The organism is Bradyrhizobium sp. HKCCYLR20261 (assembly GCF_051168435.1).
Lineage (GTDB): Bacteria > Pseudomonadota > Alphaproteobacteria > Rhizobiales > Xanthobacteraceae > Bradyrhizobium.
On sequence record NZ_JBNPUZ010000010.1, the window covers coordinates 115,344 to 170,914 of the forward strand.

A 55,571-nucleotide genomic window follows, 5' to 3' on the forward strand; every position below is an offset into this window, starting at 1 on the left:
CGAGGCGAGCTGCGCCGCGTCGGCGAGTTCCTGCTCGCTGACGCCCCTGACGGGACGGAACGCGGTCGCCTGGCGGTTGCCGAGCGTGATGGTGCCGGTCTTGTCGAGCAGCAGGGTATCGACGTCGCCGGCGGCCTCGACCGCACGGCCGGACATCGCCAGCACGTTGAAGCGCACCAGCCGGTCCATGCCGGCGATGCCGATGGCCGACAGCAGCGCGCCGATCGTGGTCGGGATCAAGGTCACGAACAGCGCCACCAGCACCACCACCGAGATCGAGCCGCCGGCATAGGCCGCGTAGCTCGGGATCGTGACGGTCGCGAACACGAAGATGATGGTGAGGCCGGCGAGCAGGATGTTGAGCGCGATCTCGTTCGGCGTCTTCTGCCGCTCGGCGCCCTCGACCAGTCTGATCATGCGATCGATGAAGGTCGAGCCCTGGGCGGCCGTGATGCGCACGCGGATCCAGTCCGACAGCACCTGCGTGCCGCCGGTCACCGCCGAACGGTCACCGCCGGACTCGCGGATGACAGGTGCGGACTCGCCGGTGATCGCAGCCTCGTTGACCGACGCGACGCCTTCGATCACCTCGCCGTCGGACGGGATGGTGTCCCCCGCCTCGACCAGCACGATGTCGCCGACCTTCAGGCTCGTGCCTGCCACCAGTCTGTAGCTGTGGTCAGCCGCGCTCGATCCGGTCAGCAGCTTGGCCTGGCTCTCGGTGCGGGTCTTGCGCAGCGAATCCGCCTGCGCCTTGCCGCGGCCTTCGGCGACGGCTTCGGCGAAATTGGCGAACAGCACGGTGAACCACAGCCAGAGAATGATCTGGAAGGTGAAGCCGAGATTGGCCCCGCCGGTGACGACGTCGCGCAGGAAGATCACCGTGGTGAGCGCCGCGACCACCTCGACGACGAACATCACGGGGTTCTTGATCATCAGCCGCGGGTCGAGCTTGACGAACGCCGCCTTGATGGCCGGCAGCAGGATCGCCGGATCGAGCATCGTCGACATCGACGAGCGCCTCGAGAGTTTGATGGTATCCATGGAGGTTGCTCCGAGATCAGAACACGGTGCCGGCGGTCATCGCGAGATGCTCGACGATCGGACCCAAGGCGAGTGCGGGGAAGAAGGTGAGGCCGCCGATGATCAGGATGACGCCGACGACGAGGCCGACGAACAGGCCGCCCGTCGTGGGCAGCGTGCCGGCGGAGGGCGGGATCGACTTCTTCTCGGCCAAGGAGCCTGCGATCGCCATCGCCGGGATGATCATGAAGAAGCGGCCGACGAACATCGAGCTTGCGAGCGTCAGATTGTAGAAGAAGGTGTTGCCTGTGAGGCCGCCGAACGCCGAGCCGTTGTTGGCGGTCGCCGAGGTGAAGGCGTAGAGAACCTCGGTGAAGCCGTGCGGGCCGGCATTGGCCATCGATGCCACGGCCGACGGCAGCACCACGGCGACGGCGGTCCAGCCGAGATACATCAGCGGCAGCACGAGAATCGCCAGCATCGCCATCTTGACCTCGCGGGCCTCGATCTTCTTGCCGACATATTCCGGCGTGCGTCCGACCATCAGGCCGGCGACGAAGATCGCGAGCACCACAAACAGCAGCATGCCGTAGAGGCCGGCGCCGACGCCGCCGACGATGATCTCGCCGAGCTGCATGTTGATCAGCGGGATCATGCCGCCGAGCGCGGTGAAGCTGTCATGCATCGCGTTGACGGCGCCGCACGACGCGGCGGTCGTGATCACGGCGAACAGCGCGGACGCGACGATGCCGAAGCGGACCTCCTTGCCCTCCATGTTGCCGCCGGTCAGTCCGAGCGCATTCAGCACATTGCTGCCGCTCGCTTCCGCCCAGTACGTCACGGCGACGCCGGCGATGAACAGCACGCCCATCACGGCGAGGATCGCCCAGCCCTGGCGCTGGTTGCCGACCATGCGGCCGAACACGTTGGTGAGCGCGGCGCCGAGCGCGAAGATCGAGATCATCTGGATGAAGTTCGACAGCGCGGTCGGATTCTCGAACGGATGCGCGGCATTGGCATTGAAGAAGCCGCCGCCATTGGTGCCGAGCATCTTGATCGCGACCTGCGAGGCCACCGGCCCGACCGCGATGGTCTGCTTGGCGCCTTCGAGCGTCGTCGCCTCGACATACGGCCCGAGCGTCTGCGGGATGCCCTGCCACACGAGGAAGAGCGTGTAGACGATGCACAGCGGCAGCAGGACGTAGAGCGTGCAGCGGGTCACATCCACCCAGAAATTACCGACGGTCCGCGCGGAAGCCCGCGCGAAGCCGCGGATCAGCGCGATCGCCAGCACGATGCCGGTGGCGGCCGAGAGGAAGTTCTGGTGCGTCAGGCCGAGCATCTGCACGAGATAGGACAGCGTGCTCTCGCCGCCGTAGTTCTGCCAGTTGGTGTTGGTGAGGAAGCTGATCGCGGTGTTGAACGACAGATCCTCAGCGACGGCCGACTGGCCGGCGGGGTTGAACGGCAGCACGGCCTGCAGCCGCATCACGCCGTAGATAATGAGAAAGCCGCCGACATGGAACAGCAGCATCGCGACCGTGTAGGTCAGCCAATGCTGCTCGCGGCGCTCGTCGACGCCGCCGATCCAGTAGATCGCGGATTCGACAGGGCGCAGCACGGGCGAGAGGACGGTACGTTCGCCGTCGAAGACGCGCGTCATGTACCAGCCGAGCGGCCTGGCGAGCGCGACGATGACGGCGCAATAAAGCAGGATCTGGATCCAGCCGATGACGGTCATGGGGATTGTCCTTGGAGATGCTGATGCGCGCGGATCAGAACCGCTCGGGCCGCAGCAGCGCGTAGGTGAGATAGATGAGCAGCGCGATGGAGACGGCGCCGGCGAGCGAATAGTCGACTATCATGGCGCGTCTCCTACAGCCGCTCGCAGGCATAGGTGTAGCCGATCGCCAAGGCGAAGAAGCCGGCGGCGAGCGCCAGCATCAGAAGGTCCAGCATGGTGTGCTCCTCATGTGCGCGACGGACGCGCAACGCGTGGAGCGGACGGCCGCGTGCATTGGCGGCCGCGGTCCGTTCCACGCTCCCAGGTGGCATCGGACCGCATAGGTTTTCGAGACAGCGCGGTCGGGAAAGTTATAGGAATCCCATAAAGACCGCGTAATTCCGCGGCCCGGATCGGCGGGCGCCGCGCTCGCGCGCATAGGAGCCGGTGCCGGCGGCCGGCGTTTATGCCGCGCTTATTTCTTCCCAGTCCCCGCCCTCTCGCATTCCTACGGCCTCTGCCGCCAGATTGCAGGGCGCGGCCCCGGTCGGGCCGCCGCTCACGGACGACGGAAACAACATCATGCCGCACACGATCACCCTGGATGCCGCGCAGCCCCAACTGGCCGCGCAGGAAGCCGCCACGCTGCTCACGGATCTTCTCGGCGAGGAGGAGGGGGTCTCGCCGCTGTCGGCGCGCGGGCGGCGACGGGTGCGGATCGACCAATTGCTGCGCGCCGAGGCTCGCATCGACGCGGCGCTGGAGCTGATCGCGCTACGGCTGCCGCGCTGGTCGCTGCGCCGCCTCGCTTATGATGACGGTGAATGGCATTGCGCGCTGTCGCAGCAGCGCGAGATGCCCGACTGGCTCGACCATTGCGCCGAGGCAACGCATAGCGACCTGTCGCTGGCGATCCTCCACGCCGCGGTCGAGGCGCAGCGTCTCGAGCCGCAGCCAGCCCCCGGCTCGGGACGCCACGCCGCCGAGCCCGACCTCGCGGCCCTGCTCTGCTGCGACAATTTCTAAAGGCGAAGCGCTTTGCGATGATCGTCTCGGCCGACAATCCCGTGGAGCTCTCCGCGGCCCGTGTCCTGCTGCGCTTCGGCTTGCGCACCGCGATCCTCGTCGTGTTCGCGAGCTTCGGCAGCATCGGCTTCGGACGCAGCCTCGCAGCGCTGCTGTGGATGACCGTCATTCTCTGCGCCGTGCTCGCCACGCTGCGGCGCGAGCGCGTCTTCTCCGCCGGCCTGAACCATTGGGACGAGTTGGCCGGATACCTCGCGCTGTATTGCGCCGTGATGACGCTGACGACATCGGCGGGATCCTAGAGCACGCGCCCTTTATGCCGTGGCTATGAGGTCTCCCGCTGCGTCGCATCGATGTCCTATCCCGGCCACCCGATATCCGACCAACGACACCGACGCCCTGCCGTGCGGCAGCTCCGCGTCACATCAGAAGGACCATATCCATGAAGCTCGTCGAACCTCCCTCGTCGAACAAAGCTGCGACCGCGCTCGTGCTGATCGGGCGCAACAGCCGCGGTCAATGGGTCGCGCAGGAGCAGAACGGTCTCTATGGCGGCCTGTTCGTCAGCCGCGCCGAGGCGATGAAATACGCGCTGTTCGAAAACGGGCATCACCCCGAAACGATCGTCGAGCTGTCGCGCACGATCGAGCTCGACACCGAGGGACGCCTCGCTCCCGTCGGGTTGTTGTACGGAAAACGGCCGGTCGCATGAGCCAGACCTCCCCGGCTCGACGCGAACCTGCAACACGCTGGCTGGCCGGCGCCATCGCGGACATTCCAACGCCATTCGCCGCCGGTGGCGCGCTCGACATCCCAGCGCTCGACAGACTCTGCGCACGGCAGATCGAAGCCGGCGCAAGCGCAATCCTGGTGTGCGAGATCGCAGGCGAAGTATCCACGCTGACAGCGGCGGAGCGCGACGCCGTCATCCGCACGGCGGTGGCTGCGGCCCGCAACCGCGTTTTCGTCATCGCCGGAGCCGGCTCTAATTCGACGCTGCAAGCGGTGCAGAACACACGGCAGGCGGCTGCCGCGGGCGCCGACGCGGTGATGTCGGTGGTCCCCTACTACAACCGGCCGACCGCGGAGGGCATCTACGCGCATTTTCGTGCGGTCGGGGATGCCACCGCGCTGCCGATCATCCTGCACGACTGCCCGTCACGGACGGCCCGCGCGCTGCCCGACGAGATCCTGGTCCGGCTGGCACGATGGGCGCAGTTCGTCGGCCTGCGCGATGCCACCGGCGATGTCGCGCGCGTCGTCCGCCTGCGCGCATTGGTGCCGCCCGGCTTCCGCCTGCTGGCGGGCGATGACACGGCAGCCGTGCCGCTGGCGGCAGCCGGGTGTGACGGCTGGTTCTCACTGGTCGCCAATGTCGCTCCGCAGCTCTGCAGCGCGATCCTCACCGCCTGCCAGTGCGGACGCTGGTCCGCGGCGCGACGGCTGCATCGCCGGTTGCTGCCGCTGATCGAGTTGACGAACCGCGAGGTGCCCGCAGCCTTGAAGCAGGCCCTGAGCCTGCAGGGCCTCGCCGCAGCCGATGTCCGCCTGCCGCTGACGGAGCTGGACACGGCTGCGAAAGGCATGATGGCCCACGCCATGGCGCGGATGAGCACCACGCTTTCCAAGACCGCTCCGGGCTCGCCCCATCTGCTCTGAGACCGAAGCCCGCACACACCCGGTCGGCCGGGTCTCAGAAGTCCCACTTCTCACAAAGGAGCAACGGCACCTGCGGCCGGCGCGACATGTCGGACTCGATGCGCGCGATGGCGCCGCGGCGCAGCAGCAACTCGTTGCGCAGGCGTCGGAGCTTGGCTGCGGCGATCGCCGCGTGGATGGCCCTGAAGGTCCGACGCAATGCTCTGCCCAGGCGCGACAGCCGGGGTGCCCGGATGACGTCAGCACCGTGGAGGTCACGAAACGGCGTCACCGAGCTCATGTCCATTCTCCGCAAAGCAGCCGGCACGAGATCGACCGGCGAAGCAAAGAATGCGGCGCCTCGGCGTAGGAATGCGAGACGGGCCGATCGGGCCTTTCATAGGAAAGCCATAAGGGCCGAAACGAAACGGGGCGGCCCGACCGGCCGCCCCGTTTGCTTCAGTCCATTGAACCGGATCAGAAGATCTTGACGGCGCTCTCCAGTGTCTTCCAGACGCCCCAGGCCAGCGGCACGCCGACGAAGGCCCAGAACAGCGCGGCCTTGGCGTCGAGTCCGCCCTTGCCGATGCCGAACGACCCGTGCTGGATCGCCGACTCGTTCTTGGCGAGCTGCGCCTGATACTTGGCGACCTCGTCCGGGCTCATGTTCCACTTGTGATCGACGGGCTTGATCAGGAAGTTGCAGATCAGGCCGGCCAGGAGCATGGCACAGAGGATGTACATCGTCGTGTTGTACAGCTGGTCGCGCGGCACACCGGCGGCGAGCTGGAACTCGCGGATGTAGTTCACCACCACCGGGCCGATGATGCCCGCGGTCGCCCAGGCCGTCAGCAGACGGCCATGGATGGCGCCCACGAACTGGGTGCCGAACAGGTCGGCCAGATAGGCCGGCACAGTCGCGAAGCCGCCGCCATACATCGAGAGGATGATCGCGAAGGCGCCGACGAACAGCAGCTTCGATCCCATCGCCGCGAAGGTCGGCGCCAGCGCGTAGAGCACGATGCCGATCAGGAAGAAGCAGTAGTAGGTCGCCTTGCGGCCGATATGGTCCGACATCGACGCCCAGAAGAAGCGGCCACCGATGTTGAACAGCGAGAGCAGGCCGGCAAAGCCTGCCGCGATACCCGCGACGGTCGCCTTCTGCGTGGCGTCGAGCTGGTTGAAGCTGACGTCAGGCAGCCCGATGAGCTTGCCGGCGAATATCTCCTGCAGCATCGGCGAAGCCATGCCGATGACGCCGATGCCGGCCGACACGTTCAAGCACAGCACCCACCAGACCAGCCAGAACTGCGGCGTCTTGTGGGCGTTGTTCAGGTGGACATGATGGTCGGAGATCATCGCCTTCTTGACCGCAGGCGGCGTCCAGCCTTCGGGCTGCCAGCCGACCGGGGCGACGCGATAGGCGAAGGCGCCGATCATCATGAACACGAAGTAGATCACGCCCATGGTGACGAACGTCTCCCAGACGCCCACCGAGGTCGGGGTCTTGAAATAGTTCATCAGCAAATTGGCCAGAGGAGCGCCGATCATGGCGCCGCCGCCGAAGCCCATGATGGCCATGCCCGTCGCCATGCCGCGGCGGTCAGGAAACCATTTCACCAGCGTGGACACCGGCGAGATGTAGCCGAGACCGAGACCGATGCCGCCGATGACGCCGGCGCCGAGCCACATCATCCAGAGCTGGTGCACATAGATGCCGAGCGCCGCGATCAGCAGGCCGCCACCCCAGCAGCACGCCGCGACGGCGCCCGCCTTGCGCGGACCGGCGCGCTCGAGCCAGCCGCCCCAGATCGCCGCGGAGCCGCCGAGCAGCACGAAGAACAGCGTGTACATCCAGCCGAGGCTCGCGACCTTCCAGTCGCAGCTGGTGGTGAACAGCTCCTGCACCAGGGTCATGTCGGTGCAGACCTGGCTCTGCGTCACGCCGATGGCGCGCGACAGAGGCAGCCAGAACACCGAGAAGCCATAGGCCATGCCGATGCACAGATGGATGCAAAGTGCAGCCGGAGGAACCAGCCAGCGGTTGAACCCGGCCTTGGCGACCGTGTGCTCACGATCGAAAATGCCCGCTTGCGCGTTGGGGAGCGCCCCCGCGCTCTCAATGCTAGCCATGCTTTCCCCCTCTACGGACACCCGTCCAACGCAACGACCTCATGTTCTGTCCCCTTGATCAGAATCAATACGCTTACCCACCCTGCCCGCTATGGACGTACCAGAACATTTTCGCGACGCACAAACGCCAAAGACGGTTCCAACGGCATGACACCCCCCACCGGGCCTCATGCGGCTGCCATCGTTGTGCCGCGGTTCCGCCTGGCCCGATCCCCAACGGGCATGACGCGCCTCCCGCAACCTCTGCGGAAGCGCCCCAATTGGTGCAGAACCGAGGCAAATTGTCGATAGTAAAATGGTAATAATTGCTCAAACGTCGTGGATTGATTGCACCGCAACGCGGATGTGTTGCTAACAAACACAGAAATTCGCGTGCAACCGTCGTCACCGCCACTCCCAGCTGTAGTCCTGTTGCTGTCGATTACTTTAGAGCTCGACAACCATTCCTGAGAGAATCAACTAATGAGATGCCCGCCGGCAGAGAGGCGATCCCTCGGATGCGCCACGCGCGGGCTCTCGAAAAAGTGATGCAGCAACAACCAGGCCTTGCCTTGCGACGATGACGCAAGCTTGGACTGACAAGACGGCATTGTTATGTGCGCGCATGGGCGCTGCTGCGACGATAGGAAGCGGCATGCCTGCTTGACAGCCGTGCAGCGCGAAGAGCTGCGCACGAACTACTTAGTTGGGACAACCTGCAGCATAGGCCGCGTCCACGCTCGCTCGCATCGACCGTGCTAGGGGTTCGCCGCCTTCTCGATCAGAAACGTGAGACGGCTCTCGCTGCGCTCGAGCAGCTCGACGTGATCACCGGTCTCGCGAATGAGGTTCGGGATGTCGATGACCGCCAGCGGGTCGGTGCAGCACACCTCGAGCCGCTCTCCCGCCTTCAGCGATTGCAGCGCCTTGCGGGTCTTCAGCGCCGGCAGCGGACACTTCAGGCCCGTCAGATCCAGCCTCGTTCTCGTCATGCGCGGGACCATGGCGAAGCCTGCCCGGCGCGTCAACGGTATCGTTGCAACGGCGGCGCGATGGTGGAACCGGGTTCCTGGAATGCCAGGCTCACGAGTTCCACGCGGATTCCGCAGCGCTCGCTCCTGCACTCACTCGCCGGCCTTCGAGAGCGCGAGCACGTCGGCCAGGGGCATGGCGAGTCGCCGAACCAACGCAGCCGCACCCGTGACATCGTCGAGGTCCACCCGCGGCAGAGCGGTTTCGACGGCCGCGTCGGTGACGAGGCCGACGATCCCGGGATCATTCGGGAACAGCAGCGGCTTGCCGTTGGCGACACGGTGCACCTCGATCCGGTGATGCGGTCCGGCCTTGTAGCCTTCGATGATGACGAGATCGACCGGAGACATTTTGGCGAGCAGGTCCGCAAGCGACGGCTCGGCCGCGCCGCGAAGCTCGTGCATCAGCGCCCAGCGCGTGCCCGACGCCACCAGCACCTCCGCGGCCCCGGCCTCGCGATGGCGCCAGGAATCCTTGCCGGGAACATCGACGTCGAACTTGTGGTGGGCGTGCTTGATGACGGAGACACGCAGCCCTTGCGCGATGAGATGGGGAATCAGCCGCGTCAGCAGCGTGGTCTTGCCGGCGCCGCTCCAGCCGGCGAGGCCGATGACGTTCATCGCGGTCTCCTGAGGGCGCCTGCTCCTGCAAGCGGCGCATGCAAACGATTGATCGACGGGCAAGGCCTCGCGCTGCTCCGTTCGATGGATCAGCCCCTCATGCCAGCAGCCGCGCGGGTTCCGCAAGGCCAAGCGAAACGCGGCCCCTCTGCCGCTCACACACAGTGCTCATCACGCGCGCTGACGCAACGACAGCAGACGTGGTACGGAACCGGTGATGATGGCGACGATCTCTCCTTCGATTCCCGGCGTGGTGCTTGCCGGAGGCCTGGCGCAGCGAATGGGTGGCGGCGACAAGCCGTTGCGCCTGGTGGACGGCCGGACCATCCTCGCGCGTGTGATCGCCCGCCTGGCCCCGCAGTGCAGCCTTCTGGTCCTCAACGCCAACGGCGATCCCGCGCGATTCCTGGGCTTCGGCCTTCCCGTCGTGCCGGATGGCGTGACCGGTTTTCCAGGCCCCCTCGCCGGCATCCTGGCCGGACTGGACTGGGTCGCGACGCATCTGCCGGCGGCGCCTTGGATGCTGAGCGCGCCCGGCGACTGCCCGTTCCTGCCGCGCGATCTCGCCGTCCGGCTGTCGGAAGCACGGGCCGCGGAGCATGCCGAACTGGCGCTGGCGGCGTCATCAGGCCAGACTCATCCGGTGATCGGCCTGTGGCCGGTGGCCCTGCGCGACGATCTCCGCCGCGCCCTGGTGACGGAGGACATCCGCAAGGTGACCCGGTTCACGGCCCGCTACAAGGTCGCGACCGTGAGCTGGCCCGCCGCCCCGCGCGATCCCTTCTTCAATGCCAACACCATCGCCGATCTCGCCGAAGCGGAACGGCTCGCCGCCCTGGACGATGACCCCGACGGCTAGAGGACTCCCGATGGATGCGACGATTTCGGTTCGCCGCGCGGTGCTTGCGGTCGCCCTGCTCAATCTCGGCTATTTCGGCATCGAGTTCGCCGTCGCGCTGTCGATCGGCTCGGTGTCGCTGTTCGCCGATAGCGTCGACTTTCTCGAGGATGCCTCGGTCAACATCCTGATCGCGCTGGCGCTGCGCTGGAGCCCCGTGCGCCGCGCGCAACTCGGCAAGGTGCTGGCGCTGATCCTGCTGGCGCCGGCGCTCGCGGGACTGTGGACCGCCGGCGAGAAGCTGTTCGCGCCGGCCGTGCCGGCTCCGCTGCCGCTCACCCTCACCGGTTTCGGCGCGCTGATCGTCAATCTCAGTTGCGCGCTAATCCTGGCGCGGGTCCGGGATCACCAGGGCAGCCTCACCCGGGCTGCCTTCCTGTCGGCGCGCAACGACGCCTTCGCCAACATCGCCATCATCGCCGTGGGTCTGGTCACGGCCTATGCATGGCGCTCGGTCTGGCCGGACCTGATCGTCGGCATCGGCATCGCGCTGATGAATGCGGATGCCGCGCGCGAGGTGTGGGAAGCCGCGCATGAGGAGCACGAGGCCGCCCGGGCGTGATCCCTGGCATCACGCTGGCGCTGCAGCGCACATCATCGCTCCACCGCTCCGATGCCCGGCGTGATTGACGGCCGCACGCGATTGATTGCAGATAGGCGGAGCGGCCGGCAGAGCCGCGATGAACAACGGTGTCATGCCGGCATCCGTGGAGGACGCATTGCAACTGAGCTCCTTGAAAACGGCCGCATGGGCCGCCACCGCGCTGCTGGTCACGACGGCGGCGCAAGCCCAGATCTCCGACAACGTCGTCAAGATCGGCGTGCTCAGCGACATGAACGGACCGGCGTCGACGCCGACCGGCCAGGGCTCGGTCACCGCGGCGCAGATGGCGGTGGATGATTTCGGCGGCAAGGTGCTGGACAAGCCGATCAGCGTCATCGTCGGCGATCATCAGCTCAAGCCCGACATCGGCGCGGCGATCGCGCGACGCTGGTACGACACCGAGCAGGTCGATCTGATCGTCGACGTTCCGGTCTCCGCGGTCGGCTTGGCGGTGCAGACCATCGCCACCGAGAAGAAGAAGCTGTTCATCACCCAGTCGACCGGCGCGGCCGACTTCCATGGCAAGTTCTGCTCGCCTTACGCGATGCAGTGGGTGTTCGACACCAAGGCGCTCGCTACCGGCACCGCGAAGGAAGTGGTCAAGCGCGGCGGCGACAGCTGGTTCTTCATCACCGACGACTACGCCTTCGGCCATTCGCTGGAGCGCGACGCCTCCAGCGTCGTCACCGCCAATGGCGGCAAGGTGGTCGGCGCCGTCCGGCCGCCCTTCGCAACGGCGGATCTATCATCCTTCATTCTGCAGGCGCAGGCCTCCAAGGCCAAGATCATCGGCATCGCCGCAGGCCCTCCGAACAACATGAACGAGATCAAGACGGCCGCCGAATTCGGCCTGCTCAAGGGCGGCCAACAGATGGCCGCGCTGCTGGCGCTGATCACCGACATCCATTCGCTCGGCCTGCCCGCGGCGCAGGGCCTGCTGCTGACGACCTCGTTCTACTGGGACATGGACGACAAGACGCGCGAATGGTCGAAGCGCTATTTCGCCAAGATGAACCGGATGCCGACGATGTGGCAGGCCGGCGTCTACTCCGCCGTCACGCACTATCTCAACGCGGTCAAGGCCGCCGGCAGCGACGAGCCGCTGGCGGTCGCCGCCAAGATGCGGGAGACGCCGGTCGAGGATTTCTTCGCCCGCAACGGCAAGCTGCGCGCCGACCATCTGATGGTGCATGACCTCGTGCTGGCGCAGGTCAAGTCGCCGGAGGAGAGCAAATATCCGTGGGACTACTACAAGATCCTCGCGACCATCAAAGGCGATGACGCGTTCGGCCCGCCCGATCCGGCGTGTCCGATGAAATAGGCGAGTAGCGAGTGGCGAATGGGTCATTTTGATTCCCGCTATTCGCTATTCGCCCCTCTCATTTCGCCAACCCGACCTCCCGCAGATATTTCAGCACGCCCGGGTGAATGAGATCGAGGCTGGGCGCCGCCGCAACGGTGTTGGCGGCCGTGGTCTCGCACGCTTGTGCCAGGGTGGCACACAGCGTCGCTTCGGCGCCATGCAGCGTCCTCGCCAGTTGGTAGGCGACGTCGTCCGGCAGGTTTTCGCGCGCGAGCACGTAGCTCCAGGAGCCGATCGAATTGATGGCTTCACTCTGGCCCGGATAGCTGTTCGCCGGCACGGTCAGCAGCTTGAGAAAATTGTGCTTCGCCCTGACCTGCGCGATCTCCTCGACCGAGGGCGCGATGAAGCGCGCGCCGCCCGGCGCGCTCGCCATCGCCTGGAAACCCGGCCAGCCGATGCCGGCGCCCCACAGCGCCGCGGCCCGGCCATCCAGCACCATGGCCGGACCATCGCCGGCGCGATCGAGATAGATCGCATGGAAGTCGTCGTCCTGCTTCAGGCCGAGACCGTCGAGCATGTAGCGCGACATGATCGGCAGGCCCGAGCCCTTGGCGCCGAACACGACCGTCTGGCCGACGAGGTCGCGGATGTTGCGATAGGGACTGTCGGCCCGGACCACGAACAGGCCGGGGCTGGAGAAGATCGCCGTCAGGATCTTCAGCCGCGTCTTCGGGCGATCGATGCCCATGAAGGCCTGATAGGCCGGCTCGCCGGCGACGAGGCCGAGATCGAGCTCGCCCCGCTCCAGCAGCGGAATGTTCTCGTTGCTGCCCTTGGTGTTGCGCGGCACGATCGGCAGCCCCGGATCGGCCTCCGTCATGACCTTGGCGAACGCATCGCCATACAGCGGGAACCCGCCGCCGGGTGTCGCGGTCCCGAGGCTGAGCGTGCGCGTGGTGATCACGGTCCCTCCCTGCTGTCCTGCGGCGCTGCCCGCGAGCAGCGCGACCGCAAGCCCGAGCCATCGCCATCTTGTCATTCGCCTGCCTTTCCGGCCTTTGTCAGGCACGCGCATGTAGGCAAGCGTGCGGATCTATGGAAGCATGTCGTCAACGACAATGACAACAGCTTCGGGAGGACAAGATGAGACTAGCGCGTGCGTTCCTGGCCGGCCTCGTGGCCGCGGCCTGCCTCATGAGCCAGCCGGCCGCAGCCGCCTATCCGGACCGCCCGATCCGCTGGCTGATCGGCTTTGCGCCCGGCGGCCCGGTCGACATCGTCGCGCGCATCATGGCGCAGTGGCTGTCGGACCGTCTCGGCCAGCAGGTCGTGGTCGAGAACCGCACCGGCTCGGGCGGCAACATCGCCGCGGCGGCGGCGATCAACTCAGCGCCGGACGGCTACACGCTGCTATTCGTCGCGCCGAACAATGCGATCAGCACCTCGCTGTACAAGAAGCTGCCTTACGACTTCATCCGCGATACCGTGCCGGTCGCGAGCATCATGCAGCTCACCAACATGCTGGTGGTCAGCAACGACGTGCCGGCGAAGACGGTGAAGGAGTTCATCGCCTACTGCCAGGCCAATCCCGGCAAGATCGCCTTCGCCTCGTCCGGCAACGGCACCTCGGTGCACATGGCCGCCGAGCTGTTCAAGGTGATGACCAAATGCGACATGCTGCACGTGCCCTATCGCGGCTCGGCGCTGGCCTTCCCGGACATCATCTCCAACAAGGTGCAACTGATCTTCGACAATTTGCCGACGGCGCTGGAGCAGGCGCGCGGCGGCAGCGTGCGCGCGCTCGGCGTGACCTCGCCGCAGCGCTGGCCGACGGTGCCGGACGTGCCAGCGATCGCCGAGACCGTGCCGGGATACGAATCAGTCGGCTTCTACGGCATCTCCGCCCCGAAGGGCACGCCGCCGGAGATCGTCGAGACCCTCAACAAGGCGGTCGGCGAGGCGCTGAAGGACCCCAAGCTGGTGGCGCGGCTGGCCGAGACCGGCGGCATCCCCCGCGCGATGACGCCGGCCGAGTTCGGCAAGCTGGTCGCCGACGAGACCGAGAAATGGCGCAAGGTGGTCGAATTCGCCGGCGTTTCGGTGGATTGACGCGTGGGCTCATGCCCCCCTGCCGGTCCGCGAAAGCGGCCGGCAATGGCATTGCCGGATCGCCGGTCAGGCTGTAAACGAAGCCCGCACCGTCGCCGGGCCCATCCGCGCCGCGCCGGACAGGTCCCCCTGCCCGCCGCCGCCAAGCCCACCGCGCCGCGGGGCCTGTAGCTCAATGGTTAGAGCCGGCCGCTCATAACGGTCTGGTTGCAGGTTCGAGTCCTGCCGGGCCCACCATACTCCCTGGATGTGTAGCGGAAACTACGCTTAAGCATCCGATGATAGGGGGGCATTACCGCCTCTTTACGCGCCTGTCGCATCATGCCTTTGGGCACTGGTTCGGCAAGCCTTTGTTCGCCGCACTATTCAATACTGTCGCTTCGCCCATCATCTTTCAGGGGCGCCACACGATGTTGGAGATCCGCAATCTTCATCACCAGATCGCTCATCCGTGGGTGCAGAGATTCAACGAAAGGCGTGACCGCAAGGGCCGCCAGGATCAGCCCTGAGGATCGTTGCGGCGCCGCGTCGTCACTATAGTTGATTCTTCCCTCATTGCGATTGAGCGTCGCGAACATGAAATAATGGCCCGACGTATTCGGATGGCAGCGTTCCGATAGGCGATCGTAGTGCTCGCCAAATCCCGGAAGTACTTCTTCGTCAAAGCGCTTCACATAGGTCAGTATATTCGTTGCCTTGCTCTCGGGAAATTCCTTCAGCAGCGCCTCGTCCCGGGTCGCGAATGTTCCGTTCTGGCCGATAGCATCAAGGCCGCCCAAATCTTCTCGCTCGTAGAGCGCGGCGGCGCTCCGCTCTACAAAGGAGAATACGGCAATTGTCTCCATAAGCGCACGGGCGCAGAGCATAGCACCAAGTACGGACCGGCCGTTCCAGTTGACGGCGACACCGTCGGCAAGAGCAACGACACGATGAAGCAGCGCGTGCTGATAAGTGGCAAGTTTCCAAGCGATTCTCGATCTCAGGAATGGCCCAGCGATATTGATCTCAACAGCCCGGGCCTCGTTCAGCCGCGCGATGCAGGCGTTCCACTCCTCGACCGCTTCTCTCTCATTTGCCGAAAGGCGGTCGTCCCATTGCAGCTCAGTTGGCGCTTTGAGCTGAGAGGCCATGATCTGATCCTTGTATGAATCACCCGATTGAACCCATCCAGAGACGTATCCGTGCTTCTTGACCAACCATTCTACAGCCGAGGACGAACGAATAGTCCCCAGATCGTGCCTTCTTTCGAATATTTCAGATGTTGCAGTTAAATGAGATCCGGGATAGGTTCACCCGGCAAGGATCCGACCATGACCACCCATGTGCTGAAATTCGTCGAGCTCTCCGACCGGGACCGCAAGGCGGCCAAGACCTTTAAGAAGCTTGGCAAGGGCGATCAGGTCGAAGTCCGGGTCCGTCGCCGGTCGGGCGAGGATCAAGTCATCAGGCTGCCACCGAATGCAGCGTCGCTGCTGGAGACGGCGCTCGGCCATCTGCTCCAGGGACAGCGCGTCGCTGTCCTCGCTGAGGATCAGGAGCTCAGTCCGAACGATGCGGCGGACATTCTGGGAATTTCCCGGCCACTGGTCGTCCATCGCATGGACATAGGTGACCTGCCGTTCCGGTATGTCGGCAAGCACCGCCGCACCAAGCTAAGGGACGTGTTGGTGCTGAAGTCGCAGATCGATGCCCAGCGAACAGCGATGGAAGCGCTTGCCGAAGACGCCGCGGGTCTGGAGAAGCGTAGAGGCAGTTCCACGAAGATTGTCGCGGCTAATCCCGCAAAAAACAAGCCGACGCGTCGCACGACGTTATCGGATGCTTCCCCGCGCTCTTCCCATCGGGCGACAAAGCGTCAGAGCATCGATCAACTTGTTCTCGGCACGATCAACGCTCCGTACCGTCGAACCATGGAAGCAGCCGATCTTGTTGATCGCCTCACTTCGAGAGACTTGCAAAACTGGATCGTACATGTTGCGACGTTCTTTACGGAAGTACGACCTGAACTCGTGCTGGAATTTGCTCGGCTTCACGCTATTCCCATGCAGAACCTGGCTGCATCCTATCGATCGATGAAATCGGCAACAGGCGAAAGCAACCCCGCTTTGGAGAGCGCGCTTGAGCGATTGGCGTAGGCTCCTTGGTCGAACACTCGACGGGCTCCTGGACCTCGAGCAGCAGGGCCAGCCGGCCCCGGATTGGGTGTTGGGCGGCGGAACAGCCCTTATGCTTTATGCCGACCATCGGCTGAGCCGGGATATCGATGCGTTCATCGACGACCCGCAGTATCTTGGCTTGCTATCACCTGACACCGCGGATGTGTGGAACTGCACGGACTGGGACAAGGCCGCCCACTATCTCAAAATCAGATATCCAGAGGGCGAGATCGACTTCATCGTCAGCGGCGCTCTCTCGAACATTGACCCGGTTGAGAAAGAAATCGACCTGACGTCGATTCGAACAGATTGGAAGCCAACGATCATGGTCGAGCCGCCAGCGGAGATCGCGCTCAAGAAGATGTACCATCGGGCGACCATGCTGAAGCCTCGCGACATCTTCGACATAACGGTCGTCAAGAAGATCGACGGCGACTCCCTCACAGCAAGTTTGAGTGCAGTTGCTTCGAAAAAGGACGACCTTCTTCGCCGCCTCAATAGTATCCGTGTCGACTACCTGAAAGCCGACCTCGCAGAGCTCGACATCCAACCTGGATGGGAGCAGGAGCAGGAAACGTGCCTCGAAACAGTTCGTGAACTCGTGGATCGAATTCCGAAACCCGGCTAGCTGCCCCGATACGGAAACGGAGGTTTTGCTTCCGGCTTTTGAGCCCGCACCAGTTTCGCACCAGAAACGATCGCATCGAAACACAACGAACGCGATCGGAACCGAACGAAAATTCTGCAAAATCAACAAGCCCGTCCAGTCTCCTCCCGCTCATAACGGTCTGGTTGCAGGTTCGAGTCCTGCCGGGCCCACCAGCGATTTGAACGGCTTGCCGGCAAGCATGGCGACCCGGGCCGGATGATTGCGTGACACGACAACATCGATGTCGTCCGCCGGCGGCGCTCAGGACGGCGAGAGGTGTTCGTCCCGTGCGAGGCGCCACGCCTGGGCGCAGGCTCTGGGCCGTGATGGTCAGGACACGATACATCCGAAGCGGTGGTCGCAATTCCTCGATCGTCGTCACGGCGTAGAGCGCCTCGACGTCTTGCGTAGAACGCCTCGACACTTTCGGCGATCCTGCGACCTTGGCTGTTAGCAGGTCGTGCGCCGCATTCGACGGGCTATCCGAGGGTCCATGTCGAGCAATGCGGCGTCGAGGTCCTTCCAGAAATCGGGGCCTTTCCTGACGTGGCGGGTGCCCACGCGCTCGCATCTCTGCAGCGTATGCTGGTTGTTGCTGCCCGTGATGATGATCACGTTGGCCGGCGCGCGGTCGGCATCGAGAAGATGCCCGCAGACCGACAGGCCGTCCAGCTCCGGCATGTTGACATCGATCACCAGGACGCTCGGCTTGCCCCGCGTCGCCTTCAGAAAGGCCTGAAGGCCGTCAGACGCCGTGTCCACCTCGAAGCCCAGGCGCGCGAAGTGATGTGAGAGGAGCCCGACCACCGCGGCGTCATCATCCGCAATCAGCAGGCTGGGCGCCTGGCCCAATGAGCTCGCCGCATCGAAACCGTCGACTGATCGCCGTACCCTGAAAGCTTCGATCGGCTGCGCTGCCTGCCGCATGTCTTCGCTCCTGTCATCATTGCCGGATCCTGGTCAAACGCTCGTCCGGCTTCCGGGATCGAGATGACAATGTTGAACCTAATGCCCCCTTAGCGGCCACCCAGGTATGACTACGCGGATCAACCGGGCCATCAACGCTAGGCCCGCTGCAAAGACCGCGCGGCGACAGGTGCCGGCCGTCCGCACCGCTGCATCTCCACCAGCAGCGCCTGCAGCAGACGATCCGTGTCCGCACGGGGCCCGTCGCCGCGGATCTCGGCCAAGACCGCATCCTCCACATTCGCAGCCGCGTCGCTCAGCTCTGCAAAGCCGTAGATGCCGCTCGCGCCGGACAGCGCATGGGCGATCACTCTGATTTGATTCAGAACATCTGATGATCGCTCCACCGCCTCCAGCATCCTGCGGTGCTCCGAAAGAGTTTCGGCGTCACGCTCGACCCTGCGCCCGAACTCCGCCCGCAAATGCTCCAGCGGATCGCGTGACGGCCGGACATAGGTCCGGAGCGATGCGGCGAGCGTCATGGGATCGAACGGCTTCTGGATCACGCCCACGGCCCCGAGCGACCGTAGGCGATCCGTTTCCCGTGCCTGGGTCCGGGCCGTCATGAAGACCACGGGGACGTCGGCGGTCGCGGCGCTCTGACGCAATTGAGCCAGCGTCGCCGGCCCATCCAGCACCGGCATCATGACATCGAGCAGGATGATGTCCGGCGCCAGCTCGGCCGCCATGGCCACCGCCTCGCGGCCTGAGCCGCAACTCCGGACCGTGAAATCGGGATCCAGACCGAGTGACAGCTCGACGACTTCGCGGATATCCGGCTCATCGTCGACATGCAGAATGCGAATTTCGGTCATGCGACCTCCCTTACGGTCAATGGCGGGGACAGCCCCAGACGATCGCGCACGATGGAGCCCAGACGCTGGAGCGGGGACGTCTTCCTGGACAATGCCAGTTGCAGCTGATCGTCATCCGGCCAATTCTGATCTGAGTTGGAGAAGATGATCACGGGGATGATCTTGCCTGCGGCGTCGCGCAGATGTGGCAACAGGTCCAGCCCGGGTTCAGCGCCGAGCCGGACATCCACGATCGCAAGGTCGATGTGTTCCGTCGCCAATACGCTCCGCGCGGCCTCCGGGCTGCCGACCGATACCATGTCGGCCATCACCTCCAACTCATGCGCGACCGCGGCGAGCGTCTCCGGATCGTCGTCGACATGAAGAATGCGAGGCCTCGGTCGGAACGACGGCGCCGTGGCAGACAGGTGCGACAGGAGTTGCTCGACGTCGATCGGACGCCTGATCCATTGCAGGTCGCCCGTCTCCCGCAATCGGGCATCGGAGTGATCGCTCGAGGTGGCATCGCAGGCGATGACGATCGCCGTGTTGCCATGATGGGGAATCTGGCGAATCTGCGCCGCCAGGTCGCGGCATTCGATCTCGTCGAGCGCAAGACCGATGACGACCGCTGCGTAGCGGTTGGCGCTGGCGCGCAGCAGCGCGGCCTGGACCGAATGCGCGAAATCCACCGTGAGACCGGCCGGCGCCAATTTCATCCGCACCGCCTGCTTCACGACCGGATCGGTCTCGCACAGCAGAATCCGTGATGGAATGCCGGTGGTGGCGATCTCGATCGCACCTCCGACGGTATCGTCCCACATCGGCAGCTCGACGTAGAACAATGCGCCGCCGCCATCGGCATTTTCGAAACCTGCCTTGCCTCCGAGGCGCGCCACGATCTGCTTCACGATACTGAGGCCGAGACCGGTCCCGCCTTTCTGACGGGTATCTGTCGCATCCGCCTGGGCGAACCTCTCGAACAGATGCGGCTCGAAATCCTCCGATATGCCCGGCCCGTGATCGCGCACGGCAATCCGCAGACTGTCCCCGTTGTCCTCCACCGTGACCTGCACGCTTCCGCCCGCCGAGGAGAACTTGATGGCATTCGAGAGCAGGTTCGCGACCGCTTGCGCCAATCTCTCCGGATCGGCATTGGCATAGACGTCCGCAACGCCCGCACCGAGTTCGACGCGAACGCCGACATTGTCCGCATGGCCGCGGCTCTCCTCGACGACACGCTTGACCAGCGACCTGACTTCGACCCGCCTGAGATGGAATGGGGTATGACCCGCCTCGATCCTTTCCATGTCGAGAATGTCGTTGACGAGACGGACCAGGCGCTCGCTGTTGGCGTGCGCGATGCTCAGCAACCGCGTCGCCGGCTCCGGGATCTTCTTGCTCCAGCATCCGACGAGCAGGCCCAACGAACCGGTGATCGATGTCAGCGGCGTCCGCAGTTCATGGCTCACGGTCGCGACGAACTCGTCCTTCAGACGTTCGGCACGCCTGCGCTCGCTGACGTCGACGACGACGCTGAGGATCATGAGCTCCTCTCCGGCCCGGATCGGATTGAGGCCGACCTCGATGGGAAACTCTGTCCCATTCTTTCTCCGTCCGGCGAGTTCACTGTCGGATTCCATCTGACGGGTTTCGGGCCGCAGCGCGAAAGGGTGCTGGAGCGCGCCGCTGCTCACGCGAGAACGCTCGGGCACCAGCATATTCACGGGTTGACCGATCAGTTCCTGCCTGGTGTATCCGAACTGCCGTTCGATCTCGCTGTTGACCATCGAGATCCGGCCCTCGGCATCGATCATCAACATCCCGTTCGGACAGGCCTCGACCGCGAGGCGGAACATCTCATCCGCGAGATTTCTTGCCGCCATAGCCATTTCAGCGTTGTCGCGTTCAAGCGTGCGCTGATGCAGCAATCGGCGTGCCCGCTCGATCGCCAGGGCAACATCGTCGATTTCCTGGATGTGAGATCGCGCAACGGCGGTGGCGTCGTCCGGTGCCGAGGCCAGCGCCGCCGGCAAAAGGCCTCGCACGCCGCGCGCGATCCGCTTCGCCTCATACATCACCGCAATCAGCCCGACGAGGAGGACGCAGAAGATGCCGGTGATGCCGTACAGGAGAATGGAGTTCGGTTGACGATACAGATCGGCAAGCGGGATCCCGAGCGCGACCGTCCAGTTCGATCGCTCGGATCGGCCGAAGCCCACCAAGATCGGCGTCCCGTCCGCCCGGGTCGTGTCGACGACGCTCGGCTGCGACGATTTGATGTCGGCCAGCCTCACGGGGGCCGACCTGCCGATCAGTTCGGGATCGTGGGTCCGCGCAACGATGATGCCGGCCGAGTCGGTGACGGTCGTGATCCAACCGTCCGGCAGTTTCTGGTTCTCGAACAGGCCGTTCAGCCTCTCGATGCCCAGGCCCACACCGAGCGTGTATTTCACCTTGCCCTCTCGAAACACCGGGACATCGATGGAGAGAGCCGGCTTTTTCGAAACGGCGCCGATGAAGATGTCGGAGACCGACGGCTTGCCCGTTTCAAACACCTTCCTGTGGTTCACCAGATCTGCGCGCATGGGCAGCGGCGCGCCATAGGGCAGCCCCGTGTTGACGACCTGCTGGCCGGCCGCATCCGCCACCACGACCGCAGAACCGTGCAGGTAGGGAAGGCTTGCCTTCGCCTCGTTGTAGAAGGTCGCCAGGTCGTCCGTCGCGAGAGCCGCCGACTCTGCCAGGACCTGCGCCGCGGAGGACGTTCCCGCCAGATCCCTGTCGAGTGCTGCGACGAGAGCGCGGACTGTCGCCAACGCGCCCTGGGACGCCTGCTCGCGTTCGTGCTGGTACAGCCCCCATGCCAGCGCAGCCAGCCCGACGAAGGCAGGAACCGACAGCATGAGGATGATGCGGAACAGCCTTGACTGGATCGACTGACGCGCACGCCGCGAAACACTGTGCCTGCCGAATGCCGAGATCAATGTTGTCCCCGCCTCGCGTTGATCGATCGATGGCACGTGCCGGATCGCGCCTGCCTGCTTCGGTCAGCCTGGATTGGACGAGCGGCCAGCTCGGTGACGGAACGATCGATCTCGATCTCGCCGTTCAACTCCCGCATCTGACCTTCCCGCAACGCTCCGGCGGGACCGCTCGACGCCGCCCGGCCTTCGCCGATTGCTGACCGTCGGCCGCATACTGATCTTGAGCCGCCAAGCGAAGCAGGTCTGCGAGGTTCTTCGCTCCGGATTTCCGCATCAGGGCCGCCCGGTGACCTTCATAGGTTCGCGGGCTGATCTGCAGCCGCACCGCACCTTCCTTGTTCGAATATCCGTCCCGAACCAGACCGAGAACCTCCTGCTCGCGCGTGGTCAGCGAACGCAACCAGACTGCGTTTTGCGGACTCGGTCTGGCCTCATCGTGGGCGTTGCCGACCCGCGACCACCACCTGATGACGTCACGACTTTGCGCAAACGCGGTCTGCTGCCTGAGTGGCGCCTCGAACGTATCGCCAAGCCGTTGCACCAGTCTGCAGACGGCCTCGGCCTCGCGCAGCGCGTTCTCAGCGACTTCCCTCAGCGACACGCCATCATGTTCGATCTCAGGAAAGCGGCTGCCGCTCTGACAAAGGTCTTCGAGGTAGAGCAGCAGCGCAGTCAATGGTCCATTCAATTGGTGAGCGATCGCCGCGCCCACCTCGTTCGCGGCAATGGCACGATCGTCACGCGGCAATTTCGCCTCGGAACGAGCCGCGTCGGTCATCTCGCCGCTGAACCGGCTCATCGCAGCAGAACTCCAGAATGCGCGTGGAGCGGCAAGCTCAGGTCGATGGCCTCGATCAGCTCGTGGGAAGAGAACGGCTTGCGAAGATAGCGCGACGCGCCGCGTTGCAGAGCCGTCCTAAGATAGTCGACCGGCTCGAGCGAGCTACGCAGCCTGAAGCCGGACATGGCGACAATGGGCACCGCTGATCGTTGCCGGATATAGGCAATCGCGTCGAGTCCGCTCATTCCGGTCATGAAGAGATCGACCAGAACCACGTCGAAACTCGAATGCGCGAGCGCTTGAATACCCGCATAGGCGCCCGACGCCAGCTCGGTCCGACATCTGCGACGCGCCAGGAACACCTTGATCGCCGCTCCGACGCTCTCGTCGTCGTCGATGACGAGAACCCGCAAGAGCGGGGCAGCCGTGACGGCTGGTTCGACCTGGATATGGGCGACTTGCCCTGACGCGTACATGGCAGAACCCCAGCGGCGACAAGATCACAGCCTCGCAACGCCGCGATCGATGCAACCAGCGGCGCTACGCCTCGGCAAAGCTATTCAGCCATGTCTGACGGTGCGTTAATTTCGCTGCACGTAAAACTACCTGAACCATCGGCCGCCCCTGCCCCGGGGCGGCTCCGCCTGCGGTTTGCTCCGGCGAACCGTCGACGCCGGGCTCGCCGGATCGACCATCTTCGCGATCGAACGCATTGATCCGTGTGCGATGACTTGAAATTAATTCTTCAGCGGGACGCTGCTGGAATGTAGCAGCAGGAGGACTGCATGACCGGCGACCAATTCGAGGCCCGCCTTGCCAAGGTGAGGCACCGCTTCGCAACCGCACTCGAAAGCAAGATCACGGCTACTCTCGTCTTCGCAGACCGCATGTCGCGCGGAGACGACGCCAGTGGCGCGCTCGTTTCGGAGTCGTATCGTCATCTGCACGGCATCTGCGGCATCGGTCCGACGGTCGGCTTCGCCGCCACCGGGCAGGCGGCGCGCACCGCCGAGACGGCGCTGCTGCGCGCGATGGCGGAGAAGCGCAAGCCGACCAGTCGCGAGATCTCGAACCTGAAGGAGGCGCTCGCTCATCTGCAATCGGCGGCAGCGTCGGAATTGCGGATGATGTATCAGCGCGGTGGATAGCAGATCCGCCCCCGGTGAGGACGCGCCTGATCACACGTCCTCGCGTCCGCCACGACGGGCTTCGACACGCTGAGACGCGCCGGCCTTTGCTGGCCTCTCTCCGCGCGCGGGCGGTGGCGCCTCGCTCATTCTCGCCAATGGGAAGCGGATCATGAGCGCCACTGGCGCCGCTCCCGGCGCCTGCGCTGTTCATCGGGACGATGGAACGCGGGGCACACCGAAGCGCGTGTCGAGGTGCGATCGCATGTGACGACATGCGTCAAGCGCGGATTGCCCTCGGCCAACAGTTCACTCCGTGCCAGGGCTTGTCGCGCCCGTGCGGCCTCAGCCGCTCCAGCGCGGCAAAGGCTCAGCCATCCATCGCATTTCGAGGGCCCTGGACGACGGAGATGGAAACAGCCGGGCGCAGCTGGAGGTCAGATGCGATGCCCCTGCGTGCCGCGAAGGTCGACGGAGGACCATCCCTGCGACGCGGGAATTGCTGCCATCAGCAGGCAGACAGCGCCCCTTCTGGCATTGCGGCGAAACCGCAATACCTTCGCAACACGTCCAGCAGCTCGGCGCCGTCAGTCGATTTATGCAGGACCCGGGCCGCGCCAGGATGACCGTCGATATCCTCCTGAAGCTTGCGCTTGATCGGCCTGCTGAGATGCCGTCCCGACTGGACGATGACCGGAATGTCGCGGGTCTCTGACGCACTCCGCAGCTTCGCGAGAAGATAGTTGGCATCGCCGTACGGCATGGAGAAATCAGCGACGATGACACTCGGATGCTCACGCCGCGCTTTCCAGAATCCTCGGGTGGCATCGCTCGCATACAGAAGATCGGCTCCCAGCCTTTCGAACTGGTGCTCGAGCATCTTCTTCACGCTGACATCGTCATCGATGAGCAGCACGCGTGGACGTCGCCTGACGTCTGCCGCAGAAAATTGTCCGGCCGCTTGTGCGATCTCGGCATTTCGCTCGGGATAGATCTCGGCGAGGCTTGCCGCGAGCTCTTTCCAGAACAGACGGCCTTTGGGTATGAACGTCGCGGCAAGCCCGTCGCATAGCTCGACGGTCTTGTCATCCGCCCTCCCGGTCATCACGATGACATGAGGCGCTTTCTTGGCTGCGTCCGACAGATAGCCCAGGACGCTCAATCCATCGATCTCCGGCAGGTGCACGTCGATCAGGAGAACGTCAGGCCGGTGTTCGGCCGCCCTGATCAGAGCCTGCAATCCGGTCGTCGCTGTCAGGACGAAGAAGCCCATCCACGTACACCAGTCGGCGGTCGCCTTGAGGACCAGGGGATCATCGTCGACAATTAAAATTGTCGAGATCGCCCTGCTCACCTGTCGTGCATCCATCGCTTGCGCTCCCACTTCGGTCCGAGATCCCATTCTTGACGAGGGATTGCACCGTAGCTCCAGCCGACCCGCGCAATACCTCACCGACGGCATCCGGCGTTCGGCCACCGCGATCCGATCAAGGCAGCCTAAATGTCAGGATAAGACGATCGCAGGTAGAACTACGCGATTTCCGACCGGTGTGGGACCGCCGATGCGCCGCTATCGCGCCGGCATCGTCGCCGTGGAGCTCCCGGCGAATGTGCCGCCCGCAAGCGCGGTTTCGACGCAACGAAGCATCCGCGTCGTCAGCGAGCGTATTTCTACGCGAAAAAGTGTGCGTCCGAAAGTAACGAAAGTCGCTCAGCCTTTATCGACGCGCGGGAACGCCGCGCTGACGAGTCATCCGGGATGCGGAGCGGTCATTCATGCACCACCATGTCACCATGCCATCGGAAGAATGCCAGTGATGGCCGCGCTCGCAGCATCTTGGCTTCGGCGTGCGTCCGTCGTGTTACCTCATCTCTCCGCGGCAACCGCAACGGTCGAACCGTAAGGAACGTCGGATGCTGGACGAGACGTCCCGATGCGCGGCGATGGACAAACAACTCGAGGCACGCCTCGCCGTCGTGCGCGGGCGCTTTTCGACAAGACTGACCGAACGGTTGGAGCAGGCCGCCATCGACCTGCCGCGAATGACAGGAGATCAGGCCACCTCGGCGGAGCTGGTCGCGAAGACCTATTGCTGGATCCACGACATCTGCGGGATCGCCTCGACGATCGGATTTGGGGCGATCGGTCAGGCGGCGCGAGCATGCGACAGCGTTCTGCTCGGGCCTTATCGCTCGCGGCGAGGATTGGAGACCGAAGAACTCAATGCCTTGACTACTCATTTCGAACGGCTGCGACTTGCCGCTGAAGCCGCGCAATGCGGCACGGATGCGAGCCGGGGGACCTGATACTACAGTGACGGGGGAATATCGTGTCGTATGTCGTGCGTTTTGTCCTGGCTGCGGCTCTCGCAATCCAGGCGTCGTCAGTCCATGCCCAGCAACGCAGGCCGCCAGCCGCTCCGGCGGAGCCGGCGCGGCCAGCCGCCTTCCAGCCGTCGCCGCTCATGGCCGCGCTCCCGGCGACGATCGTCGAGACGACACCCAAATCGCTGCGAGTCGGTATTCCCATCGCCGATGCCGGATTTCCCGAAGGGTTTCGCTTGTCGAATCTCGGCGGCCGGCGCGAACTCTATATTCGCGTTCCGCAGGGCGTCGAACTCAATCTGGCCGAACTCGTTCTCGCCTATGACGACGTGAGCGCCCACGAGGCGCGCCGCAGCCTGGAGATCCTGGCGAACGATCGTTCGATCGCCGCGCTGACCTTGGATGGGAAGGGTACGGGGCGCACCGCCCGCATCTCGCTTGCGAATGCGTCGGCACGCGAAGGCTTTCTCAAGCTATCGTTCGTGTATTCCGGCGCAGCGACGCAGGATCGCTGCATCGATGTCCGCTATGTCGGGGACAGCGTCACCATCCGCCCCGAAACCATGGTCGACTTTACCCTGGGACTTTCGGGCACACCGAACATTGCGGTGACCGCGGCGCTGATGCCCCGGGACGTCGGCATCCTGCTGTCCAGCGCATCGCCGCCTGCTGCCGATATCGCGACCGCGCTGACGATTGCCCGATCCCTGAAGGCCGGCGGCCGGACCGTCAGTTTTCATCACGGCAGGAACGCCATGCCGGACCTGGTCGACCAGGACAACAGGGGACGCTGGACGCGTGGCCTGATCGTCGTCGGATCGTTCGATGAGATCGCGGACCGGCTCGATGGGCCGGCGGCAACATTGGTCAACTACGCGCGCGGCGCGCGGGCCACCAACACGCTTGCGGCAGGTCGGATCGGCGGCGTTCCGGTTCTTCTCGCCTCGGATTCCGGCTCGTCTCAGATCGGAAGACTGCTCGGCGATCCCTCGCTCCTGGCGCTCCGTGATACGCCGACGGCGTCGATCGGAACGATCTCGGTCGCCAGAAAGCCGACCGATCGAATCAGCTTCAACGACCTCGGTTTGACTGCGCCGCGCGTCGATGTGTTCGGCCGCGCCGAGCTTCCCATGACGATCGCGAGCCAGTCGCTGCCGGCGGGCACCCGCCCCTCGCGCCTCGTCCTCGATGTCATGGTCGCTCCCGACGGTGCCGGCGAAAAGGCCGTGGTCAGCGCCTTCGTCAACGAGCACCTGCTCGCCAGCACGGTCGCCGCGATCGGCGGACCGACGCGGCTCGATTTTGCCCTTCCGGACGGACTCGTCGGCACGATCGCGAATATCAGAACGGTGGTGCAGCGTCGCAGTTCGCAGGGCGACTGCCGGTTCGAGCCGCAGGGCTACCCTGCCGAGCTCCTCGGCTCGAGCCAGGTGATTCTGTCGCCGATCGGCCCGGCAGCACGCGACTTCTCCGACCTGGTGAGCTTGTGGGGCGACGGCATCCAGATTCACCTGCCGGCATCGACGGCTGACCGCCCACTCTCGGTGCTGGCGTCGTTATCCGGCGTGGTGAGCGGGTTGTCGAACAGGACGACGCCGATCGAGGTGACCTATGTCGACGCCAAGGCCGCGGCGTCACCGTCGGCGCCCTTCATTTCGGTCAGCAGCTCGCCTCCCGCCGGAGCCGATCAGCGCGTGCGGTTCGATCGCGGCCGCGTCGCCATCACCGATCGCAACGACCGCGTTCTGCTCGACCTCGGCGGGATGACCACCGGTGCCGTCGCGCAAATCGTGACTGCGAATGGCTTTCCCGGACTATGGATTCGTTCGCTGAGCGGCGACGGATCATTGTCCGCGGCGCCCGCCATCAATCTCGACCGCGGCGACGTCGCAATTCTCGACCGGAGCGGCGTCGCCCTCGCGCTCTCCAGCTATCGCGACACCCTTCTGCGCGTCACCTATGCCGACCAGCAGTCGTGGACAGCCAACCTCGATCGCGGCTGGCCCTGGATCGTTGGCGTCACCTGGGTGATCGCGACCGTCGCGCTGCTGATGCTGGCCCAGCGCATGTACCGCCGCCGTGTATCTCGCCGTGCCGGCGAATAGGTTCTGCCATGCAGCCCTTGTCAGCTTCCGATCGCGCCCTCGGCGACATCCTCGTCGCCCGCCGCGTCCTCTCGCTCGGCCAGCTCGACGAGGCCATCGCCCTCGCCGAGGCCTGGCACGTCAGCCTCGGCAACGCCATCCTGTCGCGCAACTGGGCGGAGCCGGCGATCTACTATCAGGCCGTCGCCTACCATTACGAATTGCCGTTCGTCGACCTGATCCGCGATCCACCGGACCTCGCACTCCTTCGCGAGGGGGAGGCGGATATCTACGCCCGCATGCTGATCATGCCGTGGAAGCAGAGCGACGGACGGTTGATGATTGCGACCGCCGAGCCCGGGCCCGAGACGCTGCTGTTTGCGAGAAAACGTTGGGGAGCGAACATCGGCTTCGTCGTCGCGACCAAGTTCGACATCGTCTGGGCGGTGCAGGCCGCGTTCGACGACGCATTGTCGGCGCGCGCCGTCTACGAACTCGCCGACCTCAATCCCGAGCTCTCGGCGCAGCGGGTCTTCACCCCGCAACAAATCGCCTTCGGCTACGCGCTGCTCAGCCTGATCCTGCTCGGCCTGGCGCTATCGCCCCTCACGACGCTGATCGCCCTCAACGTCGCCATGAGCGTCTTCTATCTCGGCAATTTCGCCTTCAAGGGCCTGCTCGTGCTGTTTGGCGGCGTGCGCATGGCCGACGAGACCATCGCGATCGAAGCGCGCGCGCTCACGGACGACGAACTGCCGGTCTTCACGGTGCTGGTGCCGATGTACAAGGAGCCGGCCATGCTGCCGATGCTGGCTCAGGCGCTGCGCGACCTCGACTACCCCCTGGGAAAGCTCGACATCAAGCTGGTGCTGGAGGCCAGCGACCACGAGACGATCGAGGTCGCCAGCAAGCTCGGTCTCGAAGGCATGTTCGAGATAATCCGGGTCCCGCCATCGCTGCCGCAAACCAAGCCCAAGGCCTGCAATTTCGCGCTGCAGTTCGCGCGCGGCGAATTCCTCGTGATCTACGATGCCGAGGACCGGCCGGAGCCGGACCAGCTTCGCAAGGTGGTCGCGACGTTCCGGAAGTCCTCGGCCAATACGGCCTGCCTGCAATGCAGCCTGAGCTATTTCAACGCGAGCGAAAACTGGCTCACGCGCATGTTCACGCTGGACTATGGCCTGTGGTTCGACCAGATGCTGCCCGGGCTGGACCACCTCCGCATTCCGATCCCCTTGGGGGGCACGTCCAATCATTTCAAGATCGACGTGCTGCGCGAGTTGCACGGCTGGGATCCGTTCAACGTCACCGAGGACGCCGATCTCGGCGTGCGCCTGACCCAGCATGGCTATCGCGTCGGCATCGTGGATTCCACCACGTTCGAGGAGGCAAGCTGCCACGCCGGCAACTGGATCAGGCAGCGCTCGCGCTGGATGAAGGGCTACATGCAGACCCTTCTGGTTCACACCAGGCGCCCGCTCCGCTTCATGCGCATGATCGGACCGCTGGGTTTTCTCGGCTTCGTCTTCTTCATCGGCGGCACGGTGCTGTCCGGCCTGCTCAACCCGGTGTTCTGGCTGCTCTATCTCGCCTGGATGATCGCCGCGATCAGCGGGCTCGAGGCGGTGTTTCCGGAACCGCTGCTGTTCCTGGCCCTGTTCAACCTTCTCGCCGGCAATGGCGCGTTGATGTTCCTCAACATGCTGGCGCCGATCCGGCGCGGCTGGCTCAATCTCATTCCCTATAGCCTCACGGCGTTCGGCTACTGGGTCATGCTCTCGATCGCGACCTATCGCGGTCTGTGGCAGTTGCTGCGCAATCCGTTCTATTGGGAGAAGACGCATCACGGCGTGTCCAAGCATGTCGCGCGCGAACTGGCGCAGGCGCAGGAGGCCGCCGCATGAGCCGCCTGTTGCCGCTCGGGACGTTGATGGCCGTCGCCTGCGTGGCCGTCTTCGTCGTCTCGCTCAGCGCCGTAACGGCCGGCCTCGTTCCCAACGATGCCGTGACGTTGTGGGCAAGCGCGATGACCGCGGGCGAAGGGCAGATGCCGATCGGGCGCATTCTGGCGGCCTATCCCACCATTCCCTTCCTCGCCACGACGCTGCTGCAAGTCGTCACTCCTGCCGGGACGCCCACCCCCGTTCTCCTGACCGGCGTCGTCCTCGCGCTGCTCGCCGGCAGCTTGCTGACCTCTTTCCATCGCATCGGCATCGCCGCCACCCTCGCGCCGTTGATCGTCGTTCTGATCGTGATGCATCCCGCGATCCTGCGTGCCGCGATGGCCGGGCCGTCCGAGATGATCTTCACGGTCTTTCTGTTCCTGCTCGGCTGCGCCTTGTTCAGACTGCGCGCCCGCACCGGCGCGCCCGAGGTGATGGCTGTCGCGCTGTCGCTGCTCGGATTGACCTTCTCGCATCCGATGGGCGCCGCAATCACTTGCGCCGCCGTGCCGTTTCTGGTTCTCGCGATCCAGCCCGAGCAGCTCTCCAGGACGGCGTTGAACCTGGTGCTCGCCTTGCTGTTTCCGACGGCGTTCTGCGTCGCGGCCTTCTCCTACATGTCCTGGATATTCCCCGGCAGCGGCTGGACCTTCCTGGTGGCGCCCGCCGAAGGGGTCGCCACCTGGGCGGCGGGATTCTTCACCCTGTTCGGCCGCGGAGTGTCCGGCTCCCTCTCGGTCGACGCCGGCCTTGCGACCATGGCGGCGATCCTGATCGGCGCGCCCATCGCGGGCTTCGCGATCGTGTCGATATGGCGCCAGCGGCCTCTGCTGGCGCCCATGCTGATGTTCATCGCGACAGCCGTCGCGGCAGCCGTTCTCGCGGTCACGACCGGCCTGTTCGGTGATCCCGCGGCGCTTGCGGTGATGCCGCCGGTCCTGGCGGCGATCGTCATCATCCACATGCCGCCGGTGCGCAAGCGGTTGGAGATCGTGATGGCATTGCTCGCGCTCGGTTGGGTCGGCGGCGTCGCTGGCCTGGCGATCGCGGATCCCAGCGGAGCCGTCAATGTCGCCATCGCCCTGGAGGGTCGTCACGTCGACGCGGAGCGGAGCGCGGCGATCGATCTCGGCCAGGCCAGCGTCGGACGCGATGGAATTCTCGTCGACACGCTGAACGCTCCCGCGATCGTCATCGGGCGAGGCAGCGCGCGCGGATTGCTGTCGCCATCCGACGAGACATTCACGCTCGGGATTCTGTTCTCGCGGATCGACGCTCCGTTCGTGGCCGTTCCCGATCCGGACATCGGCAGCGGAGCGCAGGACCGGCTGAACAAGGCCTTCCCTCTGCTCTATCGGCGGGGAGCCGCGGGCTATGAGCTCATCTACGACAAGGCCGGCTGGCGACTGTTCGGGCGGACGAACGTCATGCCCGGACAAACCGCCAGCCGGCTCTGATGTGAGGACCATTCGAGGGAGTTCACCATGCGTATTCTCGTTGTCGACGATTCCGAAGACGGGCGGGACATCACCGAGGCGATGCTGCTGGCCGCGGGCTATGAACAGGTCGTGACGGCGGGGTCGGCCCACGATGCCTACCGGGCGCTCGGGATCGGCGCATCGTCGGCAGATCCGGTGACGGTCGATCTCGTGCTGCTCGACATCGTCATGCCCGAGGTCGACGGCATCGAGGCCTGCGCGCGGATCCGCAACGACCCGCGCTACGCCAGCGTGCCGATCATCATGGTGACGGCGCTCGGCGATACCGCGAGCCTCGGCAATGCGTTCATCGCCGGCGCGACCGACTACATCACCAAGCCGGTGGACAGGGTCGAACTGCTGGCCCGCGTGCGATCGGCGCTCAAGCTGAAGGCGGAATTCGACCGCCGCGAAGCCCGCGAGGCCGAGTTGACACGACTGGCGTCGGGATCAGGCGACCGTCGCGCATCGAACTGGATCGATCGCAGCACGGGTCTGTTCGTCGGCGAAATGGCCGAGGCGTATCTACTCGCGGATGTGAACTTTCCGCCTGGTACAGAGACCTCCATCATCGCGCTCGCCGTCGATCGGCTTTGCGTGCAACTGGAGACCGGGAAGGCCGCGGAATCCGGCATCATGGCAAGGGTCGCAGCCGCGGTGCGCGCGGCCACGGCCTCTGTCGGCGTGGTCGCGGCCATCTACCGCGACGGACTCATCGTCCTCATCCTCCCCGACCAGTCGCGCGCGTCAGCCATGAAGCTGGCCGAGACGTTGCGCGCCGCGATCGCAGGTCTCAGGATCTCCAATCCGGAAGCGATCGCGGCGCATCACGCGACCGCAAGCGTTGCCGTCGTGACCGAGCGCGTCAATGGCGCAGGCCGCATCCATCTGCTGACCCGCGCCATCGCAGCAGTGTCGGACATTGCCGCAACCGGCGGCGACCGTGTCGTGCCGCAATGCGCCTAGCTCTTTGCACGGCCCGAGCGTATGCCGCGACGTCCCTCAGCGCGCTGGCCGGACGTTGGAAGATCCTGTGCCTCATCGCCATGATCTCGGCGGGCTGCGCGGGCCAGGCGTGGGCCGGCGCCTGGACGCTCGATGCCGGAACAGGCGCCCTGGTGTTCACCGGCACCGCGATGCAGTCGACCCGCATTTTCGACAGCGGCAGCGCGCTGCGTCGCATCCCGCGCTACAGCAAGGACGAAGCCCAGCTGCTGGTCGAGTACGGCCTCACGGACTGGATCACCGCCATCGTCCAGCCCTCGCTGCAGCACATCGACATCGCCTCGCCCATCGGAGCGCAACGCAGCGGCCTCGGCTACACCGACCTCGGAGCCCGGGCCCGTGTCTGGTCCGACTCCTCCTGGGTGTTTTCCGTCCAGGCGATCTTCCGCGTGCCCGGCACGTCCGACTCATCGAACCTGGCCGCGATTGGCCAGACCGACCGGCAGATCGAGCTGCGCGGCCTCGCGGGCTACAGTTTCAAGGCTGGAACGCTTCCCGCCTTCGTCGATCTCCAGATCGCGCAACGCTATCGCCTGAACGGCCCGCCGAGCGAATTCCGGACCGACATCACCTTCGGCATTCGCCCAACCGAACGCTGGCTGCTGCTCGCACAGTCGTTCAACGTGCTGTCCGAGGGCGCTGGTACCACAGGCTTCGGCAGCTACGCCTATCACAAGGCCCAGCTCAGCGCCGTCTACGCGTTGACTCCGGCGCTGTCGCTGCAGATCGGCGGCTACTCCACCTATTGGGGGCGGAATGCCCTGCAGGAGAACGGCCTCGTGGTCGGAGCCTGGTACAGGTTCTGACTCAGGGTTTGCGGCATACGCCGGCCCATGCGCAGGACAGCACGGCTTCTGCCGGCTTACCCTGCACGGTGAAGTCGGTGTCGGCGGTCCCGCCGGCGGCCGGATCGGTGAACCAGCGCCAGACCAGGACGCCCACGACCGCCGGGCGGCCAAGCACCGCGAGCCAGTCCGCGATCACGTCGGCCTGCAACTGCATGTCCACGGGCGCGGCCCTCTCTTCGGCGCTTTCCCAGGGTTTTGCGGCAGCGCCCTTGGCCGAACGCAATCCGATCTCGGCCACCAGCACGGGCTTGCCCCAACGCTCCGACAACGCGTCGAGACGCCTGGCCTCCGCTTCCATCGCAGCGATACGGCCGCCACGGTCGTCGTCGGGGCCAAGGGGCGGATACAGGGATACGCCGATGACATCCAGCAGCGGCCAGAAGCCGATCGCTTCGGCTTCGTCCGCATTGTGCGCGACGTAAAGCAAGGTTCGTGGAAACGCCGACCTCACGGCCTTGATCACGGCGCTCCATTCGGGACGCCGCGTGGTCTTTGCGAGCTCGGTGCCGATGGCGAGGACATCGGCACCTTCGTCGGCTGCCATTCGAGCCATGCGCTCGAGCTGCGCCTGGTACCGCACGAACCAGGCTTTCCAATCCTGCTCCGATGCCGGCTCAACGGCGCCGGCCCAGCTGTCCGGTACCCAGACATGTGGCTTGACGATCACCGTCAGACCGAGCCGGCGCGCCTGCCGGATTGCCGCGCGCAGCGCCTCGTCGGACATGGCGCTTCCCGCGATGATGTCCGGTGCCGACGGGGTCGACTGCCAGAGAAACGGAATCACGGCGACAGAATTGGCGCCAAGCCTCTTCGCCATCGACAAGGCCTGCTCCGCTGTCGCGGTGCCAAACGGATGGTCTGGTGTCGCTACGACGTTGAAACCGTCCAGGCGCCTGCCCAGCGCCGGACTATGTAAGAGGTAGCCGGCGAACGCGCCCCAGACCAGCGATCGAACTAAGAGCTGCATTAATCTGCTACGCATTTGATTCGGCCTGTCGATATTCTGACAACGGTTCTCACATCAACGACTTCCTGCACAACTCGGAGTCGAAACTCGATGTCGGCCAAGCACCCGATACCGTCACGCTCCAGACCTCGATCGAAGCGCTTCTCTCTCGCCAATCGTTTTTGCACAGCCTGAACAAAGAACTCCGCAAAACTCCGGATAGCGCCGACAACGACGGCTCCGCAACAGCATCAGCCCGCACTTAGCTGTTTATATTCGTGATGCAATCGTCTAAGTTACCGCTTTAGGTAGCATTACGCACGTCAGCGAAACTCACCTTTTATGCACGTCGTCTATTAGTTGAGAGTTATCATCGGCATCTGGTCCGATGGACAGCGTATTCACTTTCATCACTGGATGTTGGTCGACATCGACATGAATGTGCAATTCCAGCTGCGCTCAGTCGACGTATTGCATGTCGACGACGACGCCGACGCCCGGGAGATCGTCGGGACGGCCATCGCAGTCGACTCGAACTTCAATGTGCGGAGTTGCGCCTCCGGCGAGGAGGCACTTGCCGCAACCGTAAAATGGTCTCCTGACCTCATCCTGCTCGACCACAACATGCCAGGCATGGACGGCCCCACGACGCTGGCGCGTTTGCGGGAGCGACCACAGACCGCAGGCATTCCCGTTATCTATGTCACCGGCACCACGAGCGCAAAGGAGCTGGACGACCTTCGGCGCGTCGGCGTCGCAGGGGTCATCGCGAAACCCTTCGATCCCACCTCGCTCTGCTCACAGATCAACGGAATCCTCTGCAAGAGCCACCGCGAACTGGAAAGAGCGAAGAACGAGCTCGAAGAAAAGGCCGCAATCGCCGATGCCCTCCTCGACTCATCGGAAGACGCGATCGTTGCCAAGGACCTCTCGGGTACGATCTTGTCATGGAACGTCGCGGCCGAGCGTCTCTTCCAGTTCCGGCCGAACGAGGTCATCGGCCGGAGCATCCGTATCCACATCCCGCCCGAGCAGCTGATCCACGACGACTACATCCTCGATCAGGTGAGGCAGGGTCGACATATCGACAATCTGGAAACGCGGCGTTTGCGCAAGGACGGCACCGCGATCGACGTGTCGATCAGGGCCATCCCGATCCGGCGGCGTGATGGCACGATCATCGGCGCATCGATCATCGAGCGCGACATCAGCCGGCAGAAGCGGGTCGAAGACCAGTTCCGGAAGAGCAATGTCTCCCTCGAGCAGGAGGTCGCCGCCAGGACGGCGGAGCTCAAGACCCTCATCGATGCCGTGCCGAGCGTCATGGCCTATTGGGACCGCGACCTTCGATGCCGCTTCGCGAACTCGGCCTATGCGGAATGGTTCGGCCGATCGCTGGAAGAGCTCGTCGGTTGCCACGTCACGTCGCTGCTGGACGCGACCCTGTTCGCCGAGGCCGAGCCTCATATCCAGGCCGCTCTGTCGGGCCAGCCGCAGAACTACGAGCGGATGCTGAACAAGGCGGATGGAAGCATCCGCGACACCTGGACCAACTACATTCCGCATCGCGACGCCAACGGCGACGTGATCGGCTTTTTCGTACTCGTCACCGACATCACCGAGATGCGCGAAGCACAGCGCATGATCAAGGAGAGCGAAGCCCGGTATCGCATTCTGGCCGATAACAGCTCGGACCTGATCATCCAGCTCGATCGTGACCTTCGCCTCCGCTATGTCTCGCCAGCATGTCGGGACATCTTGGGGGTGGATGAAAGCGAGCTGCTGGGCCAACAGCCGTACGGCCCGATCCACCCCGAGGATGTCGAGCAGTTGCAGACGACCCTCAATTCGCTGCTGGCCGACGAGGCCGAGCAGAGTTCGATCTCCATCCGCGCCCACGATCGGAACGGCCGCCGGATCTGGCTCGAAGCGGTGATGAGATCGCTCAAGGATCCGGCTTCGGGCGAGACGACCGGGATCGTCGGCGCGCTCAGAGACATATCGGCGCGCAAGGCCGCAGAGGAGCGATTCCGTCTCGTGGTCGAGTCCACCCCGACCGCCATGGTCATGGTCGACCGCTCCGGTCTGATTTCGCTGGTGAACCGGCAGACTGAACGGCTGTTCGGCTACGACAGCGACGAATTGCTCCGGCGTCGGATCGATCTGCTGTTGCCGGCCGCCGAACGAGATCGGCACCATGCCCACCTCGAATGGTATTTCGCCAGTCCGGTTCTCAGGGAGTCGTTGCAACGCGCGATGGGTCCGGGGCGCGAAGTCTATGGCCGGCGCAAGGATGGCAGCGAGTTTCCCATCGAGATCAGTCTCACGCCGATCGACACGGACGAGGGCGTCATGGTGCTCGGCGCGATCGTCGATATCACGCACCGGAAGCTGGCCGAGGAGGAACGCCGTCAATTCAATGAAAGGCTGGAGCAAGAGGTCGCGCAACGCACCGCCGAGCTCGAGGCCGCGAACAGGGAGCTCGACGATTTTGCCTATGCGGCATCCCACGACCTCAAGGCGCCGCTGCGGGTCATCGACAATGCTTCGAAATGGCTCGAAGAGGATCTTGCGCCGCACCTGACCGGCGAAAACCTGGTGAGCATGCAGCTCCTGCGCGGCCGCGTGAGACGGCTCGAGAAACTGCTCGACGATCTCCTGGAATTCTGCCGCATTGGCCGCGAGGCCGCCGGCAGCGAGATCATTTCCGGTGCCGAACTCATGGACGACGTGCTGGCCATGATGACGCCGCCGGATGGCTTCGAGGTGATCGTGGACCCCGCGTTCGGCGCGATCGAGGTCTTTCGCATGCCCTTGCAGCAGATCATGATGAACCTGATCGGCAATGCCATCAAGCACCATGACAAGGCGGCTGGTCGCATCGAGATCTCCGTGGTCGATCGCGGGTCGCATCACACCTTTGCCGTCAAGGATGACGGTCCCGGCATTCCGGCTCAGTTCCACGACAGGATCTTCAAGATGTTTCAGACCCTGAGACCACGAGACCAGGTCGAAGGCAGTGGCATGGGTCTCGCCATCGTACGCAAGCAGATCGAACTCTCGGGCGGCTCGATCCTCCTCGAATCGACCGTCGGCGAGGGCACGACCTTCTATTTCACCCTCCTCACTCCCAACGCGGCGAAGGAACGGAAACGATGACGGCCGACGCCGAACGGGCGCGCGATGTGACGATCCTGCTCGTCGACGACGACGAAGGCGACGCCAGATCCGTGCAACGCGCATTCAAATCCGCACGGATCATCAATCCGCTGCTGAGAGCCAACGACGGCGCCGATGCGCTCGACATCCTGCGCGGCACGAATGGGAAGACGAAGCTGAGCTCGCCCTACATCCTGCTCGTCGACATCAACATGCCGCGCATGACCGGCATCGAGTTCGTCAGTGAAATCCGGCGGGACGACGGCTTGAAGCGCAGCATCGTGTTCATGCTGACGACCTCGAGCAGGGACGAGGACAAGGTTGCCTCCTACAACCTCAACGTTGCCGGGTACATCCTCAAGGAGCGCGTCGGCGAAAATTTTCAGAAGCTCGTCGAGTTGATGCAGGGCTATTGGCGGATCGTGGAGTTCCCATGAGCCAGCCACATGCCGCCGGTGATGCCGTGACGATCCTGATCACGGACGACGACGACGCAGACCGCAAGAACGTCATGCGCGCCCTGAGGCGTGCGGGGATCTCCTGCGAATGCGTCGAGACCGACAGCATCGACATGGCGCTGGCCACGTGCGAGCGGCAGTCGTTCGATGTTGCGGTCGTCGACTATCAACTTCCGGGACGCGATGGGCTCGACGGCGTGGAAGCCCTGCACCGGAGCGCCCCGGGAATGTTCATCGTCATGGCGACGGGCCAGGGCGACGCGACCATCGCGACCGAGGCGATGAAGCGTGGCGCATCGGACTACATCGCGAAGGAACACATCAACGAGCGATCCATCGGCCGCATTCTCCGCTATGCGCGCAAGAAAGCCGCCATGCAGCTTGCGCTGGATCAGCAGCGCGAGGAACTGGAACGGTTCGCCGACGTCCTCGTGCACGATCTGAAATCGCCGATCTCCTCGATCCGCGGATTTGCGTCGATCATCAGCCATGCCGTCAAGTCGGGCAATGCCGACCCGGCCAAGATCAGCGACTATTGCGGACGCATGGTCCACCTCGGCGAGCGCATGGTCGCGTTGCTCGACACCCTTCACGAATACACCAAATCGGATGCGCATGTCGTGTTCGAGCCCGTCGACATGAATCTTGTGGTGGAGGACACGCTCTCCAATCTGGGACAGATCATCAGCAACAGGGGAGCGAAGGTGACACGGGGCGATCTTCCGATCGTCTTTGGCCACGCACCGCTCTTGACACAGCTGCTCCAGAACCTGATCGGAAACGGCATCAAGTATTGCAAGGCCACCGTACCGGCATTGCACGTGTCCGCCATGCCAGAGAAGGCGGATTTCTGGCGGATCGGCGTTCGTGACAACGGCATCGGCATCGCTCCGGAATTTCACCGGCAGATCTTCGAACCGTTCAAGCGATTGCACGGCCGGGACGAGTTCGAGGGCACCGGCCTCGGACTCGCGACGTGCCGGAAGATCGTGGACCGTCACAATGGCAAGATCTGGTGCGAGTCCAATCCTGAGGGAGGGACGACATTCAATTTCACGCTTCCCATTCCAGCTTGAAGATCCGCACACGCAAGCCAACGACCACGTTGCAGACTGGCGGCGTGACAGACAGCCGCAACTCGTCCTTGTCGCTGCGCAGAACGTCGACATAGCGGCGATCTCGAGTCTGCACCATCTGCGACCGGCATGCTGCGGCGCAGGCGCCGCGCACGGCCTGAGACAGCGGCCGAGCCCGCACCGCCGCCGCCATCGCTCCGCCTGAAATGCGTCGGAATAATCGCTCGGGCACGGAACCGTGCGCCACGGACCACAGTTACTTGAATCCAGCAGAGTCCCACCGCCGAAGTCCGAGCGTTCATCGCGGCATGGGCCTATGCTTGAGATCGAATCGTCGCGTCGAGACGAAGGGGACGGTAATGCGCGGCTTGATCCTGGCATTGTCCATCATTGCGATGGTCGACAGCGCACACCTTGCCGAAGCGGGGCTGAGCAGCAAACCTCGTGAGACGTCGGCCCCTGCCACCACGACGATGGCCACCGACGCAGCGTCCCAGGAGACCGAGGATCAGATCGGCCTCACCCGGGCCAAGCGCCGCGACGTGCAGCGCAGGCTCTCCAGCCTCGGCTTCGAAACCAAGGTCAATGGCAAGTTCGACGAGTCCACGCGGGCGGTGATCGCGCGCTGGCAGGAGGAGCGCGGCTACCCCGCCACCGGCTTCCTCAATGCCGCCCAGCACAAGGAAATGGCGAGCGCTGCAGCGGAGGCGCGAAGGGCCGATCGTCCATCGCGACGTCGCGTCGCGGGGCGTCCGCGCTCGTCGCCCGGTGTCGGCGGCCCCATCGGCGCGATCGGCGGCGCGATGCACAGGGTGGTCGGCGGAATATTCCGACGTTGACGTCCGGGCTCGCCCCCTCGACGCTTCCCATCCCCGCTCGAACTGGGCTGTGATCGCAGGTCCCGCCGTTTCGTTCTGCCGCCTCGACGGGGAAGCCTGACGGGGTCGCGCGTCTCGCGCCGGATCTTGTCGATCCAACCTGTCCAGCCAACCCGCTAAAAAGAATTCTCTTTCTATTTTTCGGAAACAATGGTATCTATCTTCGTCCCGCCTCGCCATGAGGGGCGCTTCGCGATCGTCACGACGCGCGGGGCTGGGATGCGGTGGGTGCGAGGGTCTCGCAGCGTGGCTCAAGGCCATGCGGACGAACGGGACCGCGCGCCGGCGAAGTCGCATGGTCCTGGTCTCCCGATGCTGAGGCCAAGCGGATGGTGATGATGATCCGTCCGTGACGGGGGCAAGACAGCCCGGTCCCCGGGGAGAGTGCGTATAAGCCGCCCAACCATCGCGCGGGGAATGCCGGGATGTCTCGGCTGAACCTGTGGTGACTGCCGCCTGCTTTTTTTCTGCAGGCGGGCCATGGGTGCGGCCAGCGCCCGGCATTCCTCGCGCCCTCATGATCCCGAGGGCCAAGGCCTCGATCAACTCGGACGCTCCTGGCGTCGCGAGACGGTGATGCGTATGCCGCAGCTTCGCGCCACGCCGGACGCCGGGGACACCTCGTCACCGGCCCGGTCTTCGCTCATCGCTCCCGAGCTCGACTCCGGCCAGCGCCTCGCTGAGCTTTGCCAGCGCCGTGTGATCCTGCCCCGGGCCGAGCAGCGCCTGCGCGCTGGCGCTGAGTTCGCGACACAGGTTGGAGAACGGCGCGGCGACGCCGCTCGTCCGCGCCACTTCGAGCGCGATCGACAGGTCCTTGACCATCAGGTCGAGGCCGAAGCCGCTGTTGAACTGACGCGACAGCACGAACTGCCTGAACTTCTTCTGCGTCGAATTGTTCATGCCGGTCGAGGCATTCAGCACGTCGGTCATCAGGCCGGGATCGATGCCGAACTGCTGGCCGATCAGCAGCGCCTCGATGCCGATCAGGAATCCGCCGGCGGAGACGAGGTTGTTGAGCGCCTTCATCGCCTGCCCCGAACCGAGGCCGCCGATGCGATGGATCGTATTGCCCATCGCGCGCAACAGCGGCTCGACGCGGTCGAGCGCGGCGGCGTCGCCGCCGGCCATGATCGCGAGCTCGCCGGTCTTCGCGCGCGGCACGCCGCCGCTCACCGGCGCATCGAGCATGATGACGCCGAGCGGCGAGAGATCAGCCGCGATCGCCTGCGTCGCCGCCGGGGCGCCGGAGCTCATGTCGATCAGGATGTGCCCCTGATTCAAGCCGGGTCGCAGCGCGGCGACGGCCTCGGCGACATGCTTGCTCGTCGGCAGCATCGTGATGATGACCTCGGCCTGCGCCGCAGCCGCCGCCAGATCGGCGGCTTCCGTGCCGCCGACCTCGCGCACGAAATCCGCGGCGCGCCCGGCGACCGCGTCATTGACGACGACAGTGTAGCCGGCTTTCAGCAGCTGCGCGGACATCGGCCAGCCCATATTGCCGATGCCGACGAACAGAACGTTTGTCGGCGCGCTCATGCGCCGTCCTTCTTCGGGATCGCGCCTTCGGCGATCAACACCTCATGCGCCGCCTTGAACGCTTCGAGGCCGGCGGGAATGCCGCAATAGACCGTCGCATGCAGCAGGATCTCCTTGATCTCGTCGACCGTCACGCCATTGGTCAGCGCGCCCTTGACGTGCAGCTTCAACTCGCTCGGCTTGCTCAGCGCCGTGAGCATCGCGAGGTTGACGATGCTGCGGGTGCGGCGATCGAGACCCGGGCGGGTCCAGGCATAGCCCCAGCACATTTCGGTGGTGATGTGCTGGAAGGCCATCATGAAATCGTCGGCCTTGGCGAGGCTGCCATCGACATAGCCCGCGCCAAGCACCTCGCGGCGCACCTTGAGGCCCTTCTCGAACAATTCCGTTTCGTCGCTCATCGGCACGTCTCCTTCACTGCAAAGCTTGTTGCATTTAACGCTTCGCCGCGCCGAACGACAACGACGCCGCGCGTCCTTGTCGCTCACGTCCGCACGGCGGAATTGACCGGAGCCTCGGCCCTAGCCGTGCTTGACGATCAGGGTCTTCATCGCGCCGAACTCGTACAGCGCCTCGAAGCCCTTCTCGCGGCCATGGCCGGATTTCTTCATGCCGCCGAACGGCAGCTCGATGCCGCCGCCGGCGCCATAGCCGTTGACGAACATCTGGCCGACCTTGACCTTGCGTGCGACGCGCATCGCGCGCGAGCCGTCGCCGGACCAGACGCCGGCGACCAGGCCGAAATCGGTGCCGTTGGCGAGCCTGATCGCGTCCGCCTCGTCGTCGAACGGCATCGCCGCCAGCACCGGACCGAACACCTCCTCGCGCGCGAGTTCGGAGTTGCGGTCAACGCTCTGATAGAGCGCCGGCGCCACATAGAAGCCTTCGCTCGGGGCGCCCTCGGCAATCCGGCCGGAGGCAACCCGTTTGGCACCGCCGCTCTCGGCGCGCGCCAGTATGCCTTCGATGCGCTTCTTCTGCACAGCGCTGATGACGGGGCCGAGATCGAGATCCATCTCCGGCGTGCCGGCGGTGATCTTTTCAAAGCGCAGCTTCAGCTCGGAGAGGAAGCGGTCCCACATCGACCGCTCGACCAGCACGCGCGAGCCGGCCGAGCAGGTCTGCCCGGCATTCTGCACGATCGCCGCCGCGACGGATGTCAGCGCCGCATCGAGATCGGCGTCGGCGAATACGATCTGCGGCGACTTGCCGCCGAGCTCGAGCGTACAGCCGATGTGATTTCGCGCCGCCGCCGTCTGCACCAGGGTGCCGACCTCCGGGCTGCCGGTGAAAGAGATGAAGTCGATGCCGTCATGCGCCGACAGCGCCGCGCCGGCTTCCTCGCCAAGGCCCGGCACGACGTTGACGGCGCCCGCCGGAAAGCCGGCTTCCGCCGCGAGCTCGGCAAGGCGCAGCGGCACCAGGCAGGCTTCCTCCGCGGGCTTGATCACGGTCGCATTGCCCATGGCGAGCGCCGGCGCCACGGTGCGGCCGAACATCTGGCCCGGATAGTTCCAGGGAATGATGTGGCCGGTGACGCCGAGCGGCTCATAGACCGTGGTGACGAAGAAGCCGTCGAGGAACGGGATGGTGTCGCCATGCACCTTGTCGGCGGCGCCGCCGTAGTACTCGAAATAGCGCGCGACCGCGACGACGTCGGCCTTGGCCTGCTTCATCGGCTTGCCGGTATCGGCGGCCTCGAGCTTCGCCAACTCCTCGGCGTTATCCTCGACGAGGCGGCCGAGCTTCGACAACAGCCGCCCGCGCTCCACCGCCGTGAGCCGGCCCCACGGACCTTCGAGCGCGCGGCGCGCCGCGGCCACCGCGAGATCGATGTCGGCCTTGTCGCCGGCGGCGATCGCGGCGATCACCTGCCCCGTCGCCGGCGCCAGCATCGCGATGCTACGGCCCGATTGCGCAGGTTGCCATTTGTTGTCGATGAAGACGCCCTTTGCAGCGGGCAGTTTGACATTGGCGTTCATGGCAGCTCTCCGACTTCTTGCGATCCTTCGATGTGTCCCGCTCTGCGCGGCCCGCCGAGGGCGCGCGACACAGGCAACATGCTCGTTCAAACAGACGCTCTGCAGCTCCTCCTCGGTCATCTCCGATGGCGGCGCGTGCATCGCGATGCGACCTCGCGACAGCACATCAGCGTCGGAGGCGATCGTGAGCAGCCGCGGCATGGTCCGCTCGCGTCGAGCACGCGCTGCACCATCACCGGAGACAGGCCGAGACCCGGCTCGTCTAGCATCAGGAGCCTGGGATTGCACATGATCGCCAAGCCGATCACCAGCATTTGCGGCTTTTCGCCGAACAGCAGTCCCGTTTTCCGGTCCATCATCTGGCGCAGGAAGGAAGCATCATCCCACCCGCTCAGCGCGCGTCGATCGCGTCGGCGGCGTCCCAGGCACTTTCCGCTTGCCTCGCGGTCAGATCTCTGTAAATCGTTTTACCGGCTGAGTTCAGCGCGCATCAAGGCGCACGACAAGGGACACCACCGGACACCCCATGGTAGATAAGCCGCGATCCATCAACGATGTGGCCAGGCTCGCGGGCGTGTCTCCGGCGACGGTGTCGAACGTTCTGACGGGCCGCAAGCCGGTCAGCCCCGCGCTCGTCGAGAAGGTCGAGGCCGCGGTAAAGGCGCTCGACTATCGCGCCGATCCGCTTGCCTCGATGCTGCGCTCGGGCGACGCGCGCATCATTGCCGTGCTCGTTCCCGAGCTCGACAACCCGTTCTTCACCTCGATCGTCTCGGCGATCGAACAATGCGCGGGCGGCGACTCCTATGAAGTGATCATCGCGAGCTCGCATGACGACGAGGCCACCGAGTTGTCCAGGCTCAAGGCGCTGCTGGCGTGGCGCCCGGCTGGACTGATCGTCGTCCCCTGCTTCGACGGCTTTGCCGGCCGCGACGTCATCGAGGCGTCCCGAACGCCCTACGTCATTGGCGACCGCGTCACCGACGCGTTGAATGCCGACACCGTGTCGCTCGACAATTTCGAAGCGGGGCGCATTGCGGCGTCACACCTCATCGATCTCGGCCACGAGCGCATCGTCATTGCCGCGACATCGTTGCGCCTCGCCAACATCCGGCAGCGTTGTGACGGCGCGGCGGAGGCGTTCCGCGAGCATGGATTGCCCGCACCTGAGATCGTCGAGCTCGGCTTCGATCCCGACATCGAGCAGCGCAGGCTTTCGGACTGTTTCGATCGCGCGCCGGCGCCGACCGCGATCCAGGCGCTCACCAACTCCACGACCCTGACGGCCTTGACGACGATCGCCGAGCGAGGCCTCAAGCTGCCGCAGGACGTCTCATTGATCGGCTTCGACGACTATGCCTGGATGCGCGCGCGCGCCACGCCGATCACGGCGATCGCGCAGCCGGTCCGGGAGATCGGCCACATTCTCTGGGAGCGGCTGAGTGCGCGGATCAAGCGAGACGCGTCTCCTGCCAAACACGTGCTGTTGCCGTGCGAGCTGAAGATCCGGGATTCCTCGGCTCCGCCACGTCGGCCAACGACATCGAAAGGACCTGCGGGGCGCAGCGCCCTGCCGGTTCGAAAATGAGCGACTGACACCAAGGAATTCTGGGCCGGAATCGGTCCAGGGCAGACGGATCTCTCGATCCGCAAATGCGCCAATGAGCGCAATTTAGGGAGGGTAGTTAAGGTCATGACGACATTTTCAGCTTCACGACGTGCCCTGCTCGCAAGTGCGGCCCTCGCGGCCGTGCTCGCCACCGGCTCCTTCATCCACCACGCCGTCGCGGCCGACAAGCCGACCATGGGCGTCGTCGTCAAGATCGGCGGCATCCCCTGGTTCAACGCGATGGAGACCGGCATCAAGGAGGCCGGCGCCAAGGAAGGTGTCGACGCCTCGATGATCGGCCCGACCAGCGCCGACCCTGCGCTACAGGTGCGCGCGATCGAGGACCTCATCGCCAAGAAGGTGAGCATCATCGGCGTCGTGCCAAACGACGAGAAGGCGCTCGAGCCCGTGCTGCAGAAGGCGCGCGGCGCCGGCATCAAGGTGGTGATCCACGAAGGTCCGGGCATCCAGAACAAGGACTGGGATTTCGAACTGGCCTCGGCCAAGGGTTTCGGCGAGGCGCATGCCGATCTCCTGGCGAAGTCGATGGGCGGCAAGGGTGAATATGCCGTCTATGTCGGCTCGCTGACGGTGCCGCTGCACAATGCCTGGGCCGACGCGGCGATCGCCCATCTCAAGGCCAAGTATCCGGACATGAAGCAGGTCGGCGAGCGCTACGGCGTCGCCGAGAACGTCGACGACAGCCGCAAGACCGCGCTGGATCTGTTCTCCGCCAATCCCAACCTGCGCGGCTTCCTCGCCTTCGGCAGCCAGGGCCCGATCGGCGCCGGCCGCGCCATCGAAGAGAAGGGGCTCACCGGCAAGGCCTTCGTGGTCGGACCGTTCTCGCCCGGCCAGGGCCGCAAGCTGATCAAGGCGGGCGCGATCCTCGGCGGCTACATGTGGAATCCGGCGGAGGCGGGCCGCGTCTTCGTCCGTGTCGGCAAGCTGCTGGTCGACGGCAAGGAGATCACCGACGGCACCAATATCGAGGGCCTCGGCACAGTGCGTCCCGATCCGAAGACGCGCAACATCATCACCGACAATCTGCTGCCGATCAACAAGGAGACCGTCGACAAGCTCGCCGACCTCGGCCTGTGATCGCGCCGTTCGTTGTTCCGGGTCATCCGCGCGCAACATGGTGACAGCTATCGAGAGCGTGGATGGGCCTGGACCATCGCAACGGGCAGACGGTGTGAGGCGAGATGCCAATTGCGCGCGTGCCTCACACCACGGCCTGTGGATATGGATTCCGGGCTCGCGCTGCGCGCGCCCCGGAATGACGACGGAATGCGTTGCTCCTTGCTCGGTCATTCCGGGGCATCCGCGCGCAACATGGCGAAGCCATGTTGGAGCAGCGCGGATGAGCCCGGAATCCATGACCACGGAATGATGTTGGGAAGCGAGATGGCAACTGACAGCCTGCCTCACATCCTCGACGTGGTGATGGGTTCGGGGCTCGCATTGCGCGCGCCACGGACCGACGATCCGATTCCTCTCCGGACTCTGGCTTGATCCATGACCTCTGCAACGGCTCATTCGTTGCCTGATCCATCGGACGCGATCCGCTTCGAGCATGTCTCGGTGCGGTTCGGCGGCGTGCGCGCGCTGGACGATGTGTCGTTTTCCGTCGGGCGCGGCGAGGTGCATTGCCTGGCCGGCGAGAACGGCAGCGGCAAGAGCACGCTCATCAAGGTGATTGCCGGCGTCTATCAGACGGCGCCCGGCGCGCGCATGGAGTATTTCGGCGAGCGCGTCGAGGCGCCGCATCCGGCGCTGGCGCGCCGCAAGGGTGTGGCGGTGATCTGGCAGGACCTCGCGCTGTTCCCGGAGATGACGGTGGCCGAGAACATCGCCTTCGACGGCTTGGTCGGCGCGCCCCGGCTCGTCCGCTATCGCAGCATCCGCGAGACCGCGCGGGCAGCACTTGCGAAGCTCGGCGTGGAGCTCGACCTCAGCGCGCCGCTGCGCAGCCTGCCGATCTCCGGACGGCAGCTGGTGGCGATCGCGCGGGCGCTGGCCTGCGACTCCAGGCTGATCTTCATGGACGAGCCGACGGCGTCGCTGACGCAGGCCGAGACCGATCATCTGCTGGCGGTGGTGCGCACGCTCTCGGCCAACGGCGTGGCCGTCGTGTTCGTCAGCCACCGGCTCGCCGAGGTGCTGGACATCTCCAGCCGCGTCACCGTGCTGCGCGACGGCCGGCTGGTTGGCGTCTACGACGCCCAGGGCATGACGCAGTCGCGGCTGACCGAATTGATGACCGGCCGGACCTTCGATCATGCCGTCACCGCCCGCGACGTCGGCGATGCGCCGGTCGTGGTGCAGACTTCGGGCCTCACTCGCGCCGGCGAGTATGCCGACATCGACCTCACCATTCGTGCCGGCGAGATCGTCGGACTGATCGGGCTGATCGGCGCCGGCCGCACCGAGCTTGCGCATACGCTGTTCGGCATGACCCGCGCCGAGACCGGGACGTTGCGCATCGCGGGCCAGCCCATCTCCTTACGCAGCAACCGCGACGCGATCGCGGCCGGCGTGGCCTATGTCTCCGAGGACCGGCTTTCGCTCGGCCTGGTGCAGCCGCAGTCGATCGCCGACAACACGGTCATCACGACGCTGCAGCAGCTCACCGGCCCGAGCGGACTGATCTCGGAGACGAAGAAGGCGGCGGCGGTCGCCAAGGGCATTGCGGAGTTCGCGATCAAGATCGGCAGGCCTGAGGATGCCGTCTCGACGCTGTCGGGCGGCAACCAGCAGCGCGTCGTGCTCGCCAAATGGCTGGCGACGGCGCCCAAGCTCCTGATCCTGGACTGCCCGACCGTCGGCGTCGATGTCGGCGCGCGCGACGGCATCTACCGGATCGCGCGCGCACTCGCCGAGAGCGGCATCGCCATCCTGATGATCTCCGACGAGGTACCGGAGGTGTACTTCAATTGCGATCGCATCCTGCACATGGCCGACGGCCGCATCGTCGCGGAGATCGATCCGCGCAAGGTCTCGATCGCCGAGCTGGAGCGTGCCGTCTATGCGTGACTATCTGCTCAAGCACGAGGGCGAGACGCGACTGTTCATCGTGCTGGCGCTGCTCGTGCTCGGGCTCGGCGTGGCCGCGCCGAGCTTCCTCAGCGCCGGCAACATCGCCTCGCTGCTCAACAACAACGCCGTCAACGTGATCTGGGCGGTCGGGCTCCTGGTCGTGCTGATCGCCGGCGGCATCGACATCTCCTTCGCAGTCGGCGCATCGGTCGTGCAATATCTGACGGCGATCGCGCTCGGCAAGCTGGGCGGCGGCAACTGGATGCTCGGGCTGGTGCTCGCCGGCAGCATCGGCATCGCGCTCGGCTGCATCAACGCCGCCTTCGTCGCCGGCTTCCGCATCATCTCGATCGTGGTGACGATCGCGACCTTCAATGCCTTCTTCGGCCTCTTGATGTTCGCCACCTCCGGCAAGTCGATCTACGACCTGCCGGACTGGTGGACCGACCGTGTCGCAGTGGCCTCGCTGGGCGATGGCGGCGCGCTGACCCTGCCGGTTGCTGCGATGGTCGCGTGCATGGCGGCGACCTGGTTCCTGATCGACCGGACCACGATCGGCCGCCAGCTCTATGCCTTCGGCGACAATCCCGACGGCGCACGCCGCGCCGGCGTGCCGACTGTGACGATGCAGTTCATCGCCTATGGCTGGATGGGGCTGATGGCCGGCATCGGCGGGCTGATGCAGGTCAACCTCGCCCAGGAGGTCGTGCCGAATGCGCTGATCGGCCGCGAGCTCGACGTGCTCGCCGCGGTCGTACTCGGCGGCGCGCGGCTCGGCGGCGGACGCGGCTCGGTGCTCGGCTGCCTGCTCGGCGTGCTGCTGGTGGCCGTGGTGCAGAACGGGCTGAACCTGCTCGGCGTGTCGCCCTACGCGTTCAAGATGGTGATCGGCCTGACCATCCTGGTCGCGATCTCGTTCTCGAATGTCGATCTGTTCGCGCGCCTTCTCGGGCGGGCCGGGGAGGCGCGCTGATGTCCAAGCCCATTCATGCCCTGCCCCGACTGATCGGCCGCGACACGGCCGGCCTGCTCGGCCTCTACGCGCTGACGCTGCTCGTGTTCGGCCTGTCGGCGCCGAAGTTTCTCAGCGCCGCCAATTTCGAATCGATCGCGTTCCAGCTGCCGGATCTCGGTCTGCTGACGCTGGCGATGCTGGCGCCGATCATGGCGAACGGCATCAACCTCGCGATCATCGCCATTGCGAATCTCAGCGGCCTGACGCTGGCCTGGATCCTCAACATCAATGGCGGGGCGGATGCGGGCGTGCTGGCGTTCGCGATCGGCGTCATCGCGGCGCTCGCGGTCGGCGGCGCCTCCGGCGCTGTCATGGGCGCGGTCATCGCCTATTTCGGCGCGCATCCAATCCTGGCGTCGCTCGCGATGATGATCTTCCTGAAGGGGCTCGGCGAGTTCCTGACCCGCGGCGGCGATATCTCCGGCTTTCCGGATTTCCTGCGCGAATTCGGCCATGGCGCCATCCTCGGCGTCCCCGTGCCGATGCTGGTGTTCGTCACTGCGGCGATCCTCTGGCACCTGCTGCTGGCGCGCACGCGGCACGGCTTTGCGGTGGCGATGATCGGCTCCAACCCGCAGGCGTCGGAATATTCCGGCCTGCACGTCAAGCGCACGATCACGCTGCTTTACGCGCTGTCCGGCGTGATGTGCGCGCTCGCCGGCATCGTGATGCTGACACGCTTCAACTCCGTGCGCGTCGGCCATGGCGATGCGCTGTTGCTGGTGACCGTGCTCGCCTGCTTCCTCGGCGGCGTCGATCCGTTCGGCGGCTTCGGCCGCGTCGCGCCGGTGTTCATCGCGCTGGTGATCCTGCAGACGCTGTCATCGGGTCTCAATCTGCTCGGCGCCAACCAGCATCTGTCGACCGCCGTCTGGGGCCTGTTCCTGCTCGGCGTCATGGTGCTGCGCTCCGGCTCACCCATGATGCGGCTGCTGCTGGGCTTCATACGGCCACCACGGGATGCGCCGGAGGCTCGCGAGCAGAGCCCAGCGCTGACGGACAGTCCCGCCCCCGGTCATCCGCGCTCGTGAGCCAGCCGTCATGATGACCCGTTCGCCCATGCCGCAGCGCCTCTCCCTCGACGACCTCGTGAAACTGATCAGGACCCGCGAGGGACCGTCACGCCTCGTCGTCGCCATCGCCGGTGCGCCGGGCTCGGGCAAGTCGACGCTGGCCGAGCAGCTCGTTGTCGCGCTCAATGCCACGCAGCCCGGTAACGCGGCGCTGCTGCCGATGGACGGCTATCACTATGACGACGGGATCCTGATCGCGCGCGGCCTGCGCGCCCGCAAGGGTGCCCCTGACACGTTCGACGTCGGCGGCCTGCTCCACATGCTCGACCGCCTCAAGCGCAACGACGAGGACGAGATCGCCGTGCCGGTGTTCGACCGCGACCTCGAAATTTCCCGCGGCAGCGCGCGGCTGATCCCGCGAGCTGTCCGCACGCTGGTGGTCGAAGGCAACTACCTGCTGCTGGACCAGGCGCCATGGTCGCGCCTGCACGCCTTCTTCGACATCACCGTCGCCATCGACGTACCCGAGGAGGTGCTGCGGCAGCGGCTTGTCGCGCGCTGGCGCGGCTACGGCCTCGGGCCGGACGAGATCGAGGCGAAGGTCGAGGGCAACGACCTGCCGAACGGGCGCTTCGTGCAGGCGAACAGCCGGCCGGCCGATGTCGTGATCACTGGCCAGGACAGAATTGATTGACAGGAGGCACCGATGAAATTCGGCATCTATTATTCGTACTGGGAGCAGGAATGGAGCGCCGACTGCCTGCGCTATGTCGAGAAGGTCGCCAAGCTCGGCTTCGACGTCATCGAGATCGCCGCCCATCATCTCAACACTTACAGCCCGGCGCACATCGCCGAGATCGGCCGCGCCGCCAAAGCCAACGGCATCGCGATCACCTCCGGCCTCGGCCCGTCGCCGCAGCGCAATCTGTCCTCGGCCGATCCGGAGATTCGCAAGGCCGGGCGCGCCTTCTTCGAGGAGACGCTGACCAATCTCGCCAAGATCGACGTCCACATCATCGGCGGCGCGCTGCATTCCTACTGGCCGATCGACTATTCAAAACCGGTCGACAAGGCCGGCGACCGCGCGCGCGGCCTCGAAGGCATCGCTGGTCTCGCTGATTTCGCCGCCGATCTCGGCATCGATCTGTGCCTCGAGGTGTTGAACCGGTTCGAGAACCACGTCCTCAACACCGCCGAGGAAGGCGTCGCCTTCGTGCGCGAGGTCGGCAAGCCCAACGTGAAGGTGATGCTCGACACCTTCCACATGAACATCGAGGAGGACAGCTTCGCCGGCGCGATCCGCACCGCCGGCCCGCTGCTCGGCCATTTCCACACCGGCGAGAACAACCGCCGCGTCCCCGGCAAGGGCAACCTGCCCTGGCACGAGATCGGCGCAGCGCTCCGCGAGATCGGCTACGACCGTGCCGTCGTGATGGAGCCGTTCGTCAAGATGGGCGGCGGCATCGGCAACGACATCAAGGTCTGGCGCGACCTCAGCGACAACGCCGACGAGGCACAACTGGACGAGGCCGCGCGGCGATCGCTGGAGTTTTCGAGGTTCGTGATGGCGCCTTAGCCCGCGGCTACTGCATCGCAAGATGCAACGCGGGTGAGCGGGGCTCTCCGAGCACAACGCTCCTGGTGAGTCCTCCTCACCCGCCTGCGCGAAGCACAGCCTCAGGCGCGATAGCGCTCGGCGACATCGGCGTTCGACAGATGCGGCAGCATGGTCTGCCGTGCCGCGTCCCAGGCCTCGAACTCGGCGCCATTGGCGAGGGAGGGCACGGTGGCGAATTCGCCGCGGTCGAGCCCGCGCAGCGCGGCATCGACCAGATCGGCTGCCGACATCACCCACTCCTTCGGCAAATTGCTCGCCGGCAGTCCTGCGATGTCCCAGAACTCGGTGCCGGTCGCGCCGGGCAGCACCACCTGCACGTGCACGCCGGTGCCGGCGAGCTCCTTGCGCAGCGACTGGCTGAAGGCGAGCACGAAGGATTTGCTGCCGCCATAGACGCCGTTCAGGATCTCCGGGCCGATCGCGACGATCGAGGCGATGTTGATGATGGTGCCCTGTTTGCGGGCCACGAATTGCGGCACCGCCGCATAGGTGAGTCGCATCGGCGCGGTCACGTTGATCGCGATCATCCTCTCCATCTCGTCGACCGAGGCTTTCGCGAGCGGGGCGGCGCTGCCGAAGCCGGCATTGTTGACGAGATGCGTGATCGACGCGTCGCTCTTCAGCACGTTCTCCACCTCGGCAAGCCCGGCGCGGTCGGTGAGATCGGCGACGAGCGTGCGCACCTTCACGCCGTGGCGCGTGGTGAGCTTGTCGGCGAGCCCGGAGAGGCGGTCCTGGTTGCGGGCGACCAGGATGAGGGCGTGGCCGCGGGCGGCGAACCGCTCGGCGTAGACGGCGCCGATGCCTGAGGAGGCGCCGGTGATGAGGACGGTCCCGGTGGTCTGGCTGGTCATGGCGAAGATCCTTTCTCGTGCCCGCGCGGTCGCGGGGCGTGTTGCGTGGCGAGAAACTAGCCCTGGACGGTCATGTCTCAAATGTCGTATAAACGTCAAATCGAGACACAAGGACCGACGTCATGCGTCAGATCGGCTTCATCATGGAGGACGGCTTCCAGCTCATGGGCGTGGCGGCCGCGACGGCGTTCGAATTCGCCAACATCCAGCTCGGCGAAGAGGCCTACCGGGTCAGCGTGATGTCGGAGAACGGCGGGCTGGTCCGCTCGACCTTGGGCGTGCATGTCGAGACCAGCCCCCTCGGCGACTTTCCCGACACATTGATGGTGGTCGGCGAGCTGCTGCCGCGTCCGATCAGTCCGGGGCTGCGCGCCTATATCGCCGAGGCCGGACAGAGATCTCGCCGGGTCGCCGGCGTCTGTACCGGCGCCTTTCTGCTCGCCGAGGCCGGGCTGCTCGACGGCCGCAGCGCGACCACGCATTGGGCGCATGCGAGCACGCTGCAGGAGCGCTATCCCGCCATCAGGGTCGATGACGATCGCATCTTCGTCGCCGACGGCAACATCTGGACGTCGGCAGGCATGACGGCGGGGATCGATCTCACCCTGGCGCTGATCGAGGAGGATCACGGCGCCGAGCTGTCGCGGGCGGTGGCGCGGCGGCTCGTCGTCTATCACCGCAGGCCCGGCGGCCAGTCGCAATTCTCGGCCCTGCTGGAGCTTGAGCCGCGGTCCGACCGGGTCCGCCGCGCGCTGACTTATGCGAAGGAACATCTGCGCAACCCGCTCAGCGTGGAAGAGCTGGCCGAAGCCGCGAGCCTGAGCCCGCGCCAGTTCAGCCGCATCTTCCGCGAGGAGACCGGACAGTCGCCGGCCAAGGCCGTCGAGCGCCTGCGGCTCGAGGCTGCCAAGGCCATGCTGGAGGACGGACGACATTCGATGGACGTGGTGGCGCGCGACACCGGCTTTGCCGATCGCGACCGTATGCGCCGGGCCTTCCTGCGCTTCTTCGGCCAGCCGCCGCAGAGCCTGAGGCGCAGCCTGCGGCTGATCGAGGGCGAACCCGAGCCGGCCACTCGCCTGCCGCTCGTGTCCTGAATTGACGCTTCTATGTCATTTGAGACGTGACCGGCGTCTCCTACGCTCTCCTCATCGCAATGTCGAGGAGAGCGACCATGAGCAATGACGAGACCATCAAGTGGCTGGACACATCGCGCGGCCGGCTGGCGTGGCGCGAGGACGGACCCACCAGCGGCGTGCCCTTGCTGCTGCTGCAGCGCTTTCGCGGCACCATGGATGACTGGGACCCGGCCTTCATCGCGGCGATCGCCCAGGACCGCCGCGTGATCCGCTTCGACAGCGCCGGCATCGGACGCTCCGCGGGCGAGGTGCCGGACAGCATCGGCGGCATCGCCGCCGTCGCCGCCGAAGTGATCAGGTCGCTGGGCTTCGGTCAGGTCGACGTGCTCGGCTGGTCGCTGGGCGGCGTCGTCGGACAACAGCTGGCGCTCGACGCGCCGCAGCTGGTGCGGCGGCTGATCGTGGCCGGATCGAGCCCTGGCCCCGTCCCTGACGGACCGCAGGCGCATCCACGCGTGGCGCAGGTCATGACCAAGCCCGAGAACGGGCCGGAGGATTTCCTGTTTTTGTTCTATCCGGAAACCGAAACGGCGGTGGCCGCCGGCCGGGCGTCGCTGGCGCGTATCGCCGCTCAGCCGCAGCTCGGTCCGAAGGTGACAGCGGCAGCGTTCATGGGCCAGGTCAAGGCGATCTCGAGCTGGCCGGGCATGCTGCACCGGGCCAAGGAGCTGCGGCTGCCGATCCTGGTCGCGAACGGCGCGCATGACGTGATGCTGCCGGCCTATCGCTCCTACGTGCTGTCGCAGCAGGCTCCGGATGCGAAGCTCGTGCTCTATCCCGATGCGGGGCACGCCTTCCTGTTCCAGGAGATCGACGACTTCGCGGCCGAAGTGGACAGATTTCTCGCGCACTAACAAAGAAGCATCCCGGCACGCCGTGCCGGGATGCAGACTTTTCTCAAGCTGACAACTCGTCTCAAACGCCGAGCTTCGCCTTGGCCAGCGGCAGGCTGCGAACGTGCCGCCCCGTCAGCGCCGCTACCGCATTGACCACCGCCGGCGCGATGCCGGGCAGGCCCGGCTCGCCGACGCCGCCCATCGGCGCGCCGCTCTCGATGATCTCAACCTGGACCTTCGGCATCGCGGCGCGCGACAGGATCGGATAGTCGTCGAAATTATGCGACTGGCGTTGGCCGTCCTTGTAGGCGAGCTCCTCGAACAGCGCCGCCGACAGGCCGAGCGCGGCCGCCGATTCCACCTGCGACTTGACGATGGCGGGATTGACGATGCTGCCGGGATCGAACGCGACCCAGAGATTGTGGACGCGCACCTCGCCTTTCTCCAGCGAGACCTCCGCAATGGTCGCCGTCTCCGAACCGAACGGCGAAGCCAGCGCGACGCCGCGGGCGCGCTTGCCGCCCTCGGCATCGTAGGGTCCGCGCTTCCAACCGCCGGACATCTTCGCCACCGTCTCGAGCAGCTTGAGATGGCGCGGCTTGTCCTTCAGCAGCGCCAGCCGCAGCTGATACGGATCCTGCTTGCCGGCATCGGCGATCTCGTCGAAGAAGCCCTCGTAGAAGTAGTCGTTCATGGAGTGACCGACCGAGCGCCAGAACGCGATGGTCACGGGGTGCGCGAACTTCACATACTCCATGCTGCGATGGGCGATCGCATAGGGCTTCTCGACGATGCCTTCGACCGCGGAGCTGTCGACCTTGCCGCCGGCGGTGACGCCGAACCAGCGCCCCATCGGCCCCTCGCCGACCGTGCGGACCTGGATCGCGATCGGTTTGCCGTCCTTGTCGAGCGCCGCCTTGAAGCGGCTGAAGCTCAGGGGACGCAGCGCGTCCATCTTGAACTCCTCCTCGCGCGACCATAGCACCTTGACCGGACGCTTGGTTGCCTTGGCGAGCAGGATCGCCTGCTGGAACGGATTGGACGAACCGTAGGCGAAGTGGCGGCCGAAGAAGCCGCCGAGGATCGGCGAGTGCAGGATCACCTTGTCCGGCGCGACATCGCCGACCTTGGCCGCGATGCCCTGGAACAGCTCCGGCATCTGGTTGGGCACCCACA

53 protein-coding genes and 1 tRNA gene (2 of these 54 cut by a window edge) are annotated in these 55,571 nt (G+C 65.2%); 31 read left to right on the plus strand and 23 right to left on the minus strand.

Annotated features, from left to right (window positions below):
* The 4 genes in view from kdpB to ACQR1L_RS22825 are tightly spaced (at most 34 nt apart) and all read right to left on the minus strand, a layout consistent with a single transcriptional unit that may run on beyond the window.
* A protein-coding gene (kdpB, locus tag ACQR1L_RS22810) for a potassium-transporting ATPase subunit KdpB (RefSeq protein WP_434860167.1) crosses the window boundary here: on the minus strand, positions 1-1,044 show its start. The gene continues 1,074 nt to the left of window position 1, outside the view; 1,044 of the gene's 2,118 nt are visible here — the first part of the coding sequence; it begins with the start codon at positions 1,042-1,044; its stop codon lies beyond the left edge, outside the window.
* 16 nt (positions 1,045-1,060) lie between these two features.
* A complete protein-coding gene (gene kdpA / locus ACQR1L_RS22815; protein ID WP_434860168.1) occupies positions 1,061-2,764 on the minus strand; it encodes a potassium-transporting ATPase subunit KdpA in 1,704 nt (567 codons plus the stop codon).
* 34 nt (positions 2,765-2,798) lie between these two features.
* Positions 2,799-2,888 (minus strand): K(+)-transporting ATPase subunit F, encoded by a 90-nt coding sequence (locus ACQR1L_RS22820; protein WP_434860169.1) that lies wholly within the window; start codon positions 2,886-2,888, stop codon positions 2,799-2,801.
* A 10-nt stretch (positions 2,889-2,898) separates the two neighbouring features.
* Positions 2,899-3,063 (minus strand): hypothetical protein, encoded by a 165-nt coding sequence (locus tag ACQR1L_RS22825; protein WP_434860170.1) that lies wholly within the window; start codon positions 3,061-3,063, stop codon positions 2,899-2,901.
* 265 nt (positions 3,064-3,328) lie between these two features.
* Here ACQR1L_RS22825 and ACQR1L_RS22830 point away from each other — a divergent pair, with 265 nt between their 5' ends.
* From ACQR1L_RS22830 to dapA, 4 genes are all read left to right on the plus strand, one after another.
* Positions 3,329-3,772, plus strand: coding sequence for a hypothetical protein (locus ACQR1L_RS22830; protein WP_434860171.1), 444 nt, complete (start codon positions 3,329-3,331; stop codon positions 3,770-3,772).
* A 17-nt stretch (positions 3,773-3,789) separates the two neighbouring features.
* Entirely contained in the window at positions 3,790-4,074 is a 285-nt protein-coding gene (locus ACQR1L_RS22835) for a hypothetical protein (RefSeq protein ID WP_434860172.1), read from the plus strand.
* Positions 4,075-4,214: 140 nt separating this feature from the next.
* Positions 4,215-4,484: a hypothetical protein gene (locus ACQR1L_RS22840; protein ID WP_434860173.1), complete on the plus strand. Its 270-nt coding sequence runs from the start codon at positions 4,215-4,217 to the stop codon at positions 4,482-4,484.
* Positions 4,481-5,431, plus strand: coding sequence for a 4-hydroxy-tetrahydrodipicolinate synthase (dapA, locus tag ACQR1L_RS22845; protein ID WP_434860174.1), 951 nt, complete (start codon positions 4,481-4,483; stop codon positions 5,429-5,431). Before ACQR1L_RS22840 ends, dapA begins: the two co-directional genes overlap by 4 nt.
* A 34-nt stretch (positions 5,432-5,465) precedes the next feature.
* Here the strand turns inward: dapA and ACQR1L_RS22850 are convergent, their stop codons facing one another.
* From ACQR1L_RS22850 to mobB, 4 genes are all read right to left on the minus strand, one after another.
* Positions 5,466-5,711 carry a hypothetical protein gene (locus ACQR1L_RS22850; protein WP_434860175.1) on the minus strand — a complete coding sequence of 82 codons (246 nt, stop codon included), beginning with the start codon at positions 5,709-5,711 and terminating at the stop codon, positions 5,466-5,468.
* A 176-nt stretch (positions 5,712-5,887) separates the two neighbouring features.
* Positions 5,888-7,543, minus strand: a complete 1,656-nt coding sequence (locus ACQR1L_RS22855) for an OFA family MFS transporter (protein ID WP_434860176.1) — start codon at positions 7,541-7,543, stop codon at positions 5,888-5,890.
* Between the two features lie 737 nt (positions 7,544-8,280).
* Complete coding sequence (locus ACQR1L_RS22860) at positions 8,281-8,514, minus strand: sulfurtransferase TusA family protein (protein WP_434860177.1); 234 nt, start codon at positions 8,512-8,514, stop codon at positions 8,281-8,283.
* 132 nt (positions 8,515-8,646) lie between these two features.
* The gene (gene mobB / locus ACQR1L_RS22865; RefSeq protein ID WP_434860178.1) at positions 8,647-9,174 is read right to left on the minus strand and encodes a molybdopterin-guanine dinucleotide biosynthesis protein B; all 528 of its coding nucleotides are present in this window, start codon (positions 9,172-9,174) and stop codon (positions 8,647-8,649) included.
* Between the two features lie 220 nt (positions 9,175-9,394).
* Here mobB and mobA point away from each other — a divergent pair, with 220 nt between their 5' ends.
* The 3 genes from mobA to ACQR1L_RS22880 all read left to right on the plus strand — a co-directional run bounded on the left by mobA (position 9,395) and on the right by ACQR1L_RS22880 (position 11,997).
* Complete coding sequence (mobA, locus tag ACQR1L_RS22870) at positions 9,395-10,033, plus strand: molybdenum cofactor guanylyltransferase MobA (protein WP_434860243.1); 639 nt, start codon at positions 9,395-9,397, stop codon at positions 10,031-10,033.
* Between the two features lie 10 nt (positions 10,034-10,043).
* Positions 10,044-10,634 carry a cation transporter gene (locus ACQR1L_RS22875; protein ID WP_434860179.1) on the plus strand — a complete coding sequence of 197 codons (591 nt, stop codon included), beginning with the start codon at positions 10,044-10,046 and terminating at the stop codon, positions 10,632-10,634.
* Between the two features lie 157 nt (positions 10,635-10,791).
* Positions 10,792-11,997 carry an ABC transporter substrate-binding protein gene (locus ACQR1L_RS22880; protein WP_434860244.1) on the plus strand — a complete coding sequence of 402 codons (1,206 nt, stop codon included), beginning with the start codon at positions 10,792-10,794 and terminating at the stop codon, positions 11,995-11,997.
* 58 nt (positions 11,998-12,055) lie between these two features.
* On the opposite strand, the gene ACQR1L_RS22885 is transcribed toward ACQR1L_RS22880, so the two are convergent.
* Positions 12,056-13,021 carry a TAXI family TRAP transporter solute-binding subunit gene (locus tag ACQR1L_RS22885; protein ID WP_434860180.1) on the minus strand — a complete coding sequence of 322 codons (966 nt, stop codon included), beginning with the start codon at positions 13,019-13,021 and terminating at the stop codon, positions 12,056-12,058.
* A 104-nt stretch (positions 13,022-13,125) separates the two neighbouring features.
* Here ACQR1L_RS22885 and ACQR1L_RS22890 point away from each other — a divergent pair, with 104 nt between their 5' ends.
* Both ACQR1L_RS22890 and ACQR1L_RS22895 read left to right on the plus strand, forming a co-directional pair.
* The gene (locus ACQR1L_RS22890) at positions 13,126-14,091 is read left to right on the plus strand and encodes a Bug family tripartite tricarboxylate transporter substrate binding protein (protein ID WP_434860181.1); all 966 of its coding nucleotides are present in this window, start codon (positions 13,126-13,128) and stop codon (positions 14,089-14,091) included.
* Positions 14,092-14,252: 161 nt separating this feature from the next.
* Positions 14,253-14,328 (plus strand) — tRNA-Ile (locus tag ACQR1L_RS22895).
* A gap of 125 nt (positions 14,329-14,453) precedes the next feature.
* On the opposite strand, the gene ACQR1L_RS22900 is transcribed toward ACQR1L_RS22895, so the two are convergent.
* Positions 14,454-15,221, minus strand: coding sequence for a hypothetical protein (locus tag ACQR1L_RS22900; protein WP_434860182.1), 768 nt, complete (start codon positions 15,219-15,221; stop codon positions 14,454-14,456).
* A 180-nt stretch (positions 15,222-15,401) separates the two neighbouring features.
* Between ACQR1L_RS22900 and ACQR1L_RS22905 the strand changes: the two genes are divergently transcribed.
* Entirely contained in the window at positions 15,402-16,226 is an 825-nt protein-coding gene (locus ACQR1L_RS22905) for a hypothetical protein (RefSeq protein ID WP_434860183.1), read from the plus strand.
* Positions 16,210-16,875: a nucleotidyl transferase AbiEii/AbiGii toxin family protein gene (locus ACQR1L_RS22910; RefSeq protein WP_434860184.1), complete on the plus strand. Its 666-nt coding sequence runs from the start codon at positions 16,210-16,212 to the stop codon at positions 16,873-16,875. The genes ACQR1L_RS22905 and ACQR1L_RS22910 overlap by 17 nt, the downstream gene beginning before the upstream one ends.
* Before the next feature lie 471 nt (positions 16,876-17,346).
* Here ACQR1L_RS22910 and ACQR1L_RS22915 read toward each other — a convergent pair whose 3' ends face one another.
* The 5 genes from ACQR1L_RS22915 to ACQR1L_RS22935 form a co-directional block, all read right to left on the minus strand.
* Complete coding sequence (locus ACQR1L_RS22915; RefSeq protein ID WP_434860185.1) at positions 17,347-17,823, minus strand: response regulator; 477 nt, start codon at positions 17,821-17,823, stop codon at positions 17,347-17,349.
* 137 nt (positions 17,824-17,960) lie between these two features.
* Positions 17,961-18,677 carry a response regulator gene (locus ACQR1L_RS22920; RefSeq protein WP_434860186.1) on the minus strand — a complete coding sequence of 239 codons (717 nt, stop codon included), beginning with the start codon at positions 18,675-18,677 and terminating at the stop codon, positions 17,961-17,963.
* A complete protein-coding gene (locus ACQR1L_RS22925; RefSeq protein ID WP_434860187.1) occupies positions 18,674-21,679 on the minus strand; it encodes an ATP-binding protein in 3,006 nt (1,001 codons plus the stop codon). The genes ACQR1L_RS22920 and ACQR1L_RS22925 overlap by 4 nt, the downstream gene beginning before the upstream one ends.
* Before the next feature lie 88 nt (positions 21,680-21,767).
* A complete protein-coding gene (locus ACQR1L_RS22930) occupies positions 21,768-22,442 on the minus strand; it encodes a LuxR C-terminal-related transcriptional regulator (RefSeq protein ID WP_434860188.1) in 675 nt (224 codons plus the stop codon).
* Positions 22,439-22,900: a response regulator gene (locus tag ACQR1L_RS22935; RefSeq protein WP_434860189.1), complete on the minus strand. Its 462-nt coding sequence runs from the start codon at positions 22,898-22,900 to the stop codon at positions 22,439-22,441. Before ACQR1L_RS22935 ends, ACQR1L_RS22930 begins: the two co-directional genes overlap by 4 nt.
* Before the next feature lie 309 nt (positions 22,901-23,209).
* On the opposite strand from ACQR1L_RS22935, the gene ACQR1L_RS22940 reads away from it, so the two are divergent.
* Entirely contained in the window at positions 23,210-23,572 is a 363-nt protein-coding gene (locus ACQR1L_RS22940; RefSeq protein ID WP_434860190.1) for a hypothetical protein, read from the plus strand.
* A gap of 487 nt (positions 23,573-24,059) precedes the next feature.
* Here ACQR1L_RS22940 and ACQR1L_RS22945 read toward each other — a convergent pair whose 3' ends face one another.
* Positions 24,060-24,920 carry a response regulator gene (locus ACQR1L_RS22945; protein WP_434860191.1) on the minus strand — a complete coding sequence of 287 codons (861 nt, stop codon included), beginning with the start codon at positions 24,918-24,920 and terminating at the stop codon, positions 24,060-24,062.
* 545 nt (positions 24,921-25,465) lie between these two features.
* Between ACQR1L_RS22945 and ACQR1L_RS22950 the strand changes: the two genes are divergently transcribed.
* The 6 genes from ACQR1L_RS22950 (at position 25,466) to ACQR1L_RS22975 (ending at position 33,192) form a co-directional block, all read left to right on the plus strand.
* Positions 25,466-25,858 (plus strand): hypothetical protein, encoded by a 393-nt coding sequence (locus tag ACQR1L_RS22950; protein ID WP_434860192.1) that lies wholly within the window; start codon positions 25,466-25,468, stop codon positions 25,856-25,858.
* 158 nt (positions 25,859-26,016) lie between these two features.
* The gene (locus ACQR1L_RS22955) at positions 26,017-27,981 is read left to right on the plus strand and encodes a hypothetical protein (RefSeq protein ID WP_434860193.1); all 1,965 of its coding nucleotides are present in this window, start codon (positions 26,017-26,019) and stop codon (positions 27,979-27,981) included.
* Positions 27,982-27,989: 8 nt separating this feature from the next.
* Entirely contained in the window at positions 27,990-29,864 is a 1,875-nt protein-coding gene (locus tag ACQR1L_RS22960) for a glycosyltransferase family 2 protein (protein WP_434860194.1), read from the plus strand.
* A complete protein-coding gene (locus ACQR1L_RS22965) occupies positions 29,861-31,360 on the plus strand; it encodes a hypothetical protein (protein WP_434860195.1) in 1,500 nt (499 codons plus the stop codon). The genes ACQR1L_RS22960 and ACQR1L_RS22965 overlap by 4 nt, the downstream gene beginning before the upstream one ends.
* A gap of 27 nt (positions 31,361-31,387) precedes the next feature.
* On the plus strand, positions 31,388-32,347 hold the full coding sequence (locus ACQR1L_RS22970) for a response regulator (RefSeq protein ID WP_434860196.1): 960 nt from the start codon (positions 31,388-31,390) through the stop codon (positions 32,345-32,347).
* Positions 32,338-33,192, plus strand: coding sequence for a hypothetical protein (locus tag ACQR1L_RS22975; RefSeq protein WP_434860197.1), 855 nt, complete (start codon positions 32,338-32,340; stop codon positions 33,190-33,192). Before ACQR1L_RS22970 ends, ACQR1L_RS22975 begins: the two co-directional genes overlap by 10 nt.
* A gap of 1 nt (position 33,193) precedes the next feature.
* On the opposite strand, the gene ACQR1L_RS22980 is transcribed toward ACQR1L_RS22975, so the two are convergent.
* Positions 33,194-34,216, minus strand: coding sequence for a glycoside hydrolase family 113 (locus ACQR1L_RS22980; protein ID WP_434860198.1), 1,023 nt, complete (start codon positions 34,214-34,216; stop codon positions 33,194-33,196).
* A 381-nt stretch (positions 34,217-34,597) separates the two neighbouring features.
* Between ACQR1L_RS22980 and ACQR1L_RS22985 the strand changes: the two genes are divergently transcribed.
* The 3 genes from ACQR1L_RS22985 to ACQR1L_RS22995 are packed head-to-tail and all read left to right on the plus strand — an operon-like array spanning position 34,598 to position 38,873.
* Positions 34,598-37,339: a PAS domain S-box protein gene (locus ACQR1L_RS22985; RefSeq protein WP_434860199.1), complete on the plus strand. Its 2,742-nt coding sequence runs from the start codon at positions 34,598-34,600 to the stop codon at positions 37,337-37,339.
* Entirely contained in the window at positions 37,336-37,776 is a 441-nt protein-coding gene (locus ACQR1L_RS22990; protein ID WP_434860200.1) for a response regulator, read from the plus strand. The genes ACQR1L_RS22985 and ACQR1L_RS22990 overlap by 4 nt, the downstream gene beginning before the upstream one ends.
* Complete coding sequence (locus ACQR1L_RS22995; RefSeq protein ID WP_434860201.1) at positions 37,773-38,873, plus strand: sensor histidine kinase; 1,101 nt, start codon at positions 37,773-37,775, stop codon at positions 38,871-38,873. The genes ACQR1L_RS22990 and ACQR1L_RS22995 overlap by 4 nt, the downstream gene beginning before the upstream one ends.
* Here ACQR1L_RS22995 and ACQR1L_RS23000 read toward each other — a convergent pair.
* Positions 38,851-39,066 carry a hypothetical protein gene (locus ACQR1L_RS23000; RefSeq protein WP_434860202.1) on the minus strand — a complete coding sequence of 72 codons (216 nt, stop codon included), beginning with the start codon at positions 39,064-39,066 and terminating at the stop codon, positions 38,851-38,853. The two genes, ACQR1L_RS22995 and ACQR1L_RS23000, sit on opposite strands and share 23 nt — an antisense overlap.
* Before the next feature lie 166 nt (positions 39,067-39,232).
* Here ACQR1L_RS23000 and ACQR1L_RS23005 point away from each other — a divergent pair, with 166 nt between their 5' ends.
* Positions 39,233-39,712 carry a peptidoglycan-binding domain-containing protein gene (locus ACQR1L_RS23005; RefSeq protein ID WP_434860203.1) on the plus strand — a complete coding sequence of 160 codons (480 nt, stop codon included), beginning with the start codon at positions 39,233-39,235 and terminating at the stop codon, positions 39,710-39,712.
* 663 nt (positions 39,713-40,375) lie between these two features.
* On the opposite strand, the gene ACQR1L_RS23010 is transcribed toward ACQR1L_RS23005, so the two are convergent.
* The 3 genes from ACQR1L_RS23010 to ACQR1L_RS23020 form a co-directional block, all read right to left on the minus strand.
* The gene (locus ACQR1L_RS23010) at positions 40,376-41,290 is read right to left on the minus strand and encodes an NAD(P)-dependent oxidoreductase (RefSeq protein ID WP_434860204.1); all 915 of its coding nucleotides are present in this window, start codon (positions 41,288-41,290) and stop codon (positions 40,376-40,378) included.
* On the minus strand, positions 41,287-41,691 hold the full coding sequence (locus ACQR1L_RS23015) for a carboxymuconolactone decarboxylase family protein (RefSeq protein ID WP_434860205.1): 405 nt from the start codon (positions 41,689-41,691) through the stop codon (positions 41,287-41,289). The genes ACQR1L_RS23010 and ACQR1L_RS23015 overlap by 4 nt, the downstream gene beginning before the upstream one ends.
* Before the next feature lie 120 nt (positions 41,692-41,811).
* Entirely contained in the window at positions 41,812-43,272 is a 1,461-nt protein-coding gene (locus tag ACQR1L_RS23020; RefSeq protein ID WP_434860206.1) for an aldehyde dehydrogenase family protein, read from the minus strand.
* A 526-nt stretch (positions 43,273-43,798) separates the two neighbouring features.
* Between ACQR1L_RS23020 and ACQR1L_RS23025 the strand changes: the two genes are divergently transcribed.
* From ACQR1L_RS23025 to ACQR1L_RS23055, 7 genes are all read left to right on the plus strand, one after another.
* Positions 43,799-44,860 (plus strand): LacI family DNA-binding transcriptional regulator, encoded by a 1,062-nt coding sequence (locus tag ACQR1L_RS23025; RefSeq protein ID WP_434860207.1) that lies wholly within the window; start codon positions 43,799-43,801, stop codon positions 44,858-44,860.
* A gap of 105 nt (positions 44,861-44,965) precedes the next feature.
* The gene (locus ACQR1L_RS23030; protein ID WP_434860208.1) at positions 44,966-45,982 is read left to right on the plus strand and encodes a substrate-binding domain-containing protein; all 1,017 of its coding nucleotides are present in this window, start codon (positions 44,966-44,968) and stop codon (positions 45,980-45,982) included.
* Between the two features lie 417 nt (positions 45,983-46,399).
* Positions 46,400-47,917: a sugar ABC transporter ATP-binding protein gene (locus tag ACQR1L_RS23035; protein ID WP_434860209.1), complete on the plus strand. Its 1,518-nt coding sequence runs from the start codon at positions 46,400-46,402 to the stop codon at positions 47,915-47,917.
* Positions 47,910-48,893 (plus strand): ABC transporter permease, encoded by a 984-nt coding sequence (locus ACQR1L_RS23040; protein ID WP_434860210.1) that lies wholly within the window; start codon positions 47,910-47,912, stop codon positions 48,891-48,893. The genes ACQR1L_RS23035 and ACQR1L_RS23040 overlap by 8 nt, the downstream gene beginning before the upstream one ends.
* Positions 48,893-49,966, plus strand: coding sequence for an ABC transporter permease (locus ACQR1L_RS23045; RefSeq protein WP_434860211.1), 1,074 nt, complete (start codon positions 48,893-48,895; stop codon positions 49,964-49,966). Before ACQR1L_RS23040 ends, ACQR1L_RS23045 begins: the two co-directional genes overlap by 1 nt.
* Before the next feature lie 10 nt (positions 49,967-49,976).
* Positions 49,977-50,642 (plus strand): nucleoside triphosphate hydrolase, encoded by a 666-nt coding sequence (locus tag ACQR1L_RS23050; RefSeq protein WP_434860212.1) that lies wholly within the window; start codon positions 49,977-49,979, stop codon positions 50,640-50,642.
* A gap of 12 nt (positions 50,643-50,654) precedes the next feature.
* Positions 50,655-51,524 carry a sugar phosphate isomerase/epimerase family protein gene (locus ACQR1L_RS23055; protein ID WP_434860213.1) on the plus strand — a complete coding sequence of 290 codons (870 nt, stop codon included), beginning with the start codon at positions 50,655-50,657 and terminating at the stop codon, positions 51,522-51,524.
* 101 nt (positions 51,525-51,625) lie between these two features.
* Here the strand turns inward: ACQR1L_RS23055 and ACQR1L_RS23060 are convergent, their stop codons facing one another.
* On the minus strand, positions 51,626-52,420 hold the full coding sequence (locus ACQR1L_RS23060; protein ID WP_434860214.1) for an SDR family NAD(P)-dependent oxidoreductase: 795 nt from the start codon (positions 52,418-52,420) through the stop codon (positions 51,626-51,628).
* Between the two features lie 122 nt (positions 52,421-52,542).
* On the opposite strand from ACQR1L_RS23060, the gene ACQR1L_RS23065 reads away from it, so the two are divergent.
* Entirely contained in the window at positions 52,543-53,517 is a 975-nt protein-coding gene (locus tag ACQR1L_RS23065; protein WP_434860215.1) for a GlxA family transcriptional regulator, read from the plus strand.
* A gap of 77 nt (positions 53,518-53,594) precedes the next feature.
* On the plus strand, positions 53,595-54,413 hold the full coding sequence (locus ACQR1L_RS23070; RefSeq protein WP_434860216.1) for an alpha/beta fold hydrolase: 819 nt from the start codon (positions 53,595-53,597) through the stop codon (positions 54,411-54,413).
* A gap of 61 nt (positions 54,414-54,474) precedes the next feature.
* Here ACQR1L_RS23070 and ACQR1L_RS23075 read toward each other — a convergent pair whose 3' ends face one another.
* A protein-coding gene (locus tag ACQR1L_RS23075) for a molybdopterin cofactor-binding domain-containing protein (protein WP_434860217.1) crosses the window boundary here: on the minus strand, positions 54,475-55,571 show its 3' portion. Its footprint extends 1,141 nt past the window's final position; the window shows 1,097 of its 2,238 coding nt (coding positions 1,142-2,238); the start codon falls outside the window, past its right edge; its stop codon occupies positions 54,475-54,477.

What these genes read in the sequence shown, in the direction of transcription:
- kdpA (WP_434860168.1), bottom strand. Translation starts at nt 2,764, where the DNA reads ATGACCGTCATCGGCTGGATCCAGATCCTGCTTTATTGCGCCGTCATC.
- ACQR1L_RS22820 (WP_434860169.1), bottom strand. Translation starts at nt 2,888, where the DNA reads ATGATAGTCGACTATTCGCTCGCCGGCGCCGTCTCCATCGCGCTGCTC.
- ACQR1L_RS22830 (WP_434860171.1), top strand. Translation starts at nt 3,329, where the DNA reads ATGCCGCACACGATCACCCTGGATGCCGCGCAGCCCCAACTGGCCGCG.
- ACQR1L_RS22835 (WP_434860172.1), top strand. Translation starts at nt 3,790, where the DNA reads ATGATCGTCTCGGCCGACAATCCCGTGGAGCTCTCCGCGGCCCGTGTC.
- ACQR1L_RS22840 (WP_434860173.1), top strand. Translation starts at nt 4,215, where the DNA reads ATGAAGCTCGTCGAACCTCCCTCGTCGAACAAAGCTGCGACCGCGCTC.
- dapA (WP_434860174.1), top strand. Translation starts at nt 4,481, where the DNA reads ATGAGCCAGACCTCCCCGGCTCGACGCGAACCTGCAACACGCTGGCTG.
- ACQR1L_RS22850 (WP_434860175.1), bottom strand. Translation starts at nt 5,711, where the DNA reads ATGAGCTCGGTGACGCCGTTTCGTGACCTCCACGGTGCTGACGTCATC.
- ACQR1L_RS22855 (WP_434860176.1), bottom strand. Translation starts at nt 7,543, where the DNA reads ATGGCTAGCATTGAGAGCGCGGGGGCGCTCCCCAACGCGCAAGCGGGC.
- ACQR1L_RS22860 (WP_434860177.1), bottom strand. Translation starts at nt 8,514, where the DNA reads ATGACGAGAACGAGGCTGGATCTGACGGGCCTGAAGTGTCCGCTGCCG.
- mobB (WP_434860178.1), bottom strand. Translation starts at nt 9,174, where the DNA reads ATGAACGTCATCGGCCTCGCCGGCTGGAGCGGCGCCGGCAAGACCACG.
- mobA (WP_434860243.1), top strand. Translation starts at nt 9,395, where the DNA reads ATGGCGACGATCTCTCCTTCGATTCCCGGCGTGGTGCTTGCCGGAGGC.
- ACQR1L_RS22875 (WP_434860179.1), top strand. Translation starts at nt 10,044, where the DNA reads ATGGATGCGACGATTTCGGTTCGCCGCGCGGTGCTTGCGGTCGCCCTG.
- ACQR1L_RS22885 (WP_434860180.1), bottom strand. Translation starts at nt 13,021, where the DNA reads ATGACAAGATGGCGATGGCTCGGGCTTGCGGTCGCGCTGCTCGCGGGC.
- ACQR1L_RS22890 (WP_434860181.1), top strand. Translation starts at nt 13,126, where the DNA reads ATGAGACTAGCGCGTGCGTTCCTGGCCGGCCTCGTGGCCGCGGCCTGC.
- ACQR1L_RS22900 (WP_434860182.1), bottom strand. Translation starts at nt 15,221, where the DNA reads ATGGCCTCTCAGCTCAAAGCGCCAACTGAGCTGCAATGGGACGACCGC.
- ACQR1L_RS22905 (WP_434860183.1), top strand. Translation starts at nt 15,402, where the DNA reads ATGACCACCCATGTGCTGAAATTCGTCGAGCTCTCCGACCGGGACCGC.
- ACQR1L_RS22915 (WP_434860185.1), bottom strand. Translation starts at nt 17,823, where the DNA reads ATGCGGCAGGCAGCGCAGCCGATCGAAGCTTTCAGGGTACGGCGATCA.
- ACQR1L_RS22920 (WP_434860186.1), bottom strand. Translation starts at nt 18,677, where the DNA reads ATGACCGAAATTCGCATTCTGCATGTCGACGATGAGCCGGATATCCGC.
- ACQR1L_RS22930 (WP_434860188.1), bottom strand. Translation starts at nt 22,442, where the DNA reads ATGAGCCGGTTCAGCGGCGAGATGACCGACGCGGCTCGTTCCGAGGCG.
- ACQR1L_RS22935 (WP_434860189.1), bottom strand. Translation starts at nt 22,900, where the DNA reads ATGTACGCGTCAGGGCAAGTCGCCCATATCCAGGTCGAACCAGCCGTC.
- ACQR1L_RS22940 (WP_434860190.1), top strand. Translation starts at nt 23,210, where the DNA reads ATGACCGGCGACCAATTCGAGGCCCGCCTTGCCAAGGTGAGGCACCGC.
- ACQR1L_RS22945 (WP_434860191.1), bottom strand. Translation starts at nt 24,920, where the DNA reads ATGGATGCACGACAGGTGAGCAGGGCGATCTCGACAATTTTAATTGTC.
- ACQR1L_RS22950 (WP_434860192.1), top strand. Translation starts at nt 25,466, where the DNA reads ATGCTGGACGAGACGTCCCGATGCGCGGCGATGGACAAACAACTCGAG.
- ACQR1L_RS22955 (WP_434860193.1), top strand. Translation starts at nt 26,017, where the DNA reads ATGGCCGCGCTCCCGGCGACGATCGTCGAGACGACACCCAAATCGCTG.
- ACQR1L_RS22960 (WP_434860194.1), top strand. Translation starts at nt 27,990, where the DNA reads ATGCAGCCCTTGTCAGCTTCCGATCGCGCCCTCGGCGACATCCTCGTC.
- ACQR1L_RS22965 (WP_434860195.1), top strand. Translation starts at nt 29,861, where the DNA reads ATGAGCCGCCTGTTGCCGCTCGGGACGTTGATGGCCGTCGCCTGCGTG.
- ACQR1L_RS22970 (WP_434860196.1), top strand. Translation starts at nt 31,388, where the DNA reads ATGCGTATTCTCGTTGTCGACGATTCCGAAGACGGGCGGGACATCACC.
- ACQR1L_RS22975 (WP_434860197.1), top strand. Translation starts at nt 32,338, where the DNA reads ATGCGCCTAGCTCTTTGCACGGCCCGAGCGTATGCCGCGACGTCCCTC.
- ACQR1L_RS22980 (WP_434860198.1), bottom strand. Translation starts at nt 34,216, where the DNA reads ATGCGTAGCAGATTAATGCAGCTCTTAGTTCGATCGCTGGTCTGGGGC.
- ACQR1L_RS22985 (WP_434860199.1), top strand. Translation starts at nt 34,598, where the DNA reads ATGTTGGTCGACATCGACATGAATGTGCAATTCCAGCTGCGCTCAGTC.
- ACQR1L_RS22990 (WP_434860200.1), top strand. Translation starts at nt 37,336, where the DNA reads ATGACGGCCGACGCCGAACGGGCGCGCGATGTGACGATCCTGCTCGTC.
- ACQR1L_RS22995 (WP_434860201.1), top strand. Translation starts at nt 37,773, where the DNA reads ATGAGCCAGCCACATGCCGCCGGTGATGCCGTGACGATCCTGATCACG.
- ACQR1L_RS23000 (WP_434860202.1), bottom strand. Translation starts at nt 39,066, where the DNA reads ATGGCGGCGGCGGTGCGGGCTCGGCCGCTGTCTCAGGCCGTGCGCGGC.
- ACQR1L_RS23005 (WP_434860203.1), top strand. Translation starts at nt 39,233, where the DNA reads ATGCGCGGCTTGATCCTGGCATTGTCCATCATTGCGATGGTCGACAGC.
- ACQR1L_RS23010 (WP_434860204.1), bottom strand. Translation starts at nt 41,290, where the DNA reads ATGAGCGCGCCGACAAACGTTCTGTTCGTCGGCATCGGCAATATGGGC.
- ACQR1L_RS23015 (WP_434860205.1), bottom strand. Translation starts at nt 41,691, where the DNA reads ATGAGCGACGAAACGGAATTGTTCGAGAAGGGCCTCAAGGTGCGCCGC.
- ACQR1L_RS23020 (WP_434860206.1), bottom strand. Translation starts at nt 43,272, where the DNA reads ATGAACGCCAATGTCAAACTGCCCGCTGCAAAGGGCGTCTTCATCGAC.
- ACQR1L_RS23025 (WP_434860207.1), top strand. Translation starts at nt 43,799, where the DNA reads ATGGTAGATAAGCCGCGATCCATCAACGATGTGGCCAGGCTCGCGGGC.
- ACQR1L_RS23030 (WP_434860208.1), top strand. Translation starts at nt 44,966, where the DNA reads ATGACGACATTTTCAGCTTCACGACGTGCCCTGCTCGCAAGTGCGGCC.
- ACQR1L_RS23035 (WP_434860209.1), top strand. Translation starts at nt 46,400, where the DNA reads ATGACCTCTGCAACGGCTCATTCGTTGCCTGATCCATCGGACGCGATC.
- ACQR1L_RS23040 (WP_434860210.1), top strand. Translation starts at nt 47,910, where the DNA reads ATGCGTGACTATCTGCTCAAGCACGAGGGCGAGACGCGACTGTTCATC.
- ACQR1L_RS23045 (WP_434860211.1), top strand. Translation starts at nt 48,893, where the DNA reads ATGTCCAAGCCCATTCATGCCCTGCCCCGACTGATCGGCCGCGACACG.
- ACQR1L_RS23050 (WP_434860212.1), top strand. Translation starts at nt 49,977, where the DNA reads ATGATGACCCGTTCGCCCATGCCGCAGCGCCTCTCCCTCGACGACCTC.
- ACQR1L_RS23055 (WP_434860213.1), top strand. Translation starts at nt 50,655, where the DNA reads ATGAAATTCGGCATCTATTATTCGTACTGGGAGCAGGAATGGAGCGCC.
- ACQR1L_RS23060 (WP_434860214.1), bottom strand. Translation starts at nt 52,420, where the DNA reads ATGACCAGCCAGACCACCGGGACCGTCCTCATCACCGGCGCCTCCTCA.
- ACQR1L_RS23065 (WP_434860215.1), top strand. Translation starts at nt 52,543, where the DNA reads ATGCGTCAGATCGGCTTCATCATGGAGGACGGCTTCCAGCTCATGGGC.
- ACQR1L_RS23070 (WP_434860216.1), top strand. Translation starts at nt 53,595, where the DNA reads ATGAGCAATGACGAGACCATCAAGTGGCTGGACACATCGCGCGGCCGG.